The 57,671-nt window shown below is 41.1% G+C and carries 63 protein-coding genes (2 of these 63 running past the window's edge); 19 read left to right on the top strand and 44 right to left on the bottom strand.

The window, feature by feature from the left end:
• On the top strand, positions 1–411 hold the 3' end of the coding sequence (secD, locus tag F2A31_RS02795; protein ID WP_150025071.1) for a protein translocase subunit SecD. 1,491 nt of this gene lie to the left of the window's left edge; only the last 411 of its 1,902 coding nucleotides appear in the window; the start codon falls outside the window, past its left edge; the stop codon is at positions 409–411.
• A gap of 10 nt (positions 412–421) precedes the next feature.
• A complete protein-coding gene (gene secF, locus F2A31_RS02790) occupies positions 422–1,390 on the top strand; it encodes a protein translocase subunit SecF (protein ID WP_150025070.1) in 969 nt (322 codons plus the stop codon).
• A gap of 62 nt (positions 1,391–1,452) precedes the next feature.
• Here the strand turns inward: secF and F2A31_RS02785 are convergent, their stop codons facing one another.
• From F2A31_RS02785 to F2A31_RS02610, 36 genes are all read right to left on the bottom strand, one after another.
• Positions 1,453–2,100, bottom strand: a complete 648-nt coding sequence (locus F2A31_RS02785; RefSeq protein ID WP_150025069.1) for a 4'-phosphopantetheinyl transferase family protein — start codon at positions 2,098–2,100, stop codon at positions 1,453–1,455.
• A gap of 25 nt (positions 2,101–2,125) precedes the next feature.
• Positions 2,126–2,560, bottom strand: coding sequence for an excinuclease (locus F2A31_RS02780; protein ID WP_150025068.1), 435 nt, complete (start codon positions 2,558–2,560; stop codon positions 2,126–2,128).
• A gap of 14 nt (positions 2,561–2,574) precedes the next feature.
• The gene (locus F2A31_RS02775; RefSeq protein WP_150025067.1) at positions 2,575–3,798 is read right to left on the bottom strand and encodes a beta-ketoacyl-ACP synthase; all 1,224 of its coding nucleotides are present in this window, start codon (positions 3,796–3,798) and stop codon (positions 2,575–2,577) included.
• A complete protein-coding gene (locus tag F2A31_RS02770; RefSeq protein ID WP_150025066.1) occupies positions 3,798–4,523 on the bottom strand; it encodes a 3-ketoacyl-ACP reductase FabG2 in 726 nt (241 codons plus the stop codon). Before F2A31_RS02770 ends, F2A31_RS02775 begins: the two co-directional genes overlap by 1 nt.
• A gap of 14 nt (positions 4,524–4,537) precedes the next feature.
• Positions 4,538–4,969, bottom strand: a complete 432-nt coding sequence (locus tag F2A31_RS02765; protein WP_150025065.1) for an ApeP family dehydratase — start codon at positions 4,967–4,969, stop codon at positions 4,538–4,540.
• Entirely contained in the window at positions 4,970–6,172 is a 1,203-nt protein-coding gene (locus F2A31_RS02760) for a beta-ketoacyl-[acyl-carrier-protein] synthase family protein (protein WP_150025064.1), read from the bottom strand.
• On the bottom strand, positions 6,169–6,723 hold the full coding sequence (locus tag F2A31_RS02755; RefSeq protein ID WP_150025063.1) for a DUF3261 domain-containing protein: 555 nt from the start codon (positions 6,721–6,723) through the stop codon (positions 6,169–6,171). Before F2A31_RS02755 ends, F2A31_RS02760 begins: the two co-directional genes overlap by 4 nt.
• A 1-nt stretch (position 6,724) precedes the next feature.
• Positions 6,725–8,020, bottom strand: coding sequence for an NAD(P)/FAD-dependent oxidoreductase (locus F2A31_RS02750; RefSeq protein ID WP_150025062.1), 1,296 nt, complete (start codon positions 8,018–8,020; stop codon positions 6,725–6,727).
• Between the two features lie 24 nt (positions 8,021–8,044).
• Positions 8,045–10,357, bottom strand: a complete 2,313-nt coding sequence (locus F2A31_RS02745) for an MMPL family transporter (RefSeq protein WP_150025061.1) — start codon at positions 10,355–10,357, stop codon at positions 8,045–8,047.
• Positions 10,332–11,003 (bottom strand): LolA family protein, encoded by a 672-nt coding sequence (locus F2A31_RS02740; protein WP_150025060.1) that lies wholly within the window; start codon positions 11,001–11,003, stop codon positions 10,332–10,334. Before F2A31_RS02740 ends, F2A31_RS02745 begins: the two co-directional genes overlap by 26 nt.
• The gene (locus tag F2A31_RS02735; protein ID WP_150025059.1) at positions 10,996–11,424 is read right to left on the bottom strand and encodes an acyl-CoA thioesterase; all 429 of its coding nucleotides are present in this window, start codon (positions 11,422–11,424) and stop codon (positions 10,996–10,998) included. The genes F2A31_RS02740 and F2A31_RS02735 overlap by 8 nt, the downstream gene beginning before the upstream one ends.
• Before the next feature lie 9 nt (positions 11,425–11,433).
• The gene (locus F2A31_RS02730) at positions 11,434–12,999 is read right to left on the bottom strand and encodes an HAL/PAL/TAL family ammonia-lyase (protein WP_150025058.1); all 1,566 of its coding nucleotides are present in this window, start codon (positions 12,997–12,999) and stop codon (positions 11,434–11,436) included.
• Between the two features lies 1 nt (position 13,000).
• A complete protein-coding gene (locus F2A31_RS02725; protein WP_150025057.1) occupies positions 13,001–13,930 on the bottom strand; it encodes an LpxL/LpxP family acyltransferase in 930 nt (309 codons plus the stop codon).
• 4 nt (positions 13,931–13,934) lie between these two features.
• Positions 13,935–14,675: a glycosyltransferase family 2 protein gene (locus tag F2A31_RS02720; protein ID WP_150025056.1), complete on the bottom strand. Its 741-nt coding sequence runs from the start codon at positions 14,673–14,675 to the stop codon at positions 13,935–13,937.
• A gap of 8 nt (positions 14,676–14,683) precedes the next feature.
• Positions 14,684–16,357, bottom strand: a complete 1,674-nt coding sequence (locus tag F2A31_RS02715) for an AMP-binding protein (RefSeq protein WP_150025055.1) — start codon at positions 16,355–16,357, stop codon at positions 14,684–14,686.
• A 6-nt stretch (positions 16,358–16,363) separates the two neighbouring features.
• On the bottom strand, positions 16,364–16,915 hold the full coding sequence (locus F2A31_RS02710) for a COG4648 family protein (protein ID WP_150025054.1): 552 nt from the start codon (positions 16,913–16,915) through the stop codon (positions 16,364–16,366).
• Positions 16,912–17,160, bottom strand: coding sequence for an acyl carrier protein (locus F2A31_RS02705; protein WP_150025053.1), 249 nt, complete (start codon positions 17,158–17,160; stop codon positions 16,912–16,914). The genes F2A31_RS02710 and F2A31_RS02705 overlap by 4 nt, the downstream gene beginning before the upstream one ends.
• Positions 17,161–17,171: 11 nt before the next feature.
• On the bottom strand, positions 17,172–17,432 hold the full coding sequence (locus tag F2A31_RS02700; RefSeq protein ID WP_150025052.1) for a phosphopantetheine-binding protein: 261 nt from the start codon (positions 17,430–17,432) through the stop codon (positions 17,172–17,174).
• Complete coding sequence (locus F2A31_RS02695) at positions 17,416–18,237, bottom strand: lysophospholipid acyltransferase family protein (RefSeq protein WP_150025051.1); 822 nt, start codon at positions 18,235–18,237, stop codon at positions 17,416–17,418. The genes F2A31_RS02700 and F2A31_RS02695 overlap by 17 nt, the downstream gene beginning before the upstream one ends.
• Complete coding sequence (locus F2A31_RS02690) at positions 18,222–18,836, bottom strand: beta-ketoacyl synthase chain length factor (protein WP_150025050.1); 615 nt, start codon at positions 18,834–18,836, stop codon at positions 18,222–18,224. Before F2A31_RS02690 ends, F2A31_RS02695 begins: the two co-directional genes overlap by 16 nt.
• Before the next feature lie 255 nt (positions 18,837–19,091).
• Entirely contained in the window at positions 19,092–20,501 is a 1,410-nt protein-coding gene (gene der, locus F2A31_RS02685) for a ribosome biogenesis GTPase Der (RefSeq protein ID WP_004640809.1), read from the bottom strand.
• A gap of 374 nt (positions 20,502–20,875) precedes the next feature.
• Complete coding sequence (bamB, locus tag F2A31_RS02680) at positions 20,876–22,018, bottom strand: outer membrane protein assembly factor BamB (RefSeq protein WP_150025049.1); 1,143 nt, start codon at positions 22,016–22,018, stop codon at positions 20,876–20,878.
• Complete coding sequence (locus tag F2A31_RS02675; protein ID WP_150025048.1) at positions 22,018–22,716, bottom strand: YfgM family protein; 699 nt, start codon at positions 22,714–22,716, stop codon at positions 22,018–22,020. The genes bamB and F2A31_RS02675 overlap by 1 nt, the downstream gene beginning before the upstream one ends.
• Positions 22,717–22,740: 24 nt before the next feature.
• Complete coding sequence (hisS, locus tag F2A31_RS02670; protein ID WP_150025047.1) at positions 22,741–24,033, bottom strand: histidine--tRNA ligase; 1,293 nt, start codon at positions 24,031–24,033, stop codon at positions 22,741–22,743.
• The gene (gene ispG / locus F2A31_RS02665; RefSeq protein WP_150025046.1) at positions 24,030–25,145 is read right to left on the bottom strand and encodes a flavodoxin-dependent (E)-4-hydroxy-3-methylbut-2-enyl-diphosphate synthase; all 1,116 of its coding nucleotides are present in this window, start codon (positions 25,143–25,145) and stop codon (positions 24,030–24,032) included. Before ispG ends, hisS begins: the two co-directional genes overlap by 4 nt.
• A 21-nt stretch (positions 25,146–25,166) precedes the next feature.
• Positions 25,167–25,961 (bottom strand): helix-turn-helix domain-containing protein, encoded by a 795-nt coding sequence (locus F2A31_RS02660; RefSeq protein WP_004640817.1) that lies wholly within the window; start codon positions 25,959–25,961, stop codon positions 25,167–25,169.
• Positions 25,952–26,752: a type IV pilus biogenesis/stability protein PilW gene (gene pilW / locus F2A31_RS02655; RefSeq protein WP_026056343.1), complete on the bottom strand. Its 801-nt coding sequence runs from the start codon at positions 26,750–26,752 to the stop codon at positions 25,952–25,954. Before pilW ends, F2A31_RS02660 begins: the two co-directional genes overlap by 10 nt.
• Positions 26,753–26,769: 17 nt before the next feature.
• Positions 26,770–28,005 (bottom strand): 23S rRNA (adenine(2503)-C(2))-methyltransferase RlmN, encoded by a 1,236-nt coding sequence (gene rlmN / locus F2A31_RS02650; RefSeq protein WP_150025045.1) that lies wholly within the window; start codon positions 28,003–28,005, stop codon positions 26,770–26,772.
• Positions 28,006–28,125: 120 nt separating this feature from the next.
• Entirely contained in the window at positions 28,126–28,557 is a 432-nt protein-coding gene (gene ndk, locus F2A31_RS02645) for a nucleoside-diphosphate kinase (protein ID WP_150025044.1), read from the bottom strand.
• Between the two features lie 109 nt (positions 28,558–28,666).
• Positions 28,667–28,867 carry a Fe-S cluster assembly protein IscX gene (gene iscX, locus F2A31_RS02640; RefSeq protein ID WP_004640824.1) on the bottom strand — a complete coding sequence of 67 codons (201 nt, stop codon included), beginning with the start codon at positions 28,865–28,867 and terminating at the stop codon, positions 28,667–28,669.
• 84 nt (positions 28,868–28,951) lie between these two features.
• Positions 28,952–29,503 carry a phosphatase PAP2 family protein gene (locus F2A31_RS02635; protein WP_150025043.1) on the bottom strand — a complete coding sequence of 184 codons (552 nt, stop codon included), beginning with the start codon at positions 29,501–29,503 and terminating at the stop codon, positions 28,952–28,954.
• Positions 29,504–29,526: 23 nt separating this feature from the next.
• Positions 29,527–30,843: a glycosyltransferase family 4 protein gene (locus F2A31_RS02630; protein ID WP_171490547.1), complete on the bottom strand. Its 1,317-nt coding sequence runs from the start codon at positions 30,841–30,843 to the stop codon at positions 29,527–29,529.
• A gap of 167 nt (positions 30,844–31,010) precedes the next feature.
• Complete coding sequence (locus tag F2A31_RS02625) at positions 31,011–31,856, bottom strand: symmetrical bis(5'-nucleosyl)-tetraphosphatase (RefSeq protein WP_150025041.1); 846 nt, start codon at positions 31,854–31,856, stop codon at positions 31,011–31,013.
• On the bottom strand, positions 31,856–32,668 hold the full coding sequence (gene rsmA / locus F2A31_RS02620; protein ID WP_150025040.1) for a 16S rRNA (adenine(1518)-N(6)/adenine(1519)-N(6))-dimethyltransferase RsmA: 813 nt from the start codon (positions 32,666–32,668) through the stop codon (positions 31,856–31,858). The genes F2A31_RS02625 and rsmA overlap by 1 nt, the downstream gene beginning before the upstream one ends.
• Before the next feature lie 35 nt (positions 32,669–32,703).
• Positions 32,704–33,669 carry a 4-hydroxythreonine-4-phosphate dehydrogenase PdxA gene (pdxA, locus tag F2A31_RS02615; RefSeq protein WP_150025039.1) on the bottom strand — a complete coding sequence of 322 codons (966 nt, stop codon included), beginning with the start codon at positions 33,667–33,669 and terminating at the stop codon, positions 32,704–32,706.
• A gap of 86 nt (positions 33,670–33,755) precedes the next feature.
• Positions 33,756–34,397 (bottom strand): hypothetical protein, encoded by a 642-nt coding sequence (locus F2A31_RS02610; RefSeq protein ID WP_150025038.1) that lies wholly within the window; start codon positions 34,395–34,397, stop codon positions 33,756–33,758.
• 264 nt (positions 34,398–34,661) lie between these two features.
• Here F2A31_RS02610 and rplM point away from each other — a divergent pair, with 264 nt between their 5' ends.
• A complete protein-coding gene (gene rplM / locus F2A31_RS02605) occupies positions 34,662–35,090 on the top strand; it encodes a 50S ribosomal protein L13 (RefSeq protein ID WP_004640836.1) in 429 nt (142 codons plus the stop codon).
• Positions 35,091–35,102: 12 nt separating this feature from the next.
• On the top strand, positions 35,103–35,489 hold the full coding sequence (gene rpsI / locus F2A31_RS02600) for a 30S ribosomal protein S9 (RefSeq protein WP_004775642.1): 387 nt from the start codon (positions 35,103–35,105) through the stop codon (positions 35,487–35,489).
• A gap of 65 nt (positions 35,490–35,554) precedes the next feature.
• Here rpsI and F2A31_RS02595 read toward each other — a convergent pair whose 3' ends face one another.
• Complete coding sequence (locus tag F2A31_RS02595; RefSeq protein WP_150025037.1) at positions 35,555–35,953, bottom strand: hypothetical protein; 399 nt, start codon at positions 35,951–35,953, stop codon at positions 35,555–35,557.
• A gap of 124 nt (positions 35,954–36,077) precedes the next feature.
• Between F2A31_RS02595 and F2A31_RS02590 the strand changes: the two genes are divergently transcribed.
• The 10 genes from F2A31_RS02590 to F2A31_RS02545 all read left to right on the top strand — a co-directional run bounded on the left by F2A31_RS02590 (position 36,078) and on the right by F2A31_RS02545 (position 43,926).
• The gene (locus tag F2A31_RS02590; RefSeq protein WP_150025036.1) at positions 36,078–36,737 is read left to right on the top strand and encodes a glutathione S-transferase N-terminal domain-containing protein; all 660 of its coding nucleotides are present in this window, start codon (positions 36,078–36,080) and stop codon (positions 36,735–36,737) included.
• Positions 36,738–36,751: 14 nt separating this feature from the next.
• Positions 36,752–37,177 (top strand): ClpXP protease specificity-enhancing factor, encoded by a 426-nt coding sequence (locus F2A31_RS02585; RefSeq protein WP_150025035.1) that lies wholly within the window; start codon positions 36,752–36,754, stop codon positions 37,175–37,177.
• 15 nt (positions 37,178–37,192) lie between these two features.
• The gene (locus F2A31_RS02580; RefSeq protein WP_150025034.1) at positions 37,193–37,852 is read left to right on the top strand and encodes a hypothetical protein; all 660 of its coding nucleotides are present in this window, start codon (positions 37,193–37,195) and stop codon (positions 37,850–37,852) included.
• Positions 37,853–38,230: 378 nt separating this feature from the next.
• Positions 38,231–38,590, top strand: a complete 360-nt coding sequence (locus F2A31_RS02575) for a roadblock/LC7 domain-containing protein (protein ID WP_150025033.1) — start codon at positions 38,231–38,233, stop codon at positions 38,588–38,590.
• Positions 38,591–38,740: 150 nt separating this feature from the next.
• Positions 38,741–39,709 (top strand): hypothetical protein, encoded by a 969-nt coding sequence (locus F2A31_RS02570; protein WP_150025032.1) that lies wholly within the window; start codon positions 38,741–38,743, stop codon positions 39,707–39,709.
• 8 nt (positions 39,710–39,717) lie between these two features.
• Positions 39,718–40,260 carry a GTP-binding protein gene (locus F2A31_RS02565; RefSeq protein WP_150025031.1) on the top strand — a complete coding sequence of 181 codons (543 nt, stop codon included), beginning with the start codon at positions 39,718–39,720 and terminating at the stop codon, positions 40,258–40,260.
• Between the two features lie 23 nt (positions 40,261–40,283).
• The gene (locus F2A31_RS02560; RefSeq protein WP_150025030.1) at positions 40,284–40,703 is read left to right on the top strand and encodes a roadblock/LC7 domain-containing protein; all 420 of its coding nucleotides are present in this window, start codon (positions 40,284–40,286) and stop codon (positions 40,701–40,703) included.
• Positions 40,704–41,064: 361 nt separating this feature from the next.
• Positions 41,065–42,411 (top strand): sphingomyelin phosphodiesterase, encoded by a 1,347-nt coding sequence (locus F2A31_RS02555; protein ID WP_150025029.1) that lies wholly within the window; start codon positions 41,065–41,067, stop codon positions 42,409–42,411.
• Positions 42,412–42,424: 13 nt separating this feature from the next.
• Positions 42,425–43,345 carry a lipase secretion chaperone gene (locus F2A31_RS02550; RefSeq protein ID WP_150025028.1) on the top strand — a complete coding sequence of 307 codons (921 nt, stop codon included), beginning with the start codon at positions 42,425–42,427 and terminating at the stop codon, positions 43,343–43,345.
• Positions 43,346–43,458: 113 nt separating this feature from the next.
• Positions 43,459–43,926 (top strand): hypothetical protein, encoded by a 468-nt coding sequence (locus F2A31_RS02545; RefSeq protein ID WP_150025027.1) that lies wholly within the window; start codon positions 43,459–43,461, stop codon positions 43,924–43,926.
• Positions 43,927–43,955: 29 nt separating this feature from the next.
• On the opposite strand, the gene F2A31_RS02540 is transcribed toward F2A31_RS02545, so the two are convergent.
• The 5 genes from F2A31_RS02540 to F2A31_RS02520 form a co-directional block, all read right to left on the bottom strand.
• Complete coding sequence (locus F2A31_RS02540; protein ID WP_150027637.1) at positions 43,956–45,914, bottom strand: acetyl/propionyl/methylcrotonyl-CoA carboxylase subunit alpha; 1,959 nt, start codon at positions 45,912–45,914, stop codon at positions 43,956–43,958.
• Entirely contained in the window at positions 45,914–46,747 is an 834-nt protein-coding gene (locus tag F2A31_RS02535; protein ID WP_150025026.1) for an enoyl-CoA hydratase/isomerase family protein, read from the bottom strand. The genes F2A31_RS02540 and F2A31_RS02535 overlap by 1 nt, the downstream gene beginning before the upstream one ends.
• Before the next feature lie 14 nt (positions 46,748–46,761).
• Positions 46,762–47,919, bottom strand: coding sequence for an acyl-CoA dehydrogenase family protein (locus F2A31_RS02530; RefSeq protein ID WP_150025025.1), 1,158 nt, complete (start codon positions 47,917–47,919; stop codon positions 46,762–46,764).
• A gap of 90 nt (positions 47,920–48,009) precedes the next feature.
• On the bottom strand, positions 48,010–49,623 hold the full coding sequence (locus F2A31_RS02525) for an acyl-CoA carboxylase subunit beta (protein ID WP_150025024.1): 1,614 nt from the start codon (positions 49,621–49,623) through the stop codon (positions 48,010–48,012).
• Positions 49,620–50,507, bottom strand: coding sequence for an SDR family oxidoreductase (locus F2A31_RS02520; RefSeq protein WP_004950251.1), 888 nt, complete (start codon positions 50,505–50,507; stop codon positions 49,620–49,622). The genes F2A31_RS02525 and F2A31_RS02520 overlap by 4 nt, the downstream gene beginning before the upstream one ends.
• 176 nt (positions 50,508–50,683) lie before the next feature.
• Between F2A31_RS02520 and F2A31_RS02515 the strand changes: the two genes are divergently transcribed.
• Positions 50,684–52,651: a DUF2075 domain-containing protein gene (locus tag F2A31_RS02515; RefSeq protein WP_150025023.1), complete on the top strand. Its 1,968-nt coding sequence runs from the start codon at positions 50,684–50,686 to the stop codon at positions 52,649–52,651.
• A 70-nt stretch (positions 52,652–52,721) separates the two neighbouring features.
• Here the strand turns inward: F2A31_RS02515 and F2A31_RS02510 are convergent, their stop codons facing one another.
• Entirely contained in the window at positions 52,722–54,524 is a 1,803-nt protein-coding gene (locus F2A31_RS02510; protein ID WP_150025022.1) for an acyclic terpene utilization AtuA family protein, read from the bottom strand.
• A gap of 191 nt (positions 54,525–54,715) precedes the next feature.
• On the opposite strand from F2A31_RS02510, the gene F2A31_RS02505 reads away from it, so the two are divergent.
• The 4 genes from F2A31_RS02505 to F2A31_RS02490 all read left to right on the top strand — a co-directional run bounded on the left by F2A31_RS02505 (position 54,716) and on the right by F2A31_RS02490 (position 56,688).
• Positions 54,716–55,315: a TetR/AcrR family transcriptional regulator gene (locus F2A31_RS02505; protein ID WP_004669660.1), complete on the top strand. Its 600-nt coding sequence runs from the start codon at positions 54,716–54,718 to the stop codon at positions 55,313–55,315.
• 8 nt (positions 55,316–55,323) lie between these two features.
• Positions 55,324–55,707: a DUF2750 domain-containing protein gene (locus F2A31_RS02500; protein WP_150025021.1), complete on the top strand. Its 384-nt coding sequence runs from the start codon at positions 55,324–55,326 to the stop codon at positions 55,705–55,707.
• 1 nt (position 55,708) lies between these two features.
• Positions 55,709–56,218 (top strand): GNAT family N-acetyltransferase, encoded by a 510-nt coding sequence (locus F2A31_RS02495; protein WP_150027634.1) that lies wholly within the window; start codon positions 55,709–55,711, stop codon positions 56,216–56,218.
• Between the two features lie 65 nt (positions 56,219–56,283).
• Entirely contained in the window at positions 56,284–56,688 is a 405-nt protein-coding gene (locus tag F2A31_RS02490; RefSeq protein ID WP_150025020.1) for a hypothetical protein, read from the top strand.
• Between the two features lie 13 nt (positions 56,689–56,701).
• Here the strand turns inward: F2A31_RS02490 and F2A31_RS02485 are convergent, their stop codons facing one another.
• Positions 56,702–57,671: the 3' portion of an acyl-CoA dehydrogenase family protein gene (locus tag F2A31_RS02485; RefSeq protein WP_150025019.1), read on the bottom strand. The gene runs 194 nt beyond the window's last position; the window shows 970 of its 1,164 coding nt (coding positions 195–1,164); its start codon lies off the right edge, out of view; its stop codon occupies positions 56,702–56,704.

Below are 57,671 nucleotides of genomic sequence, written 5' to 3'. Positions count from 1 at the left end.
AACTTTGCCCTGATTTTTAACCTTGCGATGATTTTAACGGTCATGTCATGGTTAGGTGCTTCCCTCACCTTGCCGGGTATTGCAGGTATTGTCATTACCATTGGTATGGCAGTCGATGCGAACGTATTGATCTGCGAACGTATTCGAGAGGAAATGCGATGGGGTGCATCACCGAAACAAGCCATTGTTGCAGGTTATGATCGCGCTTATAACACCATCGTTGATTCCAACTTAACCACATTCCTTGTTGCATTTATTTTATTTGCAATAGGTACAGGTCCGATCAAAGGCTTTGCTGTCACTTTGATGATCGGTATTGTTTGCTCGATGTTTACTGCAATTACAGTGACGCGTGCAATCGTACAACTCATTTATGGCAAACGCCGTAATTTGACCAAGTTGAGTATTTAAGGAGATTGATATGTCAGATCTGACTCAACGTGACTCAAAACAATACGGTCGTCCAGATGATTTAAAAATCATCCCATTTATGAAGATCGCCAAACCTGCTGCGATTATTTCGATCTTACTAACGATTGCGAGTATTTTCTTTATTGCAACCAAAGGACTCAATCTTGGCTTAGATTTTACCGGTGGTGTTTCTGCTGAATTGAACTATCAAAATCCAGTTCAACCTTCACAGGTTACCCAAGCGCTCAATCAAGCTGGTTTTAAAGATGCTGTAGTTCAGACTTTAGGAAGTAATACTGATCTGATTGTTCGTATGCCTGTACAAGATGATCTAGTAGTAGAAGATCTTAGCCAAAGTATCACTCAAGCAGTTCAGTTACCGAATAATACGGTGAATGTACATAAAGTGGATGCTGTTGGTGGTGCAGTTGGAAATGAACTCTATGTGCGTTCAGCCGGTGCGGTTGCGCTTGCACTCATTTTAATGCTGATTTATGTCACCATTCGTTTTGAGTTTAAACTCGCAATGGGGGCAGTGATGTCACTGTTCCATGATATTGTCATCATTATTGGTGCATTTGCTTTATTCCAATGGCCATTCGATCTAACCGTTTTAGCAGCTCTGCTTGCGATTATCGGTTTCTCGTTGAATGATAACATCGTCGTTTCAGACCGTATTCGTGAGAACTTCCGCAAGATCCGTGACACAAGTTCTCAAGAAATTATTGATATTGCTTTGACTGAAACACTTCGTCGTACCATTCATACGTCTGCAACCTTATTACTGGTTGTCGTTGCCATGTTTATCTTGGGTGGTGATGGCTTACATTGGTTCTCAGCAGCGATGATTGTTGGAGTCTTTGTTGGTACTTACTCATCCATTTACATTGGTACAGCCTATGCTTTATGGCGTGGTCTAAGCCGTCAAGACTTTATCGTGCAAGTCAAACCTGAATTTGAAGATGATCAGATTCCTTAAATCTCGGCTTCTCTAGATTCAAACCAAATGCCAGTGTAACCACTGGCATTTTTTTATTCACATCAGTGCTGAATAATTTGAAGCTGTGGAAACTGGAACCCACGGCATGACTGCTCACTTCGCCATGCCACAGTTATCACAATACGATTTAAGATAAAATTTTGATAGGCAAATGTTCCGATCAGGGGGTGCGTACACACTCCCCCAGTCTGTTCAGGATGAACCTGTGTATTTAAACTATTTAAATCTAAACGAATCCCCAAGCCCGAAGCTTTTAATATTGCTTCCTTCGTCGTCCACACCTTAAACCAATATTCTTTGTTCTGCTCTTGTTTCCAGATTTGATATTCATCAGGATGAAAAGCATGTCGAGCAAGCGCATCAAATCGAACTTTTCGGTCTAACTCCTCGACATCAACACCAATATCTCGGACACGTTCACTCACTGCCAAAGCATAATAATGTCGACTATGTGAGTGGTTGAAATGTAAAGCGTGAGAGCTTAAAAAAGGCTTACCATGTTCATGTTTAGCAAAGCTGAGCGCTTCAATACCACTCTGCAAGTGCTCAGCCAAAAGCTGGTCACGGTAAGTTCTTATTTGCTGTTGTTTATAAAAATTAAAGCTGCTTAAATCAGCAAAATCTGTTTTATTTTTTTTCAGCAGTTGAGCCAATGCGCGTACATGTACTTCAATTTTATGTGTAGTCATTGGCTTAACCCGATCTCATCTATGCTTAAAATTTAACAAGATCGCCTTTGAGCGCAACACTCGCTACAGCCATACCTTTATAACATTGATAGGTAGTCGAGCTTTGTGCTTCATTCTTTTTGAAATAGCTCACAATATTGGTCACGGCATTAGCACCACGCGCTTTCGCTGCTTTGTCTAATTGTATCAATGCAGAACGAAGCACCCAGTCACATGACTTTTCAGCCGATTTACCAAAACCATTGGTCTTCTGGTTGGTCACAATATCTTGTTCTAACACCTTGCCACCAGCTTTATTACCTTTCAGATAGAACTTTACGGTCCCATCTAAAGTACCATCAGCAACCGCACGATCCACTGCCGCTTTGAAATCAAAATTATGTACCGTATCGGCAGCTTGAGCAGATGCAGCAAAGCCTGTGCTTAGAATTGTTGCTAGAAATAATTGTTTCATTGACATTATTATGCCCCTCGTTATGTTACACATTTAAAAATCAGTGAGGTATTAATCCCGCCAAAAGCAAAGTTATTGCTCATCATGATCTTGATATCACCCGTTCTCACCTGTCGAGTAATATAATCCAGATCACCACATTGTGGATCAACTTCATCCAGATTCAGGGTTGGAATCCATTGTCCACGTTGCATCATTTCAATTCCTAACCATGCCTCAATGGCACCACAAGCACCTAGCGTATGTCCAAAATAGCTTTTTAAGGAGCTGATCGGTTTACGTCCCAGTATCCGTGCAGTGGCCTGACTCTCTGCAATGTCGCCTTGATCGGTTGAAGTACCATGTGCATTGACATAATCAATCTGGCTAGCATCTAGCTTGGCATCTTTCAGCGCCATTTGCATACATTGCCCCATTCTTTCTGTATCAGGCTTGGTGACATGCTGTCCATCGGTATTACTGGCATAACCAATAATTTCAGCATAGATTGTGGCTCCACGCTGCTTGGCATGTTCATATTCTTCAAGAATCAGACTCCCCGCACCTTCACCAATCACCAAGCCATCACGTTGCGTATCAAATGGACGTGGTGATTTTTCAGGATGATCATTCATGCCACTGGTCGCCAACAGCACATCAAACACGGCGGCACCTGCGGCACTCAGTTCCTCTGCGCCTCCAGCAATCATGACCGTCTGTTTGCCATATTTAATCGCTTCATAAGCCTGACCAATCGCCATAGAACCAGAAGTACATGCACTCGACGTTGGTAAGGTTAACCCTTTCAGACCAAAATAAACCGTCATGTTCACTGCACTGGTATGCGACATCATCCGGATATAGGTCGTCGCATTGATCTTACTCATATCCTGATCAATCAACATATTACCAAACTCGCGAACGGCATCAACACTACCAGCTGATGAACCAAAGGCCACGCCAGCTTCACCGCTACTTAATATCTCATGACCGATTAACCCAGCATCTTGTAAGGCATTTTCAGCACTAATGACGGACATTAACGCGACACGCCCCATACCACGCGTCACTTTGCGATTAAAATGCTTGGGAATATGAAAATCTGTCACAGGACCTGCGAGCTTGGTTCTTAAATCTGGATATTGCTCCCACTCAGGCATATAGCAAATGCCACTTTTACCTGCATGGAATTGTGCAAAAATTTCATCTGCGGTTTCGCCTAATGAGGTAATACCAGCCATGCCTGTAACCACAACACGCTTCATCAGATCAGTCCTCCATTGACCGAAATCACCTGACGGGTAATATACGAGGCTTCATCTGAACACAAAAATTTGACTACACCAGCCACTTCATCGACGTGCCCCATGCGTTGCATTGGAATCATTTTTAGGGCGTGTTGCTTAACTTCCTCAGTGACCATTTCCGTTTCAATTAAGCCTGGTGCAACACAATTCACTGTAATTTTGCGCTTGGCCAATTCCAGAGCCAATGCTTTGGTCGCGCCAATCAGGCCTGCTTTTGCTGCACTATAATTCACTTGTCCACGATTGCCCATAATGCCCGATACCGAAGACAGCGTGACAATACGTCCACCTTTACGCAAATGAATCATTGGCATGATCAGTGGTTTAAGTACATTATAAAAACCATCTAAAGACGTCGAAATGACCTCATCCCAATCCTGATCAGTTAATGCAGGAAATGCACCATCATGGGTAAGACCGGCATTCAGCACCACACCATAGAAAGCACCATGCTCTTCAACATCTTGTTCTAATAGGCTTTTGACATGCTCACGTTCATTGACATCAAATAATAAATAATGACTGTTTTGCCCAAACTTTTGAATCTGTTCAACCACCTGAATTGCTTCGGCCTCACGTGAACGAGCATGAATGGTCACATCAAAACCTGCCTGTGCCAAGTGCAATGCAATTGCTTTACCAATGCCACGACTTGAACCCGTAACTAAAACTCTTCTATTCATTGTTGTTCCTAAAACTATAATGCTAATGTCGATTGATCAGTCGGTTCATAAACACTGAGTAAGGCGCTGATCACCTGCTCAGCACCATCAATCTCACAAGAAAACTGCCCTAAACCTTCATGCAGATATTGTTGTTCAACCCGAATTTTCAGCGTCTGTCCAAGTGAAAAATAGGCAAAAGGCAATTGAAGCTTTCGTGTTCCTAACAAGAACCCGACCTTGGGCGTTTGCTGTAATTGTTGCCCCATCCAACCTGAATAGGCACTAATGGTTTGTGCCATAATTTCAATACTTGCCCAAGTCGGTAAACCTGCTGCCTCACAGAACATTAATTCAGGGCGAATGGTCAATTCGGCAATGGCATAACCTTCTTTGACTTCTAGCAGATGATCAATAAAGACCATGGGCTGCTCATGTGGAATATATTGAATCGCATCCAATTTCATTTAGTACTGCACCCCAAATAACAAACTAATATTGCTCCCACCAAAGGCAAAGGAATTACTCAACACATAGCGAATGCGATCTGTCTGCTGAGCATCTTTTACATAGTTTTGATCAGCAAGTTCAGGATCAATTGCTGTATATTGATGCAAGGGCAACCCATTTTGATCTTTTAAGAGCTGGGTACAGATAAAAGCCTCTATCGCACCTGCTGCTCCCAAACAATGTCCCGTTTTATGCTTGGTGCTACTTAAGGGCACATTCACCCCTTGAAAAACTTGCCGAATAGCTTTGATTTCCATCGCATCATTTTGTGGGGTAGCAGTTCCATGCAAATTGATATACCCCACCTGCTGAGCTGGAATTGCCGCACTGTCCAGCGCGCGCTGCATAGCAGTTGCTGCACCCAAACCCTCAGGATGCGGTGCAGAAATATGCCATGCATCCATCGATTCGCCCACACCATATAACATGATTGGTGCAGAGGCTTTGGTCAGTAAGAATAGGGCCGCAGCTTCGCCAATATTAATACCATCACGGTGAATGCCGCAGGGTTGGCAAATATCAGCAGATAAACTTTCTAAACTGTTAAAACCATTTAAGGTTAGTTGGCATAAGCTATCCACCCCACCGACCAATACTGCATCAGCCAAGCCGGCCTGAATTAAACGTTGCCCTGCGGCAAATGCCTTAGCACTCGATGAGCAAGCCGTCGAAATAGTATAAGCTGCCCCCTGCCAACCGAGATGGCATTGCAAAGCTTTGGCTAGACTACCCATTTCCTGTGGTTGATGCATAAGTTCAATGGTGACATTCCCATCAAAATACTGTTTCAGTAAAAGCTCACTGTCGGATATTCCCGAGGTCGAGGTTCCCATCACGATACTTAGACGTTTTGGATCAATCCCCGCAATCTGCTGTTGTAGTTCATCTTCAATTTTTTGCAGAGCAGTTAAAGCAAAACGTAGATTACGTGAGTCAAACTTCTTTAATGCTTCTGGCACTTTCTCAATTAACGCATCTGCGTAACGCCCTACCCAAACTGGACGATCTGCTAAAAATCCTGCTTCCAGTGTCAAGGTATTGTCAGGAGTAGTTAAACAATTACGAATGTGCTGAATATCCTGACCTAATGCGGACAGCCCAACACTGATGGGAATACCAACCGCTTGCAACAATACTTGTTGGGATAAAAGTTGACTCATGGCTGAATCCCTTGCTCAGGTTGATCGCTATTTAAGGTATTTTCAATGGGGCTTAAGGTCATCTGATAAGGAACTTGCACATTATTAAGCTCAATTGAATTGCCATTTTTCTGGATCTGTAAAATAACTTTCTGATGAATCAATACCCGTTGCTGATGTGTACTATTTTCAACAGTGACACCCCGCTGGCCCAAGGCCGAAAATTCAGGATAAGTTGCAAATAAAATATCCCGAACCACAAACTCAAAAGGGAGTAAGCGCATCTGGTCAATGCGTTGCTGTACCTTGACCTGCTGTCCATCAAACTGGAGCTGAAATAAAGGCTGTCCCGTTAAACCCAAAGCAACTAGACTAAGCTGTTGACCTTGCTGTTGTTGATACAGCAAAAAGCTAAAGCTTTTATCCTTCCACTCCACTTCAACTTGGTCTTGTCGTTGATATTGTTGTGCTGACCAATGGCTACTTTTCAGCCCCTGTGCATGTGGCATCAGTTGACAGCCACTTAACAGCAACATGCTACAGCACAATAGGCTTATCCAGATCCGTTGCATATTAAACCTCTAAGGCTTTCTCTTGCGCAACACCTTCACGGCAATACTCTGCCAGCGCGCTTAAACGGCGTTTGGCATTTTTATGAATCGGATTTTGATCATCCCATGCATAACCTGCCAACAATGAAGAAACCATGCGACGAACGTTATCATTTTGATGACGAGCAAACACCACATCCTGAAACTCACCATCGTACCAAGACTCGACATAAGCACGGAATACTTTAATTCCTTTACGCAGCGGTAATTCGTACTCCTGCATCCAATCCACCTGTTCACTTTGCAACACCCGATCAACTAAAGGAATTGCTAGACTCGAAGATTTCAATGCAATGGTCACACCTGATGAAAATACAGGATCGAGAAACTCTCCAGCATTGCCTAACAAGGCATAATTCTTACCAGCCAAATGCTTGACGTTTGCCGAATAACCAACCAAGGTACGTACCGGTGTATCAAATTTTGCCTGCTCTAATACTCGAGATAATGCGGGATCATCTGCCAAAATCCGTTTCAATAATGCTTCTGGTTCATTTTGTGTGACATCTTCCACATGATAATGCTCAAAGAAATCCTGCTCTGCCACCACACCAAATGATGAACGGCCATCGGCAAAAGGAATCAGCCAATACCAAGCACGACGGTCTTTTTCATGCACGGTAATTAAAATTTTTTCACGGTCAAAACCAGCTTGATCTCCAATCCCATCTTCAATATGGGTAAACAAAGCACGGCGCACTGGGAAATTGGATGGGCTTTCTAAGTCTAGAAACTTCGGCAAGATACGGCCAAAACCACTGGCATCCAATAAAAACTTGGCTTGAATCTGATATTGCTGTTGTGCCTCATCCAAAACGGTTAAAACAGGATGTTCCACCTCAACATCGATAGCAACAACTTCATGTCCAAAACGAATATCCGCGCCATATTGCTTCGCTTTTTGAGCCAGTAAGTGATCAAAGTCAGCACGGCGAACTTGCCATGTTGTACCAGGGCCCGTACTGAATTTTTCAGTGAAATCATAATAGCTACGTTTTTCACCACACAAAAATGCCGCACCATTTTTAAACTGAAATGCACGGGCTTGAACATGTTCTCGAACCGTTTCTAATAAACCCGCTTCTTCCAAAAATACCATGCACTGCGGTAATAAAGATTCACCAATCGAAAAGCGTGGAAAATATTGTTTTTCAATCACCGTTACAGCATAGCCTTTTTGACGAAGCAAGGCTGCAGCAGAACTTCCAGAAGGTCCAGCACCAATAATCACCACATCAGTTGTTTGTATCGTATTCATTATTGCCCCTAAAAATTAGATCTTTTAATCCTCTTCTAAATTCACAATATGGTGCTGATCAGCTGGCGTCAGCAAAGTTGCATAAACAAATGAAAAAATCACGCCTAATAAAACGGTTAGACCAAAACAACGAATCGCATAAGTATCACTCAATGATAATAGCCCAAAGCCCAATAAGGTCGACATCATACACAAAAACAACGCCATGCCAACCACCTGCGGATGGTCATGTCCATGCCGATAGAAAATCGCATAATCCACACCAATCCCAATGATCAAGAAGGTTCCCATAATACTGAATAAGTTAATTTCTACACCCAACCATGCTTGTACAGCAAAGGTACTGATGAGTGCCAAAGTCACTGGCAAAACCAGAGGCATAATCGAACGCTTGCCATAAACCAAGCCCAAACCCAATGCCAGTCCAAATAAGGCATAGATCAATAAATGCTGTGCTTGCTGACGATATTGTGCAAAAGCACTAGACAATGTGCTGACAGGTTGTTGGAAATTAATCTGTGCAGATTCGAGTTGCTGCAATCGCTGCGCCTGTTTGACTCCACGGACCATAACCAGACGCTCAGTAGAACTGAGATGTAAAAATGCTAAGGGATGTTGTTGAAACACCTGTTCTGTAAGTAAAGGTTGCTTCTGCAATTGTTGTTGCCATTGCATAATATTTGCAAAATTTAAACCCATGCTCTCCGCATATTTTTTCAGCGCCGTAGCTGGAATCTGCTGAAGTAGCTGTACATTTTGTTGCTGCTGGGCCAAAGGAGGAATCCATTGTCCTAAGGCTTGAAAACCCTCAATCTGACCTTGAGCTTGCAGTTGCTGCAATTGATCAATCAATTGTGCCTCCTGCTCCTCAAGTGCAGCACTAGATTGTGCGCGAACAACAAAATAATCACTGCTTTGCTGCTGAGCAAACAACGAACGAATATATTGATCTTCCTGTTTCAGCTTGGGGTCCATACTTTGCAAATTTCGAATATCATCATTGGATTGCAAAACAAAAAGGCTGCCCCCTCCGATCAGCAAGATACTCAAAATAAAGCTATAGCGCAGTTTTTGATGTTGCTGAAACCATTGTCTTACTATTCCAATCCAAACCAAGCGTCGAATTGCAGGTTGAGCATTGAGAGGAGGTAAGCGCGGCAATAGCAACACACTGGTGATCCAAGCAGCGACCAAACCAACAATTGAAAAAACCGCAATTTGCCTAAAGGCAGGAAATGGCGTAAAACTCAGAAAAATATAGGCAACAACCGTGGTCATTAAGCCCATAAATAAGCTTGGCAACAGCGGCTTGAGAACCCTAAATCCATCCAACTTACGATGCTGAGATTGCATCGCCATAAAATAGAAAGAAAAATCGACACAGACCCCGATCAGACTGGCCCCAAATACCAGCGTCATCAGGTGAATTTCCCCAAACAGCAGATGGGTGACTGCAAATGCCAGCAAGCTGCCTGTGGATACAGCGATAAATTCAGTGATGAGAGGACGAAATGAACGAAAACCAAACCAGACTAAGAGGATTAATCCCAATGTCGAGCCTAGACCAATGGTTGAAATTTCCTGCTTGGCTGACTGCGTTCCATAATTAGAAAATAGAATTGTCCCAGTCCAATGTGACTGGACCTTCAACTTTTTCAACTGTGGCTGTAACTGTTCAATCCAAGCACTGATCTGTTCCTGATAATCAATATTATAGGGACTCTGTTTTAATTCTAGAACCAATAGCCGTGAAGTTTTTTGCTCATCATGGATGGTTGCAAAACCATCTTCCAGCTCAACCTGACTTCCAGTCTGACTCACTGCATTTAACATATAACGTGGAAATAACAGCAACGGATCCTGCTGTAATGAAGTTGCCGTGACTGGCATGCCGACACTCATGAGTTGCATTAAGCTTTGCTCAATGAGTGCTTCATAATCCTGTTGCAGTAAAAACTGCTGATCTTGCTGGCTCAGTAAGCCTGCCCGATGCTGATACAACTGTTTGGAAAATTGTTCTAAATCAAGTTGTGGTTTCAGCGGCTGCCACAAATCACTTTGTTGTAGTTTCTGCTGGAACAGCTGAGTTGCTTGCACTAAGGCCCGTTGATTAGAACTCTCTAAAACGACAAAAACTTTCTCATTCAGTTGGTCGCTTATATATTTCTGGGTTTGCGCGAGCTCAGGATTTTGCTGAGTTTCAGGCAACAAAGCAAAAATATTGGTCTGGATATGAATATCCTTTTTCAACCACGCCCCTGCAAGCGCAAGTCCAACAATGGTTAAAAGAACTAACCAGATGGCAGTAAATTTATTTTGCCAATTGGAAAAGCGCATCTTCAACAGCCGTGAGTTGATTCGGTTGAGTCATTTGATTACGGAATAAAATCGTGGTGCTGTTATTGGCCTGTTCCTGAATCACAATTTTATTCACATATTGCTGCCCTTGTGCATCAATTCGCACAAACAGTTTTTTAAATAATCCTGATTTAGGCGTCAGGGCAACGCTCCAGCCTGTTGGACGATAATCAGCAGACACGACATTAAAATTCTTCGCCAGTGCCTTTTCATCACCCGACATCAACTGTAAAAATAGAGTCGCAACCGAACTGTACGGTGACTGATCAATCTGGATCTGGCTATAGGTCCTTTGTGTTTTCTGGACGAGTCTCTTTTGCGTAACGATCAGATCTGCCTGAACAGGACGCTTAATTTGCCACAGCACGCCATTATTTTTGGCAAAGGTTAATGACCCACTGGAAATAAAGGTTTTATTCAAACTGGCCAGTTTCTTTTGCTGCTCAAAATCGGCGCGCACAATATCACTTTTAGACAGCTGCTTAAAAATCGATGAGACCTGTTCGGTATTGGCAGAAGCTGCCACACTGAAACAGAGCAACACACTCCACAACACACTGTGCAACATCAACTGGTAACGTTTTCTTAGTAGCACTTGCGGCACGCTCGAGAGCAGATTAATCATGATGATGCTCCTTAAATGCATCCCAGGCATTCAAACAGTCCAGTAAAATTTGCGGTGACTGGAAACACATTTCACGAGTGGCAATGTTCACCGCAACTTGTGTAGTATAACCCTTGGTTAAACGGCGTCCTGTGTCAGCATCCAAAATCAAATACTCGATTTTTAAGCGGTTTTCCCATTCTTTTAATATGGCACGGACTTTGATTTTCTGCTCAAACTCAATGCCCTGTACATAACGTACATGACTTTCAATCACGGGCCATGCATAGCCTGATGCTCTCATCTGGTTGTAGTTATAATTAAACTGTTCCAGCAACTTACAACGTGCGATTTCAAAATACTTTAAATAATGCCCATGCCAGACCACATTCATGGTATCGACATCATGAAAAGGAATCTCAATGATTACATCTGTCTGCATTGTGCGCTCCTATGCCTTTTCCTGAAACTGATTAAACAATTCAAAGTTGTCGAAACGATCAATAATCTGTTGTAGTTCAGTTTGTAATGGACGGTCTTCTTCAAGTAATGCAAAACTGTGTAAGGTCCATTCGACAAAGGCTTTTAAAGTTGGACTCAGTTGTGAGACCCCACCCTTTAAATACACTGCCTGTACACTGGCACAACATAAAGCGGCCAGAACCTGCTGAGTCAGAGTAATCACACGTGTTGCATCCCGTGCTGCAATGGTACCCATACTCACTTTGTCCTGATTATGACATTCGGTCGAACGAGAAAAAATAGAGGCGGCCAAGGTATGCTTCAAGGCTTCGGCAGTCCAGGCTGATACCCCGATTTGCACGGCTTTAAAGCCATGATTTAACGGTAAGCGGTCTGCACCAGAGCCGGTCAGATTACGTGGCAATCCATGATTCATTTTATGGTCGACCAATTGTGCAATTTGCCGATCCATCAGATCCGCAATATTGGCAATCATGATCTTCAAACTGTCCATGGCCTGTGCAATATGCCCGCCATAGAAGTGTCCACCATGCAATACCCTTAAGTTCACAGGATCGATCAACGGATTATCGTTACTCGAATTTAATTCATTTTCAATAAACTGGCGTAACCATATTTTAGAATCTTCAAACACTCCAATAATATGCGGTGCACAACGTAAGGAATAACGATCCTGCAGACGTGGACTTTGATGTGCTGTTTGTACTTCACTATTCAGCCATTCACGTAGTTGCTGTGCAATCAGTTGCTGCCCCTGATGAGGTTTTTGTGCAAACAAGACTTCATCAAAATGGCTTGGATTCCCTTCAAGTGCCAACACATTTAAGGCCGTGATCAAGGTACTGGCCAATGCCACCTGTTCAGCTTTTTTATAATTTAAGCAAGCGATCGCCGTCATCACTGCGGTGCCATTCATCAGTGCCAACCCTTCTTTCGGACGCAAGATGAGTGGCGGAATGCCTTTCTCGGCGTAGATCTGGGCAATCGGTACAATCTTGCCTTGCGCATAGACATCGCGCTCCCCGACCAAAGCACCGGCTATATAAGATAAAGGGGTCAAATCACCACTTGCGCCGACAGAACCTTCAGATGGAATCACAGGAATGATGTTTTCATTGAGCATCCAAACCAGACGCTCCAGCAATGCCAGAGAGACACCTGAATAACCACGTGCCAGAGAACACAGACGCGTAACCACAACCGCTCGTGCCGTGATCAAGTCCAGATTTTCACCTAAACCACAGCCATGAAAACGGGACAAATGCAAAGGCAGCTCATTGACCTGATGCATGGGGATTTCAACCAGACAGGAATCACCATAACCCGTGGTCACGCCATAAATCACCCCTTCATCCAGCAAGAGTTGATCTAAAAAGTCAGCACCACGCTGAATCAATTCACGCCAAGCCGCTGATGTAGGTAAAGCCACTTGCATCTCTTGTCGGGCAACCGCGACCACATCTTCGATACTGAGCGCTTGTTCCCCCACAATCAGAACCGGCTTGCCCCTTGCTTCAATTTGACTTGCATTCACGTTATTTTGTCCAAAACTGATAAAAATTAAACCATTGATACGGGGCACGTAAGCAATGCTGTTCTAATACGGTGACATAGGATTGGGTAATGTGTTGCATGCTGCTTAAACGGTTTTTACGCGGTAAATCAACCTGTTCAGCAATAGCATGAATATGGAGCTGAAACGTTTGCTGGACACGATAGCAAAATACAGCCAGTACGGGGACCTTGAGTAAATTGGCCAGAATCCAGGCGCCTTGGGGTAAAGCTGCCTCTTGTCCTAAAAACTGTACGCTTTGCACACGATCTGATTGTACAGGGACACGGTCTGCGGCCACGATGACCCACTCCCCCTGCTGCATTTTTTCCTGCAACAGGATGGCGGTTTCAATTCCTAACTCATCGACAGAAATTAAATTCACATCGGCTTTATCATTAATTTTTTTTAAAAACCGGTTAAATTGAGACGCGTGTTTTTGATAGACCAGCACGTTGATCTTTTGTGGATGTTCTGACTTTATCGCACGCAACAATTCAATATTGCCGAAATGCGACACCACAATAATGGCACCTTTCTGATAATGTTGCTGAAAATGCTTATGCCCGAATAACTGTAATTGTTGTTCAGGAATATGCCCCAACCAGCCCTCAATTTTATCTAAAATGCATTCACCGAATTGCATAAAATGCGTATAGCTATTTGTCCAGTTCGGCATCGTTTCAAATGGCGATTGTACTCCTGCAAACTGGTGCAGACGTTGTAGATATTGCAACGATGCCTTGCGTGCAGTCACTGCAAATAGCCAATACCACATAATAATAAAGTACAGCAAGACACGGCATAACCAGCGCCCGCCACAACGATAAAAGCCAAGCATGAGCATCAGCGGTAAGAGCCCGCCACGTTCTTTAATATCGTGCCAGGTCCGATCTGTTTTGTGCTGTACCATAGGATTAGTCAGCCTTGATCTTATGCCAAACCAATCTCGGCAAACGGATCAGCATTCCAGCAAATAATCTTGCATGCGCTTTGCTTAAACCGAGATTATCCCGCCATACATTAAAATGAGAGATACCATGTTCAGGGTAAATCACCTTGGTCGGCACATTTACAAACTGGATATTTTCCCACTTTAACCGCACTAGAATCTCGCTATCAAAGCCCATTCGCGGCTGGAATCGGGCCGTGTTCAGGATTGGCATGGTTTGCGCCAATGGATAGATGCGGAAACCGCACATACTGTCTTTAATTTCAAAAGACAGGCTATTCAGCCAGACCCAGAAATGCGTGATATAACGACCATAGAGACGCTTTTTCGGTACAGATGCATCAAAAACAGGCTGACCGATCACCATCGCCTGGGGATGCTGTTGCGATAGCTCAATAAATTTCGCCACATCATCCCAGCAATGCTGACCATCTGCATCGATCTGCAATACATGGCTCATGCCACGTTGTGCTGCATGTTGCAAACCAGTTATCACAGCTTGACCTTTACCTAAATTTTGAGTGTGCTCAACCAAATCGACCAAAGCATTGTGTTGTGCCAGTTGATGCAGAATCGCTGTACAAGCCGCATCACTACCATCATTAACCAAGATGACCGGATACTGGAATTGGGATAAATGCTGCACCAGATCAGCCAGATAATGCGGATGATTATAAACAGGAATCACAATGCTATATGCCAACATAACTGGCCCTACCCCTCATCAACAGCAAACGAAAGACGACCAGAAGCCAGAGTCTGTTCAGCGGCGGTCATTTCAAAGCTAATTTTATACTGTTTACGCGTTAATTTTAATTGTATCACTGCATAAGGACGTATCAGATTCTGGAACTTGATCTGCTCCAATCCCTGACACTCATTTAAATCAGACCATCTGTGCTTGGCAAACTGTTGAACAAAACTGATCTGCCCAACGCCAGGATAAATTGCTTGCTTCGGAAAATGTCCTTTAAAGCATTCCAGCTCAGGAGGAAACTCCAATTGAAGATAATGCTCATCCTGCACTTGCCACTGTGATAAAACCACGGGCTGCAACATCGGTGCAAACAGCGCTTTTAAATAGTTTTTATCTCGTTTTGATTGCGCATTTTGTGGAATCTGGCTCAGGAAACGCCATTGTCTTGGAATTGCAATGCTTTCAAGCTGAAACTGGAGTTGCTGCTTTAACTTCTTCACAAATACCATTTTGCCCAGCTCAATCAGTTGCTGCTGGGCTTCTGTTGTCAGCACCACAATACACGCCAGCATTTGGCGATTCTGATGTTCCGTCACTAAAGCATGACTTTGTTCAACCTCAACCAAGCGATTGATCTGATATTCAATGGCATCCAGGCTTAAACGCTTTTCTTCGAGTTTGATAATGCGATCCAGTCGTCCCAATAATTTAAATTGCTTAAGATTGATATCGATCCATTCAGCAGCATCGCCGGTAATAATCCAGCCAGACTCACCGGCATGGTTACTTTGCACCATAAGCTGAGTAGTCGCTGAAATCTGAATCCCGACATTATCGAATGCTGTCCACGCTGCATCATCCTGATGACGGTGTGCGATGCCCCCTGTTTCAGAACTGCCCAGAACCTCAATAATCGGCACATTCAGGTGCGGACGAACACCTGCATCCAGCTTTCCACCTGAACTAAAGATCATTTCACAATGTTGTAAGGCGAGATCTGGACTCCAGCGTTTTAATAAAGCTGGACTTGAGATCACATAATGCATCCAACCCGCTTCGGCTAAACGCTGTTGCACCTGAATAACATCTTCGGGAAATGCCAGTTGCGTATTGAAAAAAGGGCGACCCGTTGCCAATGGCAGCAGTAGCTTGAACAATAAACCGTAGATATGCTGATGGCTAACCGTCGCAATTGCAGCACTTTTTGCATTGAGCTGGAAACTGCTGGCCAAGCCTGAAACTTCATTTAAAAGCTGCTTTAAGGTACGTTCAATTTTTTTCGGTTCCCCTGTTGAGCCAGAGGTAAAAAACATCACTTCCGCCTGATCGAGGAATTCATCCTTTTGTAGTCTGATCAAGTTCGCTTCATGTTCACTGCTATTTAAAGACGCATGAATAAACTGACGCTCAAGAAAATGAATATCTTGCTGTAAAAATTGTTGTTCTAAATCTCGGACACGATTGGGGGGTAAAATAATTTTTTTATTGGCCAATAAGCCTGCAAAGAATAATAGCAAAAACTGGTAACTATCTTGTTCCCACAATGCCCATGTCTCTTGGCTCAATCCTCTTATTGCAGCAGCTTGTTCAGCGACGTCTTGCCAAAAATCAGCATAAGAAATTGTTTTTAACTCAGAAGTAATACACAATGTATTAGCTGAATCAATATCATTATAAAAAGAAATAGGCATAGTATTTTAAGATGTTGTTTGATTTAAACGTTGATGTCTTTTGCGCAAGATAAACTCACCCAATAATAAAATTCCCATCAAAACGTAAGAGATAAAACCATTATAGATCACCCACACCTTCATTGGTGCAAAGCAGGTTGCCAATGCAATCAGGGCATTTATACTAAAAAATATACACCAAACCACGGTCACTTTACGTGTCCACTGTATTCCCGATGCAGGTAAATCGGGTTCCATCAAACGGGCAAAACGCTCGATCATAGAAGGTGGTTTATACAAAGTCAGGGCAAAGATAACCAAAGCCCCTAAACTCATTCCGATTGGATAAAGCTTAAGCCAAGCATGATCTTTTAAAATCAGACTCAAACCACCACAGATAATGGCCAATCCGGTCAAAGGCAACATCAAGTCTTTTTTCGCACTGACCAAACGAAGTATACCAAGAACGACGAGTAAAGCACTAACCCAGAGAAACTGACCATGTGATAGACTCCATCCGACAATAAAGGGGTATAATACAAAAAATGTGATTACTCCCCCTCTTAACAGATGCTTCATTCAGCCGTCATGTTCTGAATGACAACAACAACATCTTGTACTGTTCTGACCGCCTTAAAGTCTTCTGGCTTGACTTGCTTGCCGGTCAGTTCTTTAATTTTCACCACTAAATCCACCGCATCGATACTGTCGACGTCGAGATCTTCATATAAATTTGAATCAAGCTGAATTTCATCAGGCTCAATTTCAAATAAATCCTGCATCCATTCTCTTAATTTTGCCAGCACCTGTTCTTGAGTTAACATCGATCTACTCCTTAAACTGCTTGCTGTGCTTCAACCAAAGCCACCAGGCTTTGAACTGATTTAAAATGTTGTTTGGTCTCATCTGACTCGGCATTCAAATGAATGTTGTAACGCTTTTTCAATGCCAGACCCAACTCGAGCGCATCAATTGAGTCTAAGCCTAACCCCTCACCAAAGAGTGGTGCTTCAGTTTCAATATCACTGATGCAAATATCCTCAAGCGCAAGAACATCAATAATCATTTGCTTTAATTCATCAGCAAGATTGCTCATTTTTTGACAACTCATTATTAAAAATTTGATAAAAACCTTGATTCAACTGACGCACCTGCTTCGGTGAAACTTCTGAATCTTCCAAAATATCTTGGACCTCAATTGCATCCAGCACCTTAATCTCGATATGAAAAGGCTGTGCGGGCACATGATACCATTTTTCATTTTTAGTTAAGGTAGATGGCGTACACGTGATCAAAACTGGACGTATGGGCACATTGGCACGAATCGCAATATTTGCGGCCCCACGTTGAAATTCATTTAAACACTCGCCTTTTTCGGTTCGCGTCCCTTCGGGAAAAATCAGTAATGAAGCTGCGTCCTGTTGTTTTAATCGAAGGACACAGTCCTCAATAAACTGTTGTGAACCTTCATTTAAAATATAACCCGCACTCCGCACCGGACCACGTGTAAATGGATTAGACCATAATGACTGTTTAACAACACAGTTTGCTTGTTCCATTAATCCAATCATCACTACGACATCAATTAAAGTCGGATGATTGGCAATGATCAATTCTTGGCGACTATTTTGCAGTTTTTCCAGCCCCTCAACTGAATAGGTCATCGCACCAAGTTTGACCATCATTTCAGTAAAACCCTTAAAACTATAATGAATGACTTTCTGTGCACGTTGCTGACGGACAACTGGATTGCGGCTGCTTAAGTGAACCAAAGGTGCCACAATTGTTGCAATCCCAACTCCACCCACACCGAAACTAGCAAAGCTGAAACCTGTTACTGCAACACGCCAAGCATAATTGGCTTTCTGTTTAATCTGATTCAGCTTTAACATTTTTTCCATCTCAACACCGATTGACCTACTTCTGCAGCCTGCCAAAACTGATAAAAAGCCAAACTTTCTAAGGATTCCGAGCCGCTGAGCTTCAAAACTTCCAAATTAGGATGCTCTAAGCTGACAATGGTCGCCAACGCAAATGCTGAGAACTCAGCCGCGTCGGTATAAATACCCGGTAAGGCTTGATCATATGCCACCACCAACACACGTTGTGCTGTGGGTATTGATTTTAATATTGCATAAGCCTCGATTAATGCTTCCGTCCATTCACAGCTTAAACTTGTAGAGGGAGTGGCATCCTGACATAAAATCGAATACAAGCCTGCAATCGCATTGTGAACTGAGGTTGAAAACTGTGTTGGGGATGGCGTTTGTTGTTGTAAGACATCTTGCAGAATATCTAAGGTTTTTTGTTCATCTCCATATCGAGAAGCCCAGACAATATAATCCACCTCTTGACCATTGAGCGTCGTCAAGGCACTGCTTAATGCCATTTTTGCCAATGCAGATAGACGGCGACGTTGCATCGCTGGGATAGAGTCCAACGCAGCATAGTTTTGCTGTGCATCAATAAGCTGAGGCTGCGTTAGATGGAGTTTCAACATGCAATGCACAATCCAATATTGTTAAAAAAATTTATAAAAATTTTGCGGTGGCATTATAGCACTGGTACGAAATTTAACAAAAAATAGGTTTTATTAAAATTCAAACACTTATACTAATCAATAATCAAACTAAGACTGCAAATCATTTATTATCAAATTAAACTTAATAAATTTAATGATTATTAAATGTAACTATCCACCTATAGTAATAAAAAAGCCCAAAGCGAACTCTGGGCTAATCTATATCCGTTTAAATTAACGCTTAAATTTCTTTTCAGCCTTTTTGAATTTCTGAACATAACGGCGTTTACGTGCTGCAACGCGCTCATCCACCTGAGATTTACGACCTTCAAATGGATTTTCAGACGTTTTAAAATCAATCTTAACGGGTGTTCCTTCAAGCTTGTAGACTTTACGGAATACATTTTCGAGATAACGGCGATAGTCTGCCGGTGTCTTATCGACCTTATTACCATGAATAACGATCGTCGGTGGGTTTTGCCCCCCCATATGCGCATAACGCATTTTAATACGTCGACCACTAATCATTGGCGGCTGATGTGCTTCTGTTGCATCATTTAGAATTTGAGTGAGTTTTGCTGGTGAAACTTTCAAATTCGATGATTCATAAGCGCGATGGATGGATGGGTATAACTCACCCACCCCAGTGCCATGTAATGCCGAAATTAAATGAATTTTCGCCCATGGAATAAAATCAAAGCGACGCTCAACATCTAGTTTACATTGCTTACGATCATACTCGGTCATGTTGTCCCACTTGTTGATGGCAATCACCATTGCACGACCTGCTTCAAGTGCATAACCGATCAAATGTAGATCTTGCTCAACAATACCTTCACGAGCATCTACAACGATTACAACCACATTTGCATCTTTCATCGCTTGTAGTGTTTTAACAATTGAGAATTTCTCAATCATTTCATCCACTTTACCTTTACGACGTACACCTGCCGTATCAATCAAAGTATATTGGCGACCATCACGTTCAAATGGGATATAAATCGAGTCACGGGTTGTCCCTGGTTGGTCGAAAGCCACCACACGTTCTTCACCCAATAAACGGTTAACGAGTGTTGACTTCCCCACGTTTGGACGACCAATAATCGCTAAACGCAAACCCGTATTTTTATTATGCTCTTCAGGATTTTCATCTTCAGGTACTTCTGCAAGTACATCTTCTAACATTTGCTGTACGCCACGACCATGACTTGCAGCTACTTGCAATGGCTCACCCATACCGAGCTTATAAAACTCGACTAAAGCAGCTTCAGCATGGACGCCATCCACTTTGTTAGCAACTAAATAAACTTTCTTACCTAATGTGCGTAGTTCTCGTGCAATTTGTTCATCTGATGCCAATAGGCCAGCACGCGCATCTACCACGAAAACGATGATATCCGCTTCATGTATCGCGGTTTTTGACTGCTCCGCCATGTAAGAGTCAATACCACCTTCATTTTCACCGATACCACCGGTATCGACGACGATAAATGATTTATTTTGATATACCGCATCTCCGTATTTGCGGTCACGAGTTAAACCAGCGAAGTCAGCAACCAAAGCATCACGACTTTTAGTGATTTGGTTAAATAGCGTTGATTTTCCGACGTTTGGACGACCAATGAGCGCAATAACGGGTTTCATAAATTACCTTAATCTGAGTTAGATTTTTAAAATCATCATAATGGTGTCTTGCTGATTTATCACCCAATACTTGGATAAGCTTTCAGTTAGACTGACTTTCTTTTTACCCAAACAAGCACTTGAAGCTTCGTAAAGGCAAAGACAGTTATCCATACTACAAGACTCAATTCGCATACAATATTCACAGCAGAGCTACTCGTCTTACACCCAGACAAAGCAGTGCTTTGTGTATCTTCGCTCAGGTTGCGGATGCCCCTAACGAGTATCATATTCGGATTGAAAAATTTATGTTGAAATTTAAATTCTATAAAAAATGCAGGGCATGGTATTTTGCCATGCCCTATTTTCTAATTTTACCACAAGCTTGGATAAAATTAACGATTCTGCCAAATGCTTAATGCACCTTTTTGAGTGGAAACGTAAAGCTGATCATTAATCACACGTAATTTACGAACATCTCCACGTGTTTTAGCACGACCAACCAAACGTCCTGTGGCAGGTTCTATCAGATGTAAAACACCATCCAAATCACCAACTACAAGGTTTTGTCCAAGCATAACTGGATTACTAAGCTTACGATTTAACAAGCTTTCGTTCTGCCAAACAACTTCACCTGTAGAGAGATCATAAGCATTTAACTTACCATCCACAGTTGAAACAAAAACTTTATCTTCAGCAACTTCAGGGCGATTGGTACTACTTGCGTCTTCACTCCAAACCACGCGTTGTGTTGCTAAGTCAGTAACAGTGACTTGCCCTTGGAAACTTGTGGTTACCAAGTACTGCCCCGCAACAACAGGATCACCATTAATATCATTCAAACGTTGAATGTCAGAACGTCCCTCACTGATTGCAACTCGACGTTGAAATCTTGGGATACCACTAATCACATCAATTGCATAAATATATGCATTTGCTGAAGCGATTAATACTGTACGATCATCTAAACGAACAGGTGCGGCTTGACCACGTAAGCTGAATTGTACATTGGGTAACTTATATGCCCAAACTTGTTGCCCTGTAGCAACATCATGTGCAAATACAGTTCCATCATTCGCTAAACTAATCACGCGACCAGACTGAATCAAAGAAGGTGTTAAAATCGCACCAGACAATTGTGCAGTCCATTTCTGCTCACCTGTTGCTTGATCCAGTGCAAATAACTGACCTTTACGATTACCTGTAACCACAACACCTTCACCAGCTTCAACACCAGCCGTCAGCTCTTGTTTAGTAATTTTGCTTTTCCAAAGTCGTTGTTTACCTTGATAAGCGGATACCTGACCATCTGGATCTAGAGTGAAAATTACACCATTATCCGTATCTAACTGCAAACGTAAGGCATCAGCGGCATTCGTTGAGGAAACACTTTGTGAAAATACAAGATTTAAACTCTGTTCTTGGGTGATTTTAGGTAATGGGTTCGGCTTTACAGGCTTTACCTTATTACTCGAACAACCTACAAATAAAGCTGAAGCAATGGCGATTGCCAATGGTAGTTTTAGTTTATTCTGCATTAAGACTCATCCACATTGGTATCTAAGATCGGGCGCTCAACTTCAGGATCATCCACTAAAACGCCAACACTTTCGAGTTTAATTTGTAAAAGCTGACGCTCTAACTTACGTTCGACTACATTATCCCATGCACTTTGATAGGCTTTACGCGCAGCTTCAGTGTCTTTTTTTGCAACATAAACATCACCACGCATTTCATCTGCAGTCGCTTTGAACGTTGGCTCAGTCACTTTATCTAGCGTCTTCAAAGCTTCATCATATTTTTTCTGTGCCAGCTGTGCATCTGCTAAACGTAAATTAACAATTTGCATCAAACCTGCATCTTTTACAGTCGAGTTTTCAACTTTCTTTAATGCCTTTTCAGCTGCCGCATAATCATCTTTATCATAAGCCAACTTTGCCAATAACAATTGAACCTGAATTGCATGCACAGAATTGGCATCTTCTTTAACGATCTTATCTGCCGCCTCAGAAATCGTCTCAAATGCATTTGGCTGGCCAGAAATTGCTTTGGCCTCATCCATTAACTTTTGCACTTTAGCCGTCTGACTTTGTGCTTCAGCCAAAGTCTTTTTTTGCCAATATTCCCATCCGAAAAAGGCAATCAAGGCAATGAGAATCCCGCTTATGATTGCGGAACCGTATTTTTTAGCAAACGACTTCAAACTGTCGAGTTGTTCATCATCACTTAAACTCATGTGATTGTCCTTTTCCTAAATGTTTTATTGTTTAAATTTTTCGATAAAAAATGGTGCCAACTCAGCTAAGGAAACCTGAGACTGTTCAGCCGTTGCAAGTTCTTTCACCAGAAGCTGCTGTGAATCCCACTCTCGCTCACCCAAAATCACAGCATAAACAGCACCCGATTGATCCGCCTTCTTCATTTGGCTTTTCATGCTACCTTGAGAACCAGTTTTGAGGCGAATCGTGCTATTCGCAGCTTCTAACTGGTCACGGATTTGCTCAGCCAATACCAATGCTTTAGCTTGATATGCTGGCTCTGCCAATAGGAACACTTCACAATCACGCGTATCTTTGTTCTGCGCTACTTGCTCAAGTAATAACAGCAAACGCTCCATCCCCATCGCGAAACCAACCGCAGGTACGGATTGATCTGGCTTACCTTTTAACTGACCAACCAAACCATCATAACGACCGCCTGCACATACTGTTCCTTGAGAGCCCAACATGGTGGTCGTCCACTCAAATACCGTTTTGTTGTAGTAATCTAAACCACGTACTAACTTTTGGTTAATCACAAACTCAACGCCAGCATCAGTTAAATATTGCTGTAGTTGTTGGAAATGATTGAGCGAATCTTCTTTTAAGAAATCATGCAATTTAGGTGCATTTTCTAAAATCTTTTGTGTTGATTCGATTTTAGAATCCAAAATGCGCAAAGGATTTGTGGTTAATCGACGTTGTGAGTCTTCATCTAACTGATCTCTATGTTGATTCAGAAACTCAACTAATGCGGCACGATACTCAGCGCGCTCATCCGTTTCACCTAAAGTGTTTAATTCTAAACGCACATTTTCCGCCATTCCCATACGTTTCCACAAACGTGCAGTCATGAGAATAATTTCAGCATCAATATCAGGCGTTGCAACACCAAAAGTTTCTACACCGAATTGATGAAATTGACGATAACGCCCTTTTTGCGGTTTTTCATAACGGAACATAGGTCCCACATACCATACTCGTGGCGCAGCGCCACGAAGTAAGTTGTGTTCTAACATTGCACGTACACAACCCGCTGTCCCTTCTGGACGTAAGGTCAATGACTCTGGTGGTGTTCCCTTATCGAAAAAGGTATACATTTCCTTTTCGACAATATCAGTCGCATCGCCAATAGCACGTTTGAATAAACCTGTTTGCTCAACGATAGGCAAACGGATTTGCTGATAACCATAAGCATCCATTAAAGATGCCAATTGTTGTTCTAGACTTCTCCAAGCCGCAGTTTGCGTTGGAAGGATGTCATTAAAACCTTTGATAGCGACGATTGAACTCATGATGAACTACGAATAATTTCTTTAGATTTGGCTTCTTCAAGCTCTTGAACACGTTGACGAACCATTGTTTCAATTTCATCAACCAACTGATTGGTGTCAATTAAATGACTTTTTTCACCATTTCGATAGACCAGCGAACGTGGTGCTGCACCTACAATCCCGATATCAGCTTCTTTAGCCTCACCAGGACCGTTCACTTTACATCCGATAACCGATACATCCATCGGAGTACGTATGTCCTCTAAACGCTCTTCCAAAGCTTGCATCACTTGGATCACATTAAACTCTTGGCGTGAACAGCTTGGGCAAGCAATAAAGTTAATGCCATTCGAACGTAAGCTCAATGATTTTAAAATATCGAAACCGATTTTAATCTCATCTTCAGGCTCAGCAGCCAAGGAGATACGCATGGTATCACCAATGCCTTCCATCAACAGCCCACCAAGCGCAATCGCTGATTTCACAGTACCGGTACGGTAGATCCCTGCTTCAGTTACACCGAGATGCAATGGGTTATCAATCTGTTGTGACAACAAACGATAAGCATCCATGGTTAAAAACACATTTGATGCTTTTACGCTCACTTTAAACTCGTGGAAATTTAAGCGATCTAGAATATCAATATGGCGCATCGCAGACTCAAGCAACGCTTGCCCAGTTGGTTCACCATATTTGATTTGCAAGTCTTTTTCCAAAGAGCCGCCATTTACACCAATACGAATCGAAATCCCATGATGCTTTGCCGCTGCAACTACCTCACGTACTTTTTGATCCGAACCAATGTTTCCTGGATTGATACGCAAGCAATCAGCGCCATAATCAGCGACCGCTAACGCAATACGATGATCAAAATGAATATCAGCAACTAAAGGCACAGAAACACGTTTACGAATAGCACCAAATGCTTCTGCTGCCTCCATCGATGGCACAGAAACACGCATGATATCCGCACCTGCATCTGCACAGCGCTGGATTTGTGCAACCGTTGCATCGACATCACAGGTTTCAGTATTGGTCATGCTCTGCACACTAATGGGAGCATCACCACCGACATACACCGACCCCACACGGATTTTTCGTGTTGGACGACGCTTAATTGGGTTCACGATCATCGTATAGCTACCTATTTAGCATTAGCGAGATAAACGGAATTCAGCTTTACCATTCACTGTATAAGGACGCAATGAAATCTGTTCTTGATTCAAACTTAATGTTACGGCAGTCGCATCATCTAAGCGAATTTGAAATGGTGATTCGCCACTCAAATTTAATGTTGACGCTTGGCGACCTGTCGCAAGGACTTTACCTGTTGCATCAACAATATTAATGGATGTCGGACGGCTAAAGTTCAATACTAACTGATCTCCCGATGCCACAGATGTGTTTGCCATCGGTAAAATTTCAATATCTGAATTGGTAATCTTAGGAATATCGACATCATCTTTACTGCTACTCGATGACCAGTTTTGTACAGCCATAACAGCCAACCAACCCAGCAATAAAACAACAGCCAAAATCACCAGACGTTTTAACCATTTACGATTACGTACGCTTTTTGAACCCGCCAATTTACCCATGGTTTTAATTGGTGAATTATTCAAGGCATGGCTTGCTTTGAGCCCCGTATCATTGGCATATATTTCGTCAAAACGTTGAATAATCGCGCTCGCATCAGCATTTAAACATTTCGCATATGCTCGATAATAGCCCTTAATAAACGTCGCCTCAGGCAAAGCGGTATATTCATCCTGCTCTAATGCTGTCAACGTTTTGACTGGCATATTCAATACGCTTGCAATTTCTTCAAGTTCTTTCTTTTGTGCAATACGAATTTGACGCAAATACTCACCAGGTCGTTGAATATTTCCCAATGTTGACGATGGCGAGGTTGAGCCAGTTGGCTGATGTGAATTTGGATTTATTTCCATACGGCCTCAGTACTGTACTGTAATTGCAAATAACGTTGATATTCTGGACTATCAGGAAATAAAGCGCGTAATTGGTTGACTAACACTTGCATTCCTAACTGATCCGCATTCGCTCGAGCAATGCGTATCCCGATCCAAAGTGCTCTAGCACCTTGGTTGCGCTGTCCCACGCTACGAACATATTGTTCATATAACTGGGATGCATCTCTATTGTTTTGTTGCAAATAGAAAATTTCCGACAACTCTAACATTGAAATGGTTGCATTTCGATTTGCTTGCAGCGCCTGTTTGAATGATTTTTCAGCATTCGTCACATCGCCCAATAATAAATAGATTCGCCCTAGGTTTTCCAGTGATTGAAATCGTTGATCATAACCTAAGGTTGCACCAGCACGCGTGAACTGCTCAATTGCTTCATTATAACGCTGCATCTGATATAAGTATGTACCGTAATTATTACGCGCTTGAGCATTGTCTGGCTCAGATGAAATCGCTCGCTTAAAATAAGCATCTGCTTTTTCCATATTGAGCTTACTTCCCTCTTGTTGCAGCAAAATACCCATCATCATATTGGCATTTGCATCACGGGAATTAAGTTTCAATGCTTGGTCAAGTGAACGTTTTGCAGAGTCCAAATCACGCGTACGAATATATTCCGCAGCCAATTGGGTGCGAACCTGAACAGCTTTCTCTGGATCTTTCGTAGATGGTGTCGATTGGCAAGCTGTCAAGCCACCTGCCATAAGTACAACTGTTATCGCTATGGTCGTTTTTAGTCGAGTTGTATTCAACGCATTGTCCCCAAGTTTTATCCTTGTGTGCGCAAAATTTCTTGTCGCTGCGCCACTTTCTTTTTCCATTGTTCAGCACGACGAGTCCGGTCAGCAACTTGCCCTACCAATTGACCACACGCCGCATCAATATCATCACCACGTGTCTGACGAATCGTACACACAAATCCTGCATCAGACAAAGTTTTTTGGAATGCAATAATACGATTTCTGCTTGAACGACCATATGGTGCATGTGGAAAAGGGTTAAATGGAATCAGATTGATTTTACTTGGTAAATTTTTTAACAATTTAAGTAGCTGTTGCGCATGCTCTGGCTGGTCATTGACCCCATCTAACATCACATATTCAATGGTGACATGGCGGCGCGCGCTTTCATTGCCATCTTTTGCTAAATAACGCTGACATGCAGCGATCAATTGTTGTAATGGATATTTTTTATTAATCGGTACCAATTCATTACGCAGCTCATCATTCGGTGCATGTAATGAAATTGCCAATGCCACATCAATATCTTGCGCCAATTGGTCAATCTTTGGCACTACACCAGATGTAGATAAGGTTACACGACGTTTTGACATGCCATAAGCAAAGTCATCCAACATCAACTGCATTGAACTCAATACCGCATCATAATTGAGTAAAGGTTCACCCATGCCCATCATCACCACATTGGTCACCGTGCGTTCGCGCTCAGCAACAGGCACCTCTTCCATATAGGAATAGTTTGCCATCCAAAGTTGACCAATAATCTCAGCAGGAGTTAAGTCACGCTGAAAACCTTGTTTACCCGTTGAACAAAATGAGCAATCCAGCGCACAACCAACTTGTGACGAGATACATAAGGTTTTACGTGCACCCGTTTTATCTTCAGCAGGAATCAAGACGGTTTCCACTAAAGAACCGTCACCATCACCGACACGGAACACCCACTTACGGGTACCATCTTTTGAATAATTGCGATGCACCACTTCAGGTGCCTTGATTTCACAAATTTTTTCTAATTTTTCACGTAGCTTACCTGAGATATTGGTCATCTCAGCAAAATCAGTAACAAAATATTGATGAATCCATTTCATCACCTGACCAGCGCGAAACTTTTTTTCACCCAAGTCTTCAAAGAACTTTTCTAATTCTGCACGTGACATGCCTAGTAAATTGACTTTATTGTCGGCAGCATGAACCACAGGCATAGAAACAGACTGTTGTTTTTCATCTAAATTTTCGGATGAAACGACCACTGCAGAACTCATGAACATTTACCTAAACAATATCAGCGCTAAAGATGCTGTGTATTCTTTACACAACACAATTTATAAAAAATAAAAAACCAGATAAGTAGTATACCACTTATCTGGCTTGAATACTTTGGATTAACGAGTGCGTGGGCAGATCTCGTTATCAGCAAAGAAGTAAGCGATTTCACGCTCAGCAGAAGCAACTGAGTCAGAACCGTGAGCAGCATTTTCATCAATGCTTACAGCGAAATCAGCACGAATCGTACCAGGCGCAGCTTCTTTAGGATTTGTAGCACCTAAAATTTCACGGTGAGCAAGAACTGCATTTTCACCTTCAAGAACTGAAACAACAACTGGACCAGAAGTCATGAAAGCAACTAAGTCACCAAAGAAACCACGTTCTTTGTGCTCAGCATAAAAACCTTCAGCATCAGCTTTAGAAAGGTGTTTCATTTTAGTTGCAACAATTTTCAAACCCGCTTTTTCAAAACGAGCAAAGATGTCACCGATGTGGTTTTTAGAAACTGCATCTGGTTTTACGATAGATAAAGTACGTTCAATCGCCATGATTGGCTCCCATTATGGTCTAAACATTAAAAAATTTGCCGCATTATACCGATGTCATCGCCAATAATCAGCTGGAATCTGTAAAAGTTCCACGATTTCGGATGAATTTCTAACGAACTTCGTCCAACCATGCCATTTGAATCGCTTCCAATAAGCCTTCAGTTGACTTGTTTGGGTCATCATTAAAGTCTGGTAATGCACAAACCCATGCATGTAGATCAGTGAAACGAATCCACTGCGGATCAACATCAGGATGTGCCTCTACCAATTCAATTGCGATATCAATCGTATCCGTCCAACGTAAGCCCATATGACAACCTGAATAAAAAATAGGATTATCTCGTACTTTAACAAATCATTTGATTTGAACGATAGCCCTATTTCTCTAGATTCACTACAAAATGATATTCAAGCTCGGTGCTAGTAAAATGATCGCGCTTGCAACCGAGGCACCAATGACTGCGCCAACAATTACATCGCTTGGATAATGCAAACCTAACACCATTCGAGATAGGGCAACCAAGATCGCAAATGGCAACATTAAAATCAACAATACAGGCTGGATATAGCCCAATACAATCGTCACCATCACCGCATGTAAAGTATGTCCTGATGGGAAGCTAAAATGATCCAATGGTCGCTCACCGAGTACGATGACCTGATGAACCTGATAAGGTCTTGGACGTGTGGTTTTATGCTTTAAAAACTTATAAATCAATGTTCCAACGGAGCCTGCGAGAATTAAATACAAAATCTGTAAGCCGTATGCTAGACCTTGTGTTGCCCACACAGATAGCAACATAACGTACCAAAATGGCCCATCACCTAAACGACTGATCGTTTTAAAAAACAAGGCAACACGCTGTGAATGTGAGAGATGATTTAGGTATAAACACCCTTTTAAATCAAGATCAAGTATTTTTATTTTTGCATTTTCAAATTTCATAATCTTCTCCTATATGAGAATCGTTAGCTAGAAGTCATTGGAGACTCCTTGGCAACTTGATAAAGTGCTTGTTCTAATTGTTGTACAGGAAACTGCCAACTGTTTTCTTGCACACTTTCACTGGCAAGCAACCCCATTTGTCTGAGTTGTGGGAGAGCAGGTAAATGACAAATTGATTGGATCAAATCAGTGGTATGTCCTAGTGGGCTCAACCATCCTGTAACATCATGTTTGATATGTTGATGAGCAGCGACATAGTCATAAGCGACCACAGGCAGTCCACTCGCAATTGCTTCAAGCACAACATTCCCGAAGGTATCGGCTTGGCTAGCAAAGGTAAAAACATCGGCACTGGCATAAGCTTCTGATAACTCACGACCACTTAGACTTCCCATAAAGATCACATCATTGGACTGAGCTAATTTCCCTAAGCGAGCGCGATCTGGACCATCGCCAACAATCACAAATTTTGAGTTATAACCCTGTTGAGCCTGCAATGCATGGAAACTCTTAATTAAGACATCTACTTCTTTTTCAGGTGAGAGACGCCCAACATATAATAAGACTCGCGTATGAGCATCTACACCCCATCGCTGACGCAATTGTTGCGAACGATGTTTGGGTGAAAACTTTGCTGTATCCACCCCACGCCCAACAATGACCAATGGACAAGTCACACCAAAACCACGCAGAGCTTGCTCTGTATATTGGCTAGGTACACACGTCACATCTGTACTGTTATGAAACCAAGTGAGATAACGTTGAATGGGTTTGACTAAAAATGCCAAATCAAAAAATCGACTAAAATCATGAAAAGCGGAGTGAAAACCACTTGATACAGCAATTTTTTTAGATTTTGCCGCTTGTAATGCAGTTAAACCCAAAGGTCCTTCCGTCACAATATGCACCACATCTGGCGCAAATTTTTCAAATGCTTTGGACACTTTGAGATATTGAGGCCAACCAAATTGAACACTTGGATACTTCGGCACAGGTTGTGAAAAGACCAAACATTCCTGATCAGGATGGAACTCAGTACAGACATTTTCCTGTATAGGACGAACCAGTAAAATCTTATGACCGAGACGCTGTAAGCCCTGACACAATTGCATCATCGACATCGCGACACCATTAATTTCTGGTGGCCACGTTTCAGTCACAATTGCAATTCTCAAACGAGGGCGAACAAGGTCTTGAAGTTCAGACAATTGATCTTGTTGATCTTTGAAATGTTTCCTTTTAAAGTAAAATTTCAAATTTTCAGGAAACTGTTCTTGCTTTAATAGAGATGTCGCGTATGTACTTTGCATATCGCCATCCATTTGTGTCGTTATTTTCATGCTTTAAGCATAAAAATATTTTTTGACACTTTAATGATCAATAGATGACAGTTTTTTGACAACCCTAAAATAAAAAATGCCTCACCCTATTCAGACAAAGCACAATTTGATCATCCCAACCAGATCAGGTTCTATCGATATTTCAATTGAGCCTAAGCATCATATGCTCACGACTCAATCCATGGATTTTCAACAGCGAATAACTGCTGATCCTCTAAACGGTAAGCCACCAACTGGTGTCCCCAAACACACCCACCATCAACACTTTGAATATCATCACTAATGCGTTTTGCATGCAAAGCTGCCCAATGACCAAAGACGAGGTGATGTGTCTTAGCAGCTTGACTTTCATAATCAAACCACGGCTTGTAACCTTTAGGCATTGGTGCATCCAAGCCCTCTTTAAACTCAAACTCTAACTGACCTTCTGCGGTCGTTAAACGCATACGGGTTAGATAGTTGGTAATGCAACGCAAACGAGCCATACCCGTCAAATCATCAGACCAAAGATCAGGTTGAGCACCAAACATTTCAGCTAAGAATGCATCTAAGACCATCAAATCTTCATGACCAACCGCATCTTGTACCTCTTGTGCAAGTTCAGAGGTTTTTTCTGCTGACCAAATACAAGGTACTCCCGCATGCGTCAACATCGTTTCAGCATTTGGAAATAAACATAATGGTTGTTTACGCAACCAATCGATTAGTTCATCCCCATCAATCGCATCAATCACATCCTGAACTCGATCTTTGGCTTTGATTTTTTTGAAACCACGTGCAGAAGCAATTAATGATAGATCGTGATTTCCTAAAATCGTTGCAGCAGCCCCACGATCCGCCAGTTTTTTTATAAAGCGTAGAGCACCAACCGAATCTTCACCACGTGCAACCAAGTCTCCCGTAAACCAGATAAAATCTTGGTCAGGATCAAAACGAATTTCTTTCAGTAAAGCTTTGAGCGCAGCAAAACATCCCTGCACATCACCAATCACATAGTTATAGCGTTTTGACATTAAGACACCATCTGATCAGAGAGAGCAACAAAGTCAGCCAAGCTTAAAGTTTCTGGGCGCGCCATCGGATCAACACCTGCTTTTTCAAAACCATCCTCAGCCAGCATGCCTTTTAAACTGTTACGCAAGGTTTTTCGACGTTGTGTAAACACATGGCTCACAAGACGAGCCAACGCTTTCTCATCTTTCGCTACAATTGGCTTAGTTTCATATGGTTCTAAACGGAAAACTGCTGACGTCACTTTAGGTGGCGGGTTAAATGATCCCGGCGGTACTTCAAATAGAAATGTCGGTTTACAATAATACTGAATCATTACCGATAAACGACCATACTCTTTGGTGTTAGGCACTGCCGTGATACGATCAACCACTTCTTTTTGCAACATGAAATGCATGTCTTTGACTTTGTCACCAAACTCTAAGAGATGGAATAATAATGGCGTTGAAATGTTGTATGGTAAGTTACCCACTACCCTCAATGGACGACCATCTTGAAAGAGCTGGGTGAAATCATACTTTAAAGCATCAGCTTCAATAATCGTCAAACGTTCAGGATGTGGTACCCGCCCTGGCAAACCTGCCGCTAAATCCCGATCCAGCTCAACCACAGTCAAAGCATCGCACTCACCAATCAGAGGAGATGTCAATGCAGCCAATCCAGGACCAATTTCCACAATATTTTCGCCCGCACGCGGATTCACTGAGCGTACAATTTTGGCAATCACACGCTGATCATGTAAAAAGTTCTGACCAAAACGTTTTCGAGCCTGATGCCCTTCATCTTTAGGGTTTAGGGCATTAATTTGATACATAATAATTCCAACGTGAATAATTTACTCGTGAGTCACTAACGAGCCAAATCTAGTGCTAAATCTACTGCAACATGTAAGCTTGAAGCTTTAGCCTGTCCAGTGCCTGCAAGAGAAAGTGCTGTACCATGATCGACAGAGGTTCGAATAAATGGCAAGCCTAATGTAATGTTTACAGCTTCACCAAAGCCTTGAGATTTTAGCACAGGTAAGCCCTGATCGTGATACATCGCTAAAACTGCATCTGCATCTTTCAAGTTTTCGGGTGTAAACAAGGTGTCTGCGGGCAAACTTAGACTCATCTTCACACCCTGCGCGCGATACGCTTCCAACACAGGATTGATCACCTCAATTTCTTCTCGTCCAAGATAGCCATCCTCACCCGCATGCGGATTTAAACCACAGACTAAAATTCTGGGGTGCGCGATTTTGAATTTTGTATTTAAGTCGTGAATTAAAATATCAATCACTTGATGTAAACGCTCTTGAGTAATTGCATCAGGCACATCACGTAACGGCAAATGAGTCGTTACCAAAGCGACACGTAAACTTTTAGTCGCCAACATCATGACCACTCGATCAACGTTGGCGAACTCCTGATAATATTCGGTATGCCCACTAAAAGCGATGCCAGCCTCATTGATAATGGATTTTTGCACAGGTGCTGTTGCCACGCCAACACTTCGACCTGACATGGCATAATCAGCTGAACGTCGTAATTGTTCTAAGACATAACCTGAGTTTATTGGATTTAATTGTCCGTCAATTACAGGCTCTATCAATGGGACATGTTCAACGAATAGCTGTCCTTTTCGACTAGATGTAGATTGACCTTGGTATGGAATAAGCTCGACGACAATACCTAATCGATCAGCACGCTGCTGTAGCATTTTAAAATCAGCTAAAACGACAATAGGACGCTCATCTACTCGTTCGGCCAAGTCCAAACAGATATCAGGTCCTATTCCTGCAGGTTCACCAGAAGTGACATATAAAGGAAGCATACTTTTCGCCGATCATTTGATACTTTTCTTAGTGTAGCGAAAATCTAAAATCAGCTGTAGTTTTTCAGCCTTTATTTATATTCAAGTTAAGGGTTGGTTGCCGTTTTAGTGAGATTCTGAGGCACTAAATTTGACGGGACAAAGCTTGGCGCACGTGTCCAAGGATTAATGGTAGCCTGTGGTTTTCTTTCAACGGGTACACTTACTGCCAAATCCGCCTTCTTCTCTGCAATTCCCCCTGCATTATTTACTTTATCGAGTGTAGGATTGATCGTAATTTCTTTTTTCTCAATCACAGTTATTGTTTGTGCAACTTGAATCTCTTTCTTCTCAGTCACAGGAATTACAGCAACTGTGGTATTAGGCTGGGTATATGTCGGAGCTAACATTCCCTGCTTCACTACTGTTTGAGTCGAGGGTTGTTGAGATTGCGGAAGAGTGGTCGATGGACGCGTTGTTACTTGGTCTTGTGGTGTAATCAGGTCTACAGGTATTTCGATTGCTTTCATCTCGGCCGTGACAGCCATCATTGGATCAACATAGTCGCTGCCTCGACTCTCTAATACTTCTAGTTTTTTAGTAGTCCCTTCTCTAGGTTGAAACTCTGAATAGTTAGTTACACTGCTTTGGTCAACCCATTTATAAAGTCGTCGTGCATTTGTCTGTGTAGCACAAACACCTATTAATAAAGTGACTACAACAATTTTTGTAGAAAACGACAATCTCATCAAGATCCCCAAGAAAACATGTAAATACTTCTATTTATTTCAATTAATTAATAAAAATAATAAGTCAAACACCTCTCTACCACAAGCAAAACCATACAAACTAAAATTATGGTCTCGTTGTTGACCAAATCAGTCACTTTGCAGCAAAATAATGTCTCTTGCATGATTTTTTGTTGTGCCGTTTTATAAATTAATGTAGAATTCGGTCTCCTTTTGTTTGGACAGATTTCACCGTCCAAACCAACTATAATAGGTAGTGGTTTAATGAAAACTCTCAGCGCTAAGCCAGCTGAAGTTCAACATGACTGGTATGTTGTTGATGCTTCTGGCAAAACTTTAGGTCGCCTCGCGACTGAAATCGCTCGTCGTTTACGCGGTAAGCACAAAACTTCTTATACTCCTCACGTTGACACTGGTGACTACATCGTTGTTATCAATGCTGAGAATATTCAAGTGACTGGTAACAAAGCACTTGATAAAAAGTATTATCGCCATACTGGTTTCCCTGGTGGTATCCGTGAGACTAACTTCGAGAAGTTAATCGCTCACAAACCTGAAGCTGTTTTAGAAAAAGCAGTTAAAGGTATGTTGCCAAAAGGTCCTCTTGGTTATGCAATGATCAAAAAAATGAAAGTGTACGCTGGTAGCGAGCATCCTCATACTGCTCAACAGCCACAAGTTTTGGACATCTAAGGGATACAGCACATGGCTACTAATTATGGTACAGGTCGCCGTAAGACCGCAACTGCACGTGTTTTCTTATCAGCTGGTACAGGTAAACTCGTAATCAACAATCGTACTTTAGAGCAATATTTCGGTCGTGAAACTGCTCGTATGGTTGTGCGTCAGCCTTTAGAACTTTTAGAAGTTACTGAAAAATTTGATCTTTACATCACTGTTAAAGGTGGTGGTATCGGTGGTCAAGCTGGCGCAATCCGTCACGGTATTACTCGTGCGTTGATCGCTGCAGACGAAAATTTAAAACCTGCTCTTCGTCAAGCTGGTTTCGTTACTCGTGATGCTCGTGAAGTTGAACGTAAGAAACTTGGTTTACGTAAAGCTCGTAAACGTCCTCAATTCTCTAAACGTTAATCGTTTTACGAATTGGACAAAAAAACCTCGGAAAATTCCGAGGTTTTTTTATGGCTGAAATATGCTCACTTCTTTTGGGGGCAATCCATCACTACATCCCTAATCCCATCCGCAGCAGTTGACTCAGTCATGTTACAACCATTTTCCTGATAGATTCGACTCATCTTGGTAAATTGATGATCTTTAGGAATCGGTGCATTACAGGGTTGGTCTGTTTTTTCATTCACCATCTGGATTGGTCCATCGTTATAAATCGTCACTTTACAGCCTTTGACCACATACTGTTTTTTTATTCCACCATATCGTGAACTATCCTGATGAGTTGTCATCGTAATTGCCATACTAGTCTCAATATCCTCCTCCCCTAAAGATGTAATATTACCTTGTTGTGTTACAACAGATGAGCTAATACAACCGTTGAGAAATAACACACCACTCAACATAATCAAATAATCTCGTTTCATTCTTATCTCTCATTAATCCGACTCAGCAATGAATCTCTTCTGTAAGAACCATATTATTAATATTTAAGTGCTTTCCAACGTTAATTTTAGTATTCTAAACAGTCAATCAGAATTTTTTGGATTTATGTCTTTAGAAAATCCCCCAAGCCCTGTCCAAGGCATTACGCTTTATAGTCATGCAGATGATTTCCGTTCACACTGGATTCGTTTTCTGCTTGCTGAGAAACAAATTAAATACCAACTTATTATCACAGACCATGAAGATGAGGATTTGGCTGACCTAAATCCCTATAATCAACTTCCAATGTTGATTGAGCAGAATCTTAAGCTCTTCTCTCCGCATGTAATCGCCGAATATTTAGATGACCGCTATCGTCAAAATAAGCTTTATGCGGATGCGCCTATGGCAAGAGCTGAGCAACGCCAATATATCTGGCGCTTTGAACAAGACTGGTTCAAACTCGTTGATCATATGCTTAGACATGCAGATACACTCGACTTAGCACAAAAACAAAAAGCCCAGAAGGAGTTAAGGAATACTTTGATTTCACTTACCCCTTTATTCCAGCATTATCCTTTTTTTATGTCAGAAACCTTTTCCATCTTAGATTGCATGCTTGCACCAATCTTCTTAAGACTAAAAAGCATGGGAATAGATTTACCCGAACAACACTGTCGACCAATTTTCTTGTATTGTCATCGTATCTTTAGCCGTCCATCTTTCATTAAATCAATGACAGCTCAAGAAAAAAACAGCTACAATAAATTGATTTCTACGATTTAATAAGTTTTTTAATTATGTCTGAGCAAATAACGTTAACCCCTACACGCCCCTATCTTGCTCGTGCCATTTATGAATGGATTTGCGATAACCAACTCACACCATACTTATTGGTTGATGCAACACAACCCCATACTGATGTTCCACAACAATTTGTTAAAGATGGCCAAATTGTTTTAAATCTTGCACCTCATGCAATTCATCAATTGCATATAAGCAATGAAGCAATTACTTTTTCTGCACGTTTTGGTGGTGTTGCCAAAGAAATTTATGTGCCGATCAGAGCTATACTCGGCATTTATGCAAAAGAAAATGGTCAAGGTTTATTCTTCGATCCTTCTGAATATGATGATATTGAAGAAGTTATCAGCAATGACTCAGAGGAAGTACAACAAAAAGCCGAAACAACTAAGAAAAAACCTTCGCTTAGAATTTTAGATTAATTGAGGATATATATAATGGCCTTTGACTTAGTTCAATATTTTGCTGAACAAATTAAAATTCAAAAACCGCAACTATTTAGTCAATATTCTCAACCTGAAAAAATCGTTTATATTGATGAAATCAATGCACTCGCGCTTGGTCGCTTGATTAGCCTTTGGAAACAAAATCCTCAAAAGCATTACCAAGAAGTTCAAACCTCTGATCCTCTTTACATCCAAGAAATTACGCGCCATCTAACTACATCGCCACACAACCAGTCGGCCTTGAATGCAACAGAATTAGAAACAAGCTTAACTGAAGTTTTATCATTACAACTTGCTGAACTAAAACAATTGGATGAGACAGGAAGTTTTGGTCAAACGGGCCTCACAGAGTTACTTTTGGGCCAAGTAGAACACTTATCCGGTCAAGCTGAGGATTGGGTCTGGTCAACCAACCAATTGACCGAACTCTTAGGTTCAAAACCGATTGAACAAGAAGATGTCTCACTAGAAGAAACCATGCAAGAATTCAATAAAATGGTACATCAAGCCCAACCTAATTTGGATCATCATGAAACAACGAATGTTGAACTACCACATATTCCAACATGGTCTTCTATTACGGCACCTTTTGTTGCACTCATCATTTTAGGCATCTTGTATTGCTCATATACTCAACTTGTTATTGCCTAAACAGCCATGTGATAAAGAAGAGTTTATCTCTTTCTTTATCACATACTTACAAAAAATAAAGTTTATATAAATATTATATTTCAAATAGTTTAATAATAATTTTACATTTACTTACAATAACAACAAGATTTAAAGCGCCAAAAATAAAGTGACAAAAATCACATTAACATTTAAATAGCATCCACAATTAATATTTTAAACTCTTATCTTGACAAAAATTGTCAATTATTAACACCTTATATATTTCTATTATTAAAAAGCATGATTGATTAAATAAAATAGTTTCCTATAATAAAATTAACTACTTTTGAAAACCAATTAAAACAAAAGTAAGTTATATAAACTTATAAACAACAATGTATTAGTAGAGAAAATATCATGGCTAAAATTTCATTAGAAAGCTTATCAAACATCGATGGTTTCGTTGCGGCAGCATTAGTAGACACAGAAAGTGGTTTAGCCCTCGCAACACAAGGTGGTGGGGCACTTGATTTAGAGCTAGCGGCAGCAGGTAATACTGAAGTTATACGAGCAAAACGCCGTGTCGCTAACTCACTGAAATTAAATGATGATATCGAAGATATCTTAATCACGCTTGGTAAGGCATACCACTTAATTCGTCCCTTAGAAAGCAATGGCAACCTTTTCCTCTACGTTGTACTGGATCGAAGTAAATCCAACTTAGCAATGGCTCGTCACGAACTTAAAACTTTTGAAAAAGAATTAGACTTTGCTTAACTATTAGCAAGACTAAAAATATTTTATATTAGACCTTTTATATTAGTATCTTCAAAAACAATATAAAAGGTCTAACAATAGTCTTTATAAAATCCATATTAAAGACCATTATCCTGCAGTCCAATATTTTACCAATATTAAAGTGATACTATGAATGGGCATTGCATTAATATCGCAATTTCAGGTATAAGTTTAAAAGTTTCAGATGAATTAAAAATAGAGCTTAGAAAAACCATACCCAATGATTTTGGAATTAACTGGATTAATATTGCGGATCCAAATATAGACTTATTATTAATAAATGAAAATTTTTTTGATACCGAAGGTATTCAGCGTATTTTAAAAGAGAAGAAACTTCCTTGTTTAAAAGTTTCAAAGGGACAAGGTAGCTATAACATCGAAGAAAATAATACTCTATACCTACCTTTTCAACAAACTGATGCATTGAAAAACTGGATTCAACTCCGTCTTTTAAGCTATCTATCACATCAACAATCACAGCAACCTAAAACAGAAACAGTTTCAACGCACAATGCCGTAGATGCAAAGTTTCTAACGGATATGTTAGATCCTGAAAATGCACGTCTACATCTTTTTGACGATCACGGCACATTGGCAATTATCGATACACGCAGCCACGTTGCTTGGCTAGAACCTACACGTATACATACACATACCAATCACAGTTTTAATTATGCATTTGCGACAACATTTGATTTCACCAAAGTTTCTCGTAAAGTTGACTACAATTTACAAGACTGGCTATGGAACTTGATATGGTACTCGCATGAGTTTCAAACACTAGCACCTGTTGCAGAAGAATATTACAAAATTGATTATTGGCCTCAGCCGATGCAAAGCACTGATCGAAAAATCATTCTTTTGCTGTCTGCTTGTTTCATCCAAGGTGCTCAATTGAATCACGTTGCAAGCCACTTAAACATACCAATTCAAACAGTGCAGCAATATATTGCCGCCTGTATTGCATCAAATAATGGCAGCATTATTTCAGCTGCTGACGGTCATTACTTAAAATCAAATACAGTGGAACAACCTACTGAACAACAAAGTTTTTTAAATAAGTTTTTTGGAAAAATTAGACGCCGCTTTGGGCTTTAAGGAATAATATGATTCTACAACAATATAAAATTGTTTTTGCAGGAAGCATGGGCGCAGGTAAAACGGAAGCAATACGATCTCTTTCTGAAGTCCCTGTGCTAGCAACTGAAGCATTTAACACGGATACTCAAGCGCACAGTAAAGCTGAAACAACTGTAGGGATTGATTACGGCGAAATCACCCTAGATGACGGCATTAAAATAGGCTTATATGGTACCCCCGGACAAACGCGTTTTGACTTTATTTGGCCCGTCATCTGTCAAGGTGCCCTTGGGGTAATTCTGTTAGTTGATCATAACAGCAAGGTGCCGATTGAAGAGCTCGAGGGATATCTAGATACATTTAAAGACTATACGCAGAATATTTCGATTGGCATTACTCATGTTGATGAAAATAAAGGGCAATCTACTGCGATGTATCGAGAGTGGTTGACACAGAATAACTATCAATATCCACTTTTTTTTATTGATGCTCGTAAACAAGAACATATTCTACTGATGATTGAATCACTGATTGCAACTTTAGAAGTAAATTTAAAAGCAACCCATTAACGACTTTAATAAAGAGAAAAATTATGTTTAGTATCCCTAGCCAACATCGTACCGCACCGAAAGAACTGATTCAGTTAGCGAAATCACAAGCCAATGAGATTCTACTCAATATTCGAGGTATTGATTATATTATGATTTGTTCTACTGACGGTTTTGAGTTGGCATCAATTTATAAAAAGAATCCGTATAACAGTAGTAAATTGGCTGCGGTAAGTAGTTCTATCTTGGCAATGGTCAGTGCTTTTTTGAATGAAATCCAACTTACAGGATGCCAGAGTATCACCTTAGATGCTGAGAATGGCAAAGCGATTCTAACAGCAATCCCAGCCCCCCATCATCCGATGGTTCTCGTCACGCTAAGTAATAAAGATGTCCTTCTCGGACAACTGTTATATAGCTTAAAACAAGCCAGTGCAGCCATTAGCGCAGCAGATCAAGCTTAATCCTACCCCATTTTTTCATTCAATCTGTCAGGGAATCTCATCCTGCCAGATTTTTTAATTATCTACTTAGCCATTTACTAATTCAAATTTTCATATTCGAATCCATGTTCCATACACATCTCCTTCTCCACAAACACCATACTGAAATACCTTCTAATGTCCATTTGAAAATCATTAATATAAATTACTTTGTTTAAATCAGATGAACGGTATAAAAATTACATGATTTAGCAATAATTTTTCATTATGATAATTTTCGAACAAATAACAACACAAATGTTCAAAAATGAAAATCAACACCATTGCCTGATGAAACTTATTAATCATCTATGCATGCACAATCAACAAGGAGAGACATTCAATGGGGCTGAACAATATTAAATTCAGTGTCGGTACTGCACTGCTGATGGGGGCTTTTGCCACACAGAATACATTGGCAGATTCTTATGTTTTTATTACAAATACCACCCCCGAAACGGTATCCGTACAAGTCAACCATACAGGCACCCAGATTTTGCAACATGGAAACCAATGGGCACAAGAGGCAACACAGATAGCGCCTTATGAAACCAAACGCGTACTTCGCATGAATCGATATTCAGGTCTTAAATCTGGTCAAACCTATAATTTTGATACCGTAGTTTCCAGTGGCAGTTCTCAAGTGACCTTTAAGCAATCCATGACGGGAACATGGTATGGCAGCACCATTAAACATGGTATGCAAACCGCATCGACAACCTCACCTTGGTATACGGATCGCAATGTATATCGCATCAATACTGTATATGCTGGTTTAGCCGCACAAACTGCTGTGAAAGCAGAATATACAGGGGGTTATGATGATTTTCATTACACCATTCATCAAAATACGGTAACTGAACCCGTCTCAAACAATGCCGATGAAATTAAGGTTTTATCCTACAATATTTACGCCCTACCTATGGTTGCAAGCAAAATTAGCGAGCGTTTGGCTGAGTTACCCCAACATCTAAATGGTTACGATGTCATTTTGATGCAGGAAGCATTTTCATCTTCACGAACCGGCATGCTCAATCAACTCGCACAGCAATATCCATATCAAACACATGTTCCAATTGGATCTGGCTATAACTTATTTGATAGCGGGGTACTGGTATTAAGTCGCTATCCTATCGTTAAAACGGCTGAAATGATTTATCCAGACTGCACTGGAACGGACTGCTTCGCGGATAAAGGCGTGATTTATGCAGAAATCATCAAAAATGGTAAAGCCTACCATGTGACTTCAACCCACACGGCATCATTTGATACCAATGAAGCTCGTGCGTTACGTCAGGTTCAATTCCAACAAATTCGACAATTGATTAATCAGCAAAATATCCCAAGCTTCGATGCAGTATTGATGGGTGGCGATTTCAATGTAAATAAGCTGTTATGGCCACAAGATTACCAAGACATGCTGACTAACCTCAATGCGACTGCACCTGTTAGCACAGGCTATACGGCCTCTACTTTTGATCCACGTATCAATAAACTTGCTGGTGCAGCTGGCTCTGGGGGAACCACCGTTGAATATCTAGATTATGTTGTTTCATCAAATAATCACCGTCAACCGACCCAATCCCGCAACGATGTTCGCATTCTACGTTCGGCTGCTGACCCATTGTTTATGACATGGGATCTTTCCGATCATTTCCCTGTGATGGGACACTTTAATTACAATCCATAAAGTGGAATGCCGAATGAATAAGAGACTACTACTGACAATATTTCTTGTTTTACTGGTCTTGGTCGGAATTGCAGTTTGGAAGAGCACCGCCTCTTCCGCTGCAATTGAACAAGCAGCACGGACCGAATCAACAAAACCCAATTCAACTCAAGATAAGTACATGCAACATAAAAATGCAGATCAAATTTTACAAGAGTCTTTGTCCACGCAATTAAAATCCTTGCAGCATCAACCTGGAAATATCACCCAATTTATCAATGCGTTTAAAGCCAGTTGCCAGCTAGAAAACTGCGATGCAGCCTTAACCAAAGCTCTGGAAAATTATCCTGATCAAAAATTTGCTCAAACTGTGCAGAATTTATTGAAGCGTATGCCGCAATATGAACAGCAAATGCAAAGCACCGTACTTTCAACAGCGCTATCACCAAAAGAACGCTTTGATGCAATTTGGAAACTTAGAGAACAGACGCTAGGCAAAGATGAAGCGGCTTTAGGTTTTGGACAAGAACATGAATATGCAGATTATCGTTTTGCTTATGCAGAACTTAAACAAAATACGCAATTGAATCCTGAACAACGATTGGCTGCATTAGAGACACTTCAACAAAAATACCCTCGATTGATGGAACAAGAAAGTAGTTTTGGTCGTTATGAGCAAGCGGTTCAACTACTTGACGAGAAACAGCCAACTGCTGAAACACAACGTCTAAAACAAGAGTTACAACAACGCTATCTCACACAACAAGAGCAATTGGACCTGCAATTTAAGCAACAACGTGAACAACAGCAGCAACAGAAAGTGGATCAATACCAACAAGCACTCAAACAACTGCAACAAGAAATGCAACTGCTTAAGTCTCAGCTTTCTGAAACTGAGTGGCAAAAGCAGTATCAACAACGTCTTGAAAGCTTACGATCGAATCTGTTTCCTTAAAAATAATGCCATCTGATATACAGATGGCGACTATTTCAGCATCTAATTTTTTCACCTATACTGCTGTAAAAATAACACTCACGAACGCTTCTTTATTTTTGGAAATCAATGGAATGAGTTATCCCAAATTTCAACAGGACTTAAATACTGCACTTGAATCTGAAATCTTAGGTGAAATAATTTTTCTGAATGCAGCAAAGCATACCCGCTCGACTGAACAACAATATAAATGGCTGGTTTTGGCTCAATTGGAAACCCAGACTTTACATAAGTTACAACAGTTTATGATTCAAAATGGTCATACTGCAAAGATACGAGCACATATCAAATTACAAGCCAAAGCATCAGGAATTGCGATGGCAAAACTTCCGTGGAAAGTTGCAATGCATTTGCTTAAACAAGGTACCAAACCGTTTATGGAAACGTTTGAGAGAATGAATCAACACGCTGATGCTCAGACTCAAACCTTTCTGCAATATTTATTGGCACATGAACAAGCTTTGGCAGAGTTTGCAACACAAGAATTAAAGGGAAATTCGAGAAGTTCACTCAATGCTGTAGAGAAATTATTAAAAAGCTAGGTCTAGCCTAGCTTTTTAATTCATACGTTTTATGCAACTGTGACATTTAATAACAATTGTCGTTTTTTCACTTGTTGACCGACTTGACCGATCAGCTCATCAACAACACCATCCACATCAGATTTAATCTGTTGCTGGATTTTCATCGCTTCCAAAATCAACAAAGTTTGCCCTTTGGTAACGGTATCTCCAGCATTGACCAGTAGATTTACAATCGCACCATCCATTGGTGCTCGAATCTTCCCATCACCAATGACTTCAACCGCTTCAGGTTCTGCGTAAGTGCTATTCTCAATTATGAGATTGCCATTCGCCGTATCTAAATAAAGTTGATTTTGGTCAAGTACATAATTCAATTTACGGCGTATACCATCTACATCATAAATGATCTGTGTCTCTTGAATCGCTAGAATCTTAATCTTGACTTGCTGATCACATAGCATAGCGATCAGTTGATCATGATCTGTTTGGACATGAAGTAATAGCTGTTGATCAGCACATTTTAGTTTTAATGGGAAAGGCACAGAAATACCTGTTTGCCATGAAACTTTCGCTTGGTTCAGTTGAGTGAACAATGCTGCAGCAACCGCAAGATTTTCCAAACTTGGCCCTTGTTGATGTAGGCTGACATCATCCTGAAAATGTTGTTGAATAAATGCGGTATTAGTATCGCCTGCCACGACAATCGGATGACGTAATAAATTCACCAAAAACTGTTTATTACTGTTCACACCCAATAGCACACAATCATCTACTGCACGCGCTAACAGACGAATCGCATCCTGACGAGTTTTACCATAAGCAATTATCTTCGCCACCATTGGATCATAAAACGGGCTAATTTCACCCTGTTCTAACATACCATGATCAATCCGAACATTTGGTAACATTCCATCAGAGCCTGCAGGTTTCCAACTGAGTACCTTTCCAGTTTGAGGCAAGAAATCCTGACGTGGATCTTCTGCATATAAACGCACCTCAATTGCATGTCCATTTAAGGTGAGTTCATGCTGCTGTAGAGGTAAAGTTTCACCATTTGCGACACGTAGTTGCCATTCAACCAAATCGAGGCCCGTGATCATTTCTGTCACTGGATGCTCAACCTGTAAACGGGTATTCATTTCAAGGAAATAAAACTCGCCTGATTGATCAAGTAAGAATTCAACTGTACCTGCACCGATGTAGTCGCAAGCTTTGGCGGCAGCAACAGCAGCCTCGCCCATTTGCTGACGTAATTCAGGTGTCATCACGGGACAAGGTGCTTCTTCGACTACTTTCTGATGACGGCGCTGAATTGAACAGTCTCGTTCAAATAAATAAACGTAATTGCCATGCGTATCACCAAATACTTGAATTTCCACATGACGAGGTGCGATCACTGCTTTTTCAATAATCAGCTCACCTGAACCAAATGCATTTTCGGCTTCTGAACGCGCTGTTTTTAAAGCTTCGAGTAAATCAGCAGACTGGTGAACCAAACGCATACCACGCCCACCACCGCCTGCTGAAGCCTTGACCATTAAAGGGAAACCAATTTTTTCTGCTTGTTCTGCTAAATATTCGATATCTTGTCGATCACCTTCATAACCTGGCACACAAGGTACACCCGCCTCAATCATGGCAATTTTTGACAAGCGCTTACTTCCCATCAAATGAATCGCAGCGGCATTTGGGCCAATAAAAGTGATGCCATGATCACTACATGCTTGGGCGAAATCGGTATTTTCAGATAAAAATCCATAACCAGGGTGAACCGCATCCGCACCTGTCTTTTTGCAGGCTTCGATAATATTGGTGATCGACAAATAAGACTCAGAAACTTTGGATGCACCGATGTACACAGCTTCATCAGCCACTTGAACATGACGCGCATTGGCATCTGCATCTGAATACACAGCAACTGTCTGATAGCCCATCGCTTTCGCTGTTTGCATCACTCGAACTGCGATTTCACCACGATTTGCGACTAAAACTTTTGAAAATTTCATCATTGCTCAGTCCAAGTTGGTAAACGTTTTTGAATAAATGCCATCGTACCTTCTTGACCCTCTACTCCACCGACAGCTTGTGCAAATTGCTGTGCAGCATCATCGAGTAGAGAATCTAAAGGCTCATTCAAAGTCCGATGTAATAAAGCTTTAGTATTGCGAGAGGCCAATGGTGCAGCACGTTTGATTTGTTGAACTGTATCGCTCAGTAGCTGCTCAAGTTCATTTTCATCATGCACTACATCATGCACTACACCTAACTTCTGTGCAGTCTCACCATTGAAACGAGAACCTAACAATGCCAAACGACGCGCTTGTGTTAGCCCAATGCGTTTCACTACAAAAGGTGCAATTTGTGCTGGCAAAACACCTAAGCCTGTTTCAGGTAAGCCAAACTGAGCATTGTCACGACTAATCGCGACATCAGAAACACAGGCCAAGCCAAAACCTCCACCTAATACCGCACCTTCTAATATCACAACCACGGTTTGTGGCGCTTGATCAACTTGTTCAATCATGGCACCAAAACGACGGTTAAAATCAACATATGGCTGTAAGCTGCCCACATTCGCTGCCTCTACACGGAGTGCTGCCATATCTTTAATGTCACCGCCGGCACAGAAATGTCCGCCTTTGCCACGTAAAATCACAGCACGAATCGATACATCATCAGTAATATGCGCAAACACCTGTTGAATCGCATTGACCATATTGAGACTCATGGCATTGCGGCTTTCAGGTCGATTAAGCCAAATCGTTAAAATACTGCCTTGTAGTTCAAGTTGGATACTTTCATCCACTTGTAGATCAGTAAGAGAAGTTGAAAGCGTCATGATCTTCCCCTGCCTTATTTCTGTTTCTTCGGCAAAATGTCCATCAACTTACAAATAATTCCAAGCATAATTTCATCGGCTCCACCACCAATTGAACCAAGGCGACCATCACGATAAAGTTGAGAAGCAGGGTTATCCCACATAAAGCCATTGCCGCCCCAATATTGCAGACAGGTATCAGCGACTTCACGAGTGAGACGTCCCGACTTGAGTTTCGCCATCGAAGCCAACATCGTGACATTTTCCCCAGCAATATGCTGTTCACAAGCTTGATAAGTCAGCGCTTTTAATGCTTCAACTTCAGTCATCAACTCAGCAAAACGGAAATGTACATATTGATTATTAATCAGTGGCTGACCAAAGGTGGTACGCTCTTTAGCGTAATCAATCGTTTGTTGAATGACTTTTTCTAAACCACCTACTGCATTGGCACATGCCCACATACGTTCCTCTTGGAACTGCATCATTTGCATCATGAAACCCATGCCTTCTGCACCAACCAAATAACGCTGCGGCACTCGAACATTATCAAAATAGACTTGAGCAGTTGTTGTTGAACGCATACCTAATTTATTCAGTGGCTCTGAAAAACTGATACCCGCAGTCTTCGCAGGCACAATAATCATGGATTTATTGACATGCGGTTTGTCATCTGAAGTATTGGCAAGTAAACAAAAGAAATCAGCTTGCAATGAATTGGTGATCCACATTTTGCTGCCATTAATCACATAATCATCACCCTCTTTTTTCGCAGTGGTTTTAATTGCTGCCACGTCTGAACCTGCATGCACTTCTGATACTGCAATTGATGCCACATATTCGCCGCGAATCGCAGGATTCAAAAATTCTTCTCTTAATTCTTTGCTACCAAAACGAGCAAGTGCAGGTGTCGCCATATCGGTTTGCACACCGATCGCCAGTGGCACACCACCACATGCTGCACGCCCTAATTCTTCAGCGACAACAAGGTTATAGGAATAATCCAAACCCAGACCGCCATTTTCTTCTGGCTTACAAATACCCAGCAAACCTAAATCTGCCATTTTCTTAAACACGTCATGAATCGGAAAGCGTCCCGCTGCTTCCCATTCTGGAATAAATGGATTGAGTTCGTTTTCTACAAACTGACGTGCGGTACGACGTAATGCTTCATGCTCTGCGGTAAATTTCATTATTTTTTTCCTTAAATTTAATCTCCCCTAACCCCTCTTTAACAAAGAGGGGAACTCCTCCCTTTTTTAAAGGGAGGTCGGGAGGGATTTTTAAAATCTAGACACACCAAAACGTGTTGGATTAAGTTCACGTTGTTGTGCTTCATAAATGGTTTGTAGCAAGAAGATCAGGACTTTACGTGTATCTCTTGGATCGATAATGCCATCGTCATGCAACATTGCTGTATTAAACAAAGCAGTCGATTGTTGTTCTAATTTCATCGCAGTGCTTTGCTCTAGGAAATCCAACATTTGTGGATTCGGTTCCATGCCTGAAGCTTTCTGTTTACCTTCTGCGACGATACGCAACACTTTCCCCGCTTGCGCTGCCCCCATTACCGCAACATGTGAATTTGGCCATGCAAAGATAAAACTTGGAGAGAGACTACGCCCACACATCGCATAGTTGCCTGCACCGTAGGAGCCAGCCACAATAATCGAGATTTTCGGTACAGTGACGTTCGCAACTGCTTGGATTAACTTTGAACCATGCTTAATGATACCGTTCTGTTCAGCATCTGTTCCGACCATAAAACCTGTAGTGTTATGCAAGAATAAAAGTGGTCGTTTGGTTTGCTCACACAGATGAATAAATTGTGCTGCTTTGACCGCACCTTGTGGTGTGATAGGTCCATTGTTGGTAATAATGCCAATATGTACGCCACCCATTTTCGCCCAACCACATACGGTTAAAGCATCGTATTCCTGTTTAAACTCAAGAAAATCTGAATCATCAATAATACGAGCTACAACCTCTTTCATATCAAAAGGTTGCTTTGGATCTTTGGGAATGATGCCAAGCAACTCTTCAGGTGCGAAACGTGGTTCTTTATAGTTTTGATTTAGACTAGTGCTTTGTTCCTTCCAATTCAAATGCTCTAATATCTCACGAGCAAGTCGAATCCCATCAGCATCATTTTCAGCTAAATATTCTGCTACACCTGAAACTTGGGTATGCATTTCAGCACCGCCCAACTCTTCAGCCGTTGCCACCTCACCAGTCGCAGCCAATAACAATGGTGGACCAGCCAGTAGCATTTCGGTTTGTTTGCGAACCGCAATCACATAGTCAGACAGACCAGGTTGATATGCCCCACCTGCTGTGGCATTACCATGTACCACTGAAATTTGTGGAATCCCTGCCGCAGACATCCGTGCTTGATTGGCAAAGGTCATACCGCCATAGGTAAATACTTCGGCAGCATAATTAAGATTTGCCCCACCACTTTCTGTTAAAGTAACAATCGGTAGTTTTTGTTCAAGTGCGATTTTCTGTAAGCGTAAGGTTTTCTGTACACCCATCGGTGACATAGTGCCGCCTTTGATCGCACTATTGCTGGCAGAGACAAGGCAGCGTACACCACTAACAAAGCCCAAACCCGCAATAATACCGCCACCTGCTTCTGAACCATCTTTATCATCATGCATGTTGTAGCCAACTAGACCACATAACTCGATAAAAGGTGAATCCGCATCTAATAGTAAGCGCACACGTTCGTGCGGCAAAATTTTGCCTTTCTTATCAAACTTTGGTTTAGCCGCATAAGATTTATCAATACTCTTTTGCTGTACTGCACGTACTTCCGCAATTTGATTCAACAAAGCTTCACGGTTTTGTTGATAGTACTCACTACCGACCGCAATTTCAGATTGGAGAATGGTCATTCTTTTGATTCTCCAGCTTTGTCTTTAAAAATTTCTGGAATAAAAGCACGATGGAAACCATTAAAAGACTGGCTATTGGTTGCATCTGCCAATGGATACATGCGTGTTCCCTGAGATGCAGCACCATCAATACGTAAAGTTACCCCTGAAACAAAAGCCGCTGCATCAGAAAGCAAATAACAAATTGCTGAAGAAATTTCAGATTCTGTACCCATACGTTTTAACGGAACATTACCTGCCAAACTTGGAATGATCACTTTGGCAAAGTCACCACTATAGTTGTCCATACCTGATGAAATAATCCATCCTGGCGCAACTGCATTGACGCGCACACCCGATTTACCCCATTCTACAGAAGCCGTTTTAGTCAGGTTATCCACACCTGAGCGTGCTGCACCTGAATGTCCCATACCTGGCATACCGCCCCACATATCTGCAGTCATGTTGACGATGCTGCCCCCATGTTTAGCCATCCATTGGTTATAGGCTTCTCGCATTAAATAGAATGTAGAATGCAAGTTATTGCGAACCACAGCATCAAAGCCATTAGCAGAAATATTTTCCAATGCCGAAGGAAATTGCCCACCTGCGTTATTCACTAAACCATCGAGCTTGCCAAATTTTTCAATGACTTCAGCAATCATGCTTTTGACTTGTTCTTCATCACGGTTATCACAAACGATAAAATGGACTTTTCCACCATCTTCGCTAATTTCTGCTGCAGTTTTTTCTAACTTTTCAATTTTTCGACCTGTAATCACAACTTGAGCACCTAGAGATGCCAGCTCATGTGCTGTACAGCGTCCAATACCTGAGCCACCACCTGTGACGATAATCACTTTGTCGTCAAATGCATCTGCTCTGAAAATTGATTGATAACCCATGTTGATACAGTCCATTCATCTATTATTTTTGAATGCCTATACACTACCAAGCAAGTGCTTGGTTTGTAAAGTACATATTGTGACTGAAGGCGGAAGTCGTAGTATTTCAAGTAATTCATTATTTATAGTGCTAAGATACTGTTCAATTTAAGATTTTTAAAATTTAAAAACTCACAATGAATACAAGTTATTATCAAGGTTCGATAGATTCTTTTTTAAACGAAAATAAAAATACAATTTTTGGACAACTGGCACGCCACCATCAACATGATTTAGAAGATTTACAGAAAAAAGCTTGGCTAGAACAAATTGAATTTCTACAACAAGAGCTTAAAGATGTTTGTGGACATTTATATTTTGAGTTTTCTATCCCGAGAATGGGAAAACGAGTCGATAACATTTTAATTATTAATAACTTGATCTTTGTAATAGAGTTCAAAGTAGGTGACAAAAATTATTCAAATTATGCTCAAAATCAGACAATAGACTATTGCCTCGACTTACAGAATTTTCATGAAGGAAGTCATAATAAAACGATTATCCCGATTCTTATCTCGACGAACGCCCCAAGTACGACCTCTCAGATTGATAGCTCTCTAGACCTGACCGGCTGTATTCTATGTAATAAAGAAAACTTTAAAGTAACACTGATCAGAATCCTAGACCAAATAAAAGTTAAAGAAAGTCTAAATATTGAGACTTGGGAAAATAGTATATATAAACCGACACCAACGATTATTGAAGCAGCTCAAGCTCTATATAAAGGCCATAACGTAAAAGAAATTTCAAGAAGTGATGCCGGTGCAATAAATCTATCAAACACCTCTATTTTAATGAATCAGATTATCGAAGATTCTAAGACCAATCATAAAAAATCAATCTGCTTTTTAACCGGTGTTCCTGGGGCCGGAAAAACACTTGCGGGTCTCAATATCGCGAATGAACGGCTCAAAGCCGATGAATCAGAACATTCCGTATTTTTATCTGGCAATGGTCCATTAGTAGATGTATTAAGAGAAGCTCTAACCAGAGACTCCGTAGAATCTACTAAAAAAAGTGGCCAAAAAATTTCTCGCACAGAAGCTGAACGGAAAGCAAAAGCTTTTATTCAAAATATTCATCATTTTAGAGATGATAATTTAAGAACATCTCATGCACCAATTGAAAAAGTTGTTGTTTTCGATGAAGCACAAAGAGCTTGGCAGAAAGAACAAGTCTCTAAGTTCATGCAACAGAAAAAAGGAATTCCAAACTTTGATATGTCTGAACCAGAATATCTAATCAGTGTGATGAATCGACATGATGACTGGTGCACAATTATATGTTTAATCGGCGGTGGTCAAGAAATTAATACTGGTGAAGCTGGTGTCTCAGAGTGGATCGAGTCGCTAAAAACAAAATATCAAGCTTGGGATATTTATTACTCCGATAAGATTTTGGCTGAACCAAATACCTACCTGAATGATTTAGATTTAGCGAATTGGGTCAGAGAACACGGGCATCAAAGAAGTGATCTACATTTATCGACATCTGTCCGCTCATTTCGAAGTGAAAAAGTTGCGTCATTAATCCAATCTATTTTAGATAATCAAAATGATCAAGCTTCTAAAATTTATCAAGAAATTAAATATAATTATCCAATTAAAGTCACTAGAGACTTAGCCAAAGCAAAAATCTGGTTAAGAAATCAAGCTAGAGGTACTGAACGAATTGGGCTTATCGCAAGTTCAGGCGCTAAAAGACTAAAAGCAGAAGGCATCTATGTTAAGAATGATATCTCGCCGACTAATTGGTTTTTAAATACCCAAGATGACACTCGATCCTCTTATTACTTAGAAGATATCGCAACCGAATTTGATATCCAAGGTCTTGAAATAGACTATACATGTGTAAGCTGGGATATAAATCTTTATTACGAAAATGGTTGGCAATTCCAAAGTTTTAAAGGCTCAAAGTGGCAAAATATTAAGAAAGACGCTACGAAAAGTTATCTTCTAAATGCTTATAGAGTGCTATTAACCCGGGCCCGACAAGGTATGGTTATTTTTATTCCGGCTGTAGATGGTAAAGACCCTACAAGACCTCAAAAACACTATGACTCGATCTATAACTATCTTATTTCTTGTGGACTAGACATACTATAAAAAGACGTATTGATTTCGCTTGCAATCTCTTGTGCAAGCGAAACTCACATACTAGTTGATATTGATGTGATCAGGCGAGTAGTTTTCTGGGCACCTTCACCGACATATCTAACAATTGCTGTGCAAAAGCCTTACCTTGTGGATCAATACGTAAACTTGCAATCCCACCGCCACCTAATGCATTTTCCAACATAAAATTCAGTGCATTCATCGCAGGTAATTCATAACGAATGACCTTTGATTTTTCTGGATCTAAAACATGCTGCATATAGTCTGAAACATTAGCTTCAGTAAGTGCTGCTCGAATCCAAGGCAAATATTCTGCTTTACGCGCAATCACACCAATATTGCTATGATTGCCTTTATCTCCACTACGGGCATGAGCAATCTCAATCAAAGGCACTTCGATTTCATCACCTTGATAAGTTGCGACGTCACCAGTTGGATGGGGAACAAAATTCTGTGTAGCTGAGCCAGTTGGAATCTCAACAGGATGTCGCTGACCAGCAAAATCAACCTCAACCTTGATTTGATCTTTATCAATCAAGAAAGAGAACAATTTCACGACTGCAGAAGCTTTAGGACGACCACCGACAATGCCCGCTAATGCAGGTGCCATACCTGTAGAAGCTTGTGCGATTTCCGAAGCGAAGAACATACATGCTTCTTTAAACACATGTTTGACTGCAATTTTGACCACGACTTCACGGCTTTCTTTAATGCGTGCATGTGCCCCATAGGTACTTTCAATACCTAAAATTTCGATAGATTTTTCTGTAAATGGAGGGACAGAACGTAAAGCCAATACACGTTCACATTTATTGATAATGGCATTGGCAATGGTTTGTGCTTTTTCTGGCGCTTCTCGACCTGCAATCAAGAAACTGACTAAAACACGATAACCATCGGCATAAGTGGCACTCACTTTATATTGTTGAGTTGGTGCTCGACCTGTTGCACCTGTGACTTTAACTCGATCATCACCCACTTGTTCTAAATGGACTTGGCTAAAATCAGCTGTCACATCAGGAAGTAAATAGGCTTGTGGATTACCTATTTCATAAACGATTTGCTCTGCGACCGTTGCAGTTGACACCAAACCACCTGTACCTTGTGGTTTAGTCACAACAAAAGAGGAATCTGCACTGACTTCTACAATTGGAAAGCCCATGTTGTCAAAGCCTTGTACCAAACGCCAATCAGTAAAATTACCACCTGTACATTGAGCACCACATTCAATTACATGCCCAGCCAATGAACCTTGTGCGAGTTTGTCATAGTCATCCAATGACCATTTGTATTCATGTAACAACGGTGCAAGCACCACAGCCGAATCAACAACACGACCTGTAATCACAATATCCGCGCCCAAATCCAAAGCATCACGAATAGCAACAGCACCTAAATAGGCATTACTGCTCGCCACATGTGCAGGCAAAGGCTCACCATTAAACATTTCTTTGATATTTTTTTGCTGTAGTTCTGTGTGCTTTGGCAATACGTCATCACCAAGTACCACCGCAACTTTTAAATCCAAGCCTTTTTCATCAATGATTTTTTGTAAAGCATCACGACAAGCTAAAGGATTCACCCCACCTGCATTACTGATCACTTTGATTTTCTTTTCAGCAATTTTATTCATCAGTGGAGACATCACACGACTAACAAAATCCAATGCATAACCATGGTTAGGATCGGTCATCATTGCTTTAGCCATGATTGACATGGTAATTTCAGATAGATAATCAAAGACCAAATAATCAATATCACTCAGATGCACCAACTGAAAAGCAGCTGTATTGGTATCGCCCCAAAACCCTGAAGCACATCCAATTTTTACTGGCTTTTGGTCATCCTGCTTGACGCTTGTCATGAGCTTTCTCATTATTATTAAAAACAATACAACATTACCAAGCAAGTGCTTGGTTTGTAAAGTGCAGAATGATATGCTGTGTTAGCAAAAATAGACAAATTCAAGCAAATGCTTGTTATAAAAAGATAAGACAATTCATGAAATGAATTTTGTTACAATACACTTTGATTAGACGGGATAGACGGACAGGCATGATTGCAACTTCAATTGAGCAAATACCTAAAATCGTATGTTTTGATGATAGCCCACGTGGACGTTTGCTCTTAGGTGCCGCCTATCTATTTTATAAGCAAGGTTATGATAAAACCACGGTTCGCCAACTTGGTGAATTTATTGGTATTCAATCAGGTAGTCTCTTCCATCACTTTAAAAGTAAAGATGACATTCTGGCTACTGTGATGGAACAAACCATTATTTATAACTTTGCACGGCTTAAAGAAGCAGCTGAACGCTCAAATGATCCTGAACAGCAATTGCGTGATTTAATCAGAGCTGAATTAATTTCAATTACTGGTGATACGGGTGCGGCAATGGCCGTACTGGTACATGAATGGTTTGCTCTATCTAAAGAAAAACAAGACTATCTTTTGAAAATGCGTAATGAATATGAGCAAGTCTGGCTTGATGTGATTGAAAAATTACGCGCTCTAGGCAAAGTCAAACATGATGCATTTATTTGGCGACGTTTAGTCGGTGGTTCTATTTCTTGGACAGTCACATGGTACCGACCTGAAGGTAAAGTGAAAATTGATGAATTGACGGAAATGGTCTGGGAAATGGCTTTGAAATGAGTTATCGAATGCATCCAAAACAACTGGAAAATGTATTTGCGTTAACAAGCAAACAACGTTATGAACATTTTATTTCAAAAGTTTGTGATTGGGAGGAACTTTGGATCCTAGAAGACAATAATGAAAATTTCCTAATTATTACTCCGCAACAGGACCTCGAATATTTATCTGTATGGTCCCATGCTGACTATGCATTAGCTTTTCATGAAGTTTATCCATCGCTTAAACCATCACGAATACAGTTAGATACCTTTCTTGAAATATGGCTTCCAAATTTAAATAATGACGGTCTAAAAGTAGGCGTGTTACCTAATCTAGGAACAACCGTTTGGATTATAGATCCTCTCGATTTAAAAGAAGAATTAGAAAATGAACTAAAGCAATATGAATAAAATAGAAAATATTTATTTACGTAAACCCCAACTCAGCGATTTAGCTGAAATCAAACAAGCCTACCAAAATAGTATTCATCTACATCAACCGTGGACATATCCTCCTACAGATTTTCAACAATACCTACAACAAGAACATCGTTATTTTGTCTGCTTAACTGAGAATCATGCCATTGTAGGAACCTTTAATATCTCGAATATTATTCGAGGTCACTTCCATTCAGCTTATTTAGGTTATGAAGCCTTTTATCCTTATATAGGCCAAGGTTATATGCGACATGGACTTCAACTTGTCTTACACGAAGCTTTTCAAACACTGAACCTGCATCGACTAGAAGCGAATATCCAACCTGAAAACTCCCCCTCCATTCGCCTTGTGGCAGGAGCAGGCTTTGTTAAAGAAGGGTTTTCACGCCAATATTTACGTGTTGGTGGTAAAGAATGGAAAGATCATGAGCGTTGGGCGATTTTAAATTCGAATTGGACAGATAAAAAATATCAAGTCTTCTAGTAATTGAAATATTTGAAGCTTTAAAATAAACAAATAAAGTGATGCCAATTTTATAAGCAGAATATATGCAACGTACAATTATAATCCTACTTTCCAGCCTAATGTTCGGTTGTACAAATGATATTGTGACAACCAAATTTATAGATCTACAGCATGCTCAAACAGAACATGCTTTTGAACGTGGTTGGCTACCTCCAATTTTACCGCCAAGCACAAAAAATATTATTGAAATAAATAACCTTGATTTAAATATTGGTCATGGTTCATTTACCTTCTCTCCAACCGACTTAGACTATTTTATCGATCATGGTTCAGTTCCAATTAAAATAAACGATGCGACTCGGGGTACAAAGCAGAAATTACAGGATCAAGGGTTTCAATTTTTCATTTATACTCAGAATTCATCAGTTTGGCATATTGCAACCCATCCAAATGGAAAAGGAGCCTACTGGATTGAGACAATTCAATAAGCTCCATTAAAGTTTAATAACCCAATTGCTTACTAATCAAGTCCTTCATAATTTCTTCCGCACCACCACCAATCATATTGACCTTCACTTCACGATAAATACGCTCAGACTTAGTTCCTCGCATAAAGCCCATTCCCCCTAATGTCTGCACAGCAGCATCCGCACAAAACTGCATGGTTCGTGTTGCGACATTCTTGAGCATGGAAATTTGAGCAACCAAATCAGCCCCCTGTAATTGTGGTTGAGTCATTTTCCAAGCCGTTTCTTCAAGCAAAGCGCGTGTTGTCGTCAATTGCGTTGCCATATCAACCAACTTATGACGAACCACTTGATGGTCAACTAAACGTTTACCGAACGTTTTGCGTTGTTGTGCCCAATCTAATGCCTCTTCATAGCAGACAAGCGCATAGCCATAAGCCACCACGCCCAAGAAAAAACGCTCCATATTAAAGTTATTCATAATCACTTTAAAACCAGCATTCTCCTTACCCAATAAATTTGATACAGGAACACGAACTTGATCAAAATGTAGATGAGCTGTATCCGATGCCCACCATCCCATTTTCTTTAGTGGTGTTTTAGTAATACCTTCACTATGTGCATCAACCAACAGCATAGAAATACCGTCAGCACCCGTTTTGGTGGGATCAGTACGCACCGCTACTGTGTAGTAATCCGCACGGATTCCAGAAGTGATAAAGGTCTTTTCACCAGAAACAATATAATAATCGCCCTCACGAATTGCTTTGGTCTGCAAAGCGGCAACATCTGACCCCCCACCAGGTTCTGTAATTGCTAACGCTGAAATTTTTTCACCTGAAATAATGCCCGGTAAAACTTTAGCCTTTAATTCTTCACTGCCAAAATGCTGAATTGGTGGGGCGCCAATGGTATGCACCATCAAAGAAATATGCACACCGCCTGAAGCCGCTTTCGCCATTTCCACACCAGCGAGTAACGAGTAAAAAGGATCCGCATCCGGA

The sequence above is a fragment of the Acinetobacter suaedae genome (assembly GCF_008630915.1).
In the GTDB taxonomy this organism is placed as follows: Bacteria; Pseudomonadota; Gammaproteobacteria; order Pseudomonadales; family Moraxellaceae; genus Acinetobacter; species Acinetobacter suaedae.
The sequence above is the reverse complement of the archived record's forward strand: the minus strand, read 5'-3'. Positions and strand labels throughout refer to the sequence as shown.

Excerpts from the sequence above, each read along its gene's own strand:
- F2A31_RS02695 (WP_150025051.1), bottom strand. The coding sequence starts at position 18,237 with ATGGAAAAAATGTTAAAGCTGAATCAGATTAAACAGAAAGCCAATTAT.
- hisS (WP_150025047.1), bottom strand. The coding sequence starts at position 24,033 with ATGAGTTCAATCGTCGCTATCAAAGGTTTTAATGACATCCTTCCAACG.
- F2A31_RS02555 (WP_150025029.1), top strand. The coding sequence starts at position 41,065 with ATGGGGCTGAACAATATTAAATTCAGTGTCGGTACTGCACTGCTGATG.
- F2A31_RS02545 (WP_150025027.1), top strand. The coding sequence starts at position 43,459 with ATGAGTTATCCCAAATTTCAACAGGACTTAAATACTGCACTTGAATCT.
- F2A31_RS02720 (WP_150025056.1), bottom strand. The coding sequence starts at position 14,675 with ATGTTGGCATATAGCATTGTGATTCCTGTTTATAATCATCCGCATTAT.
- F2A31_RS02625 (WP_150025041.1), bottom strand. The coding sequence starts at position 31,856 with ATGTCAAAACGCTATAACTATGTGATTGGTGATGTGCAGGGATGTTTT.
- F2A31_RS02690 (WP_150025050.1), bottom strand. The coding sequence starts at position 18,836 with ATGTTGAAACTCCATCTAACGCAGCCTCAGCTTATTGATGCACAGCAA.
- F2A31_RS02725 (WP_150025057.1), bottom strand. The coding sequence starts at position 13,930 with ATGGTACAGCACAAAACAGATCGGACCTGGCACGATATTAAAGAACGT.
- F2A31_RS02760 (WP_150025064.1), bottom strand. The coding sequence starts at position 6,172 with ATGAGTCAACTTTTATCCCAACAAGTATTGTTGCAAGCGGTTGGTATT.
- F2A31_RS02500 (WP_150025021.1), top strand. The coding sequence starts at position 55,324 with ATGCATCCAAAACAACTGGAAAATGTATTTGCGTTAACAAGCAAACAA.
- F2A31_RS02745 (WP_150025061.1), bottom strand. The coding sequence starts at position 10,357 with ATGCGCTTTTCCAATTGGCAAAATAAATTTACTGCCATCTGGTTAGTT.
- rsmA (WP_150025040.1), bottom strand. The coding sequence starts at position 32,668 with ATGTATCAAATTAATGCCCTAAACCCTAAAGATGAAGGGCATCAGGCT.
- bamB (WP_150025049.1), bottom strand. The coding sequence starts at position 22,018 with ATGCAGAATAAACTAAAACTACCATTGGCAATCGCCATTGCTTCAGCT.
- F2A31_RS02780 (WP_150025068.1), bottom strand. The coding sequence starts at position 2,560 with ATGTCAATGAAACAATTATTTCTAGCAACAATTCTAAGCACAGGCTTT.
- F2A31_RS02510 (WP_150025022.1), bottom strand. The coding sequence starts at position 54,524 with ATGACAAGCGTCAAGCAGGATGACCAAAAGCCAGTAAAAATTGGATGT.
- F2A31_RS02705 (WP_150025053.1), bottom strand. The coding sequence starts at position 17,160 with ATGTTAACTCAAGAACAGGTGCTGGCAAAATTAAGAGAATGGATGCAG.
- F2A31_RS02635 (WP_150025043.1), bottom strand. The coding sequence starts at position 29,503 with ATGAAATTTGAAAATGCAAAAATAAAAATACTTGATCTTGATTTAAAA.
- F2A31_RS02660 (WP_004640817.1), bottom strand. The coding sequence starts at position 25,961 with ATGGAAATAAATCCAAATTCACATCAGCCAACTGGCTCAACCTCGCCA.
- ispG (WP_150025046.1), bottom strand. The coding sequence starts at position 25,145 with ATGATCGTGAACCCAATTAAGCGTCGTCCAACACGAAAAATCCGTGTG.
- F2A31_RS02765 (WP_150025065.1), bottom strand. The coding sequence starts at position 4,969 with ATGAAATTGGATGCGATTCAATATATTCCACATGAGCAGCCCATGGTC.
- F2A31_RS02785 (WP_150025069.1), bottom strand. The coding sequence starts at position 2,100 with ATGACTACACATAAAATTGAAGTACATGTACGCGCATTGGCTCAACTG.
- F2A31_RS02570 (WP_150025032.1), top strand. The coding sequence starts at position 38,741 with ATGAATGGGCATTGCATTAATATCGCAATTTCAGGTATAAGTTTAAAA.
- rplM (WP_004640836.1), top strand. The coding sequence starts at position 34,662 with ATGAAAACTCTCAGCGCTAAGCCAGCTGAAGTTCAACATGACTGGTAT.
- F2A31_RS02755 (WP_150025063.1), bottom strand. The coding sequence starts at position 6,723 with ATGCAACGGATCTGGATAAGCCTATTGTGCTGTAGCATGTTGCTGTTA.
- F2A31_RS02610 (WP_150025038.1), bottom strand. The coding sequence starts at position 34,397 with ATGAGATTGTCGTTTTCTACAAAAATTGTTGTAGTCACTTTATTAATA.
- F2A31_RS02580 (WP_150025034.1), top strand. The coding sequence starts at position 37,193 with ATGGCCTTTGACTTAGTTCAATATTTTGCTGAACAAATTAAAATTCAA.
- ndk (WP_150025044.1), bottom strand. The coding sequence starts at position 28,557 with ATGGCGATTGAACGTACTTTATCTATCGTAAAACCAGATGCAGTTTCT.
- der (WP_004640809.1), bottom strand. The coding sequence starts at position 20,501 with ATGAAACCCGTTATTGCGCTCATTGGTCGTCCAAACGTCGGAAAATCA.
- F2A31_RS02675 (WP_150025048.1), bottom strand. The coding sequence starts at position 22,716 with ATGAGTTTAAGTGATGATGAACAACTCGACAGTTTGAAGTCGTTTGCT.
- F2A31_RS02575 (WP_150025033.1), top strand. The coding sequence starts at position 38,231 with ATGGCTAAAATTTCATTAGAAAGCTTATCAAACATCGATGGTTTCGTT.
- F2A31_RS02770 (WP_150025066.1), bottom strand. The coding sequence starts at position 4,523 with ATGAATAGAAGAGTTTTAGTTACGGGTTCAAGTCGTGGCATTGGTAAA.
- F2A31_RS02540 (WP_150027637.1), bottom strand. The coding sequence starts at position 45,914 with ATGAAATTTTCAAAAGTTTTAGTCGCAAATCGTGGTGAAATCGCAGTT.
- F2A31_RS02530 (WP_150025025.1), bottom strand. The coding sequence starts at position 47,919 with ATGAAATTTACCGCAGAGCATGAAGCATTACGTCGTACCGCACGTCAG.
- F2A31_RS02585 (WP_150025035.1), top strand. The coding sequence starts at position 36,752 with ATGTCTGAGCAAATAACGTTAACCCCTACACGCCCCTATCTTGCTCGT.
- F2A31_RS02490 (WP_150025020.1), top strand. The coding sequence starts at position 56,284 with ATGCAACGTACAATTATAATCCTACTTTCCAGCCTAATGTTCGGTTGT.
- F2A31_RS02750 (WP_150025062.1), bottom strand. The coding sequence starts at position 8,020 with ATGAATACGATACAAACAACTGATGTGGTGATTATTGGTGCTGGACCT.
- F2A31_RS02565 (WP_150025031.1), top strand. The coding sequence starts at position 39,718 with ATGATTCTACAACAATATAAAATTGTTTTTGCAGGAAGCATGGGCGCA.
- rlmN (WP_150025045.1), bottom strand. The coding sequence starts at position 28,005 with ATGAGTTCTGCAGTGGTCGTTTCATCCGAAAATTTAGATGAAAAACAA.
- F2A31_RS02590 (WP_150025036.1), top strand. The coding sequence starts at position 36,078 with ATGTCTTTAGAAAATCCCCCAAGCCCTGTCCAAGGCATTACGCTTTAT.
- F2A31_RS02550 (WP_150025028.1), top strand. The coding sequence starts at position 42,425 with ATGAATAAGAGACTACTACTGACAATATTTCTTGTTTTACTGGTCTTG.
- F2A31_RS02525 (WP_150025024.1), bottom strand. The coding sequence starts at position 49,623 with ATGACCATTCTCCAATCTGAAATTGCGGTCGGTAGTGAGTACTATCAA.
- F2A31_RS02735 (WP_150025059.1), bottom strand. The coding sequence starts at position 11,424 with ATGCAGACAGATGTAATCATTGAGATTCCTTTTCATGATGTCGATACC.
- F2A31_RS02535 (WP_150025026.1), bottom strand. The coding sequence starts at position 46,747 with ATGACGCTTTCAACTTCTCTTACTGATCTACAAGTGGATGAAAGTATC.
- rpsI (WP_004775642.1), top strand. The coding sequence starts at position 35,103 with ATGGCTACTAATTATGGTACAGGTCGCCGTAAGACCGCAACTGCACGT.
- pdxA (WP_150025039.1), bottom strand. The coding sequence starts at position 33,669 with ATGCTTCCTTTATATGTCACTTCTGGTGAACCTGCAGGAATAGGACCT.
- iscX (WP_004640824.1), bottom strand. The coding sequence starts at position 28,867 with ATGGGCTTACGTTGGACGGATACGATTGATATCGCAATTGAATTGGTA.
- F2A31_RS02630 (WP_171490547.1), bottom strand. The coding sequence starts at position 30,843 with ATGAAAATAACGACACAAATGGATGGCGATATGCAAAGTACATACGCG.
- F2A31_RS02520 (WP_004950251.1), bottom strand. The coding sequence starts at position 50,507 with ATGGGTTATCAATCAATTTTCAGAGCAGATGCATTTGACGACAAAGTG.
- F2A31_RS02740 (WP_150025060.1), bottom strand. The coding sequence starts at position 11,003 with ATGATTAATCTGCTCTCGAGCGTGCCGCAAGTGCTACTAAGAAAACGT.
- secF (WP_150025070.1), top strand. The coding sequence starts at position 422 with ATGTCAGATCTGACTCAACGTGACTCAAAACAATACGGTCGTCCAGAT.
- F2A31_RS02595 (WP_150025037.1), bottom strand. The coding sequence starts at position 35,953 with ATGAAACGAGATTATTTGATTATGTTGAGTGGTGTGTTATTTCTCAAC.
- F2A31_RS02505 (WP_004669660.1), top strand. The coding sequence starts at position 54,716 with ATGATTGCAACTTCAATTGAGCAAATACCTAAAATCGTATGTTTTGAT.
- F2A31_RS02560 (WP_150025030.1), top strand. The coding sequence starts at position 40,284 with ATGTTTAGTATCCCTAGCCAACATCGTACCGCACCGAAAGAACTGATT.
- F2A31_RS02515 (WP_150025023.1), top strand. The coding sequence starts at position 50,684 with ATGAATACAAGTTATTATCAAGGTTCGATAGATTCTTTTTTAAACGAA.
- F2A31_RS02715 (WP_150025055.1), bottom strand. The coding sequence starts at position 16,357 with ATGCCTATTTCTTTTTATAATGATATTGATTCAGCTAATACATTGTGT.
- F2A31_RS02700 (WP_150025052.1), bottom strand. The coding sequence starts at position 17,432 with ATGAGCAATCTTGCTGATGAATTAAAGCAAATGATTATTGATGTTCTT.
- F2A31_RS02710 (WP_150025054.1), bottom strand. The coding sequence starts at position 16,915 with ATGAAGCATCTGTTAAGAGGGGGAGTAATCACATTTTTTGTATTATAC.
- F2A31_RS02775 (WP_150025067.1), bottom strand. The coding sequence starts at position 3,798 with ATGAAGCGTGTTGTGGTTACAGGCATGGCTGGTATTACCTCATTAGGC.